Origin of the sequence: Bacillus sp. FSL K6-2971 (assembly GCF_038006405.1) — a bacterium.
Classification (GTDB): domain Bacteria; phylum Bacillota; class Bacilli; order Bacillales; family Bacillaceae; genus Bacillus; species Bacillus pumilus.
In genome coordinates this window covers 806,002-863,672 of record NZ_JBBOVD010000001.1, presented here as the reverse complement: position 1 = coordinate 863,672, position 57,671 = coordinate 806,002, and the positions used below count along the sequence as shown (strand labels likewise).

Annotated in this window: 52 protein-coding genes (1 of these 52 running past the window's edge); 19 read left to right on the top strand and 33 right to left on the bottom strand. The window is 42.1% G+C overall.

Annotation, left to right across the window (positions count from 1 at the left end; all coding sequences use genetic code 11):
• The 7 genes from MHI33_RS04270 to MHI33_RS04240 form a co-directional block, all read right to left on the bottom strand.
• Nucleotides 1-760, bottom strand: partial view of a beta strand repeat-containing protein gene (locus MHI33_RS04270; protein ID WP_340909395.1) — the start only. The gene continues 3,806 nt to the left of window position 1, outside the view; only the first 760 of its 4,566 coding nucleotides appear in the window; the start codon lies at nucleotides 758-760; its stop codon lies beyond the left edge, outside the window.
• 112 nt (nucleotides 761-872) lie between these two features.
• The gene (gene ribD, locus MHI33_RS04265; RefSeq protein WP_217012825.1) at nucleotides 873-1,958 is read right to left on the bottom strand and encodes a bifunctional diaminohydroxyphosphoribosylaminopyrimidine deaminase/5-amino-6-(5-phosphoribosylamino)uracil reductase RibD; all 1,086 of its coding nucleotides are present in this window, start codon (nucleotides 1,956-1,958) and stop codon (nucleotides 873-875) included.
• A 276-nt stretch (nucleotides 1,959-2,234) separates the two neighbouring features.
• Nucleotides 2,235-3,992 (bottom strand): WD40 repeat domain-containing protein, encoded by a 1,758-nt coding sequence (locus tag MHI33_RS04260; RefSeq protein ID WP_268508600.1) that lies wholly within the window; start codon nucleotides 3,990-3,992, stop codon nucleotides 2,235-2,237.
• A 4-nt stretch (nucleotides 3,993-3,996) separates the two neighbouring features.
• The gene (locus MHI33_RS04255) at nucleotides 3,997-4,800 is read right to left on the bottom strand and encodes a formylglycine-generating enzyme family protein (RefSeq protein WP_340909389.1); all 804 of its coding nucleotides are present in this window, start codon (nucleotides 4,798-4,800) and stop codon (nucleotides 3,997-3,999) included.
• Nucleotides 4,801-4,833: 33 nt separating this feature from the next.
• The gene (locus tag MHI33_RS04250; RefSeq protein ID WP_012009236.1) at nucleotides 4,834-5,559 is read right to left on the bottom strand and encodes a GTP cyclohydrolase II; all 726 of its coding nucleotides are present in this window, start codon (nucleotides 5,557-5,559) and stop codon (nucleotides 4,834-4,836) included.
• A gap of 278 nt (nucleotides 5,560-5,837) precedes the next feature.
• Complete coding sequence (locus tag MHI33_RS04245) at nucleotides 5,838-6,494, bottom strand: class I SAM-dependent methyltransferase (RefSeq protein WP_113768261.1); 657 nt, start codon at nucleotides 6,492-6,494, stop codon at nucleotides 5,838-5,840.
• Between the two features lie 949 nt (nucleotides 6,495-7,443).
• Nucleotides 7,444-7,791: a general stress protein gene (locus tag MHI33_RS04240; RefSeq protein ID WP_340909382.1), complete on the bottom strand. Its 348-nt coding sequence runs from the start codon at nucleotides 7,789-7,791 to the stop codon at nucleotides 7,444-7,446.
• A 220-nt stretch (nucleotides 7,792-8,011) separates the two neighbouring features.
• Here MHI33_RS04240 and MHI33_RS04235 point away from each other — a divergent pair, with 220 nt between their 5' ends.
• Entirely contained in the window at nucleotides 8,012-8,401 is a 390-nt protein-coding gene (locus MHI33_RS04235) for a YfmB family protein (protein WP_003214189.1), read from the top strand.
• Nucleotides 8,402-8,509: 108 nt separating this feature from the next.
• On the top strand, nucleotides 8,510-9,514 hold the full coding sequence (locus MHI33_RS04230) for an NADP-dependent oxidoreductase (RefSeq protein WP_044141253.1): 1,005 nt from the start codon (nucleotides 8,510-8,512) through the stop codon (nucleotides 9,512-9,514).
• Between the two features lie 35 nt (nucleotides 9,515-9,549).
• Here the strand turns inward: MHI33_RS04230 and MHI33_RS04225 are convergent, their stop codons facing one another.
• Entirely contained in the window at nucleotides 9,550-10,692 is a 1,143-nt protein-coding gene (locus tag MHI33_RS04225; protein WP_065098097.1) for a DEAD/DEAH box helicase, read from the bottom strand.
• Between the two features lie 152 nt (nucleotides 10,693-10,844).
• On the opposite strand from MHI33_RS04225, the gene MHI33_RS04220 reads away from it, so the two are divergent.
• Nucleotides 10,845-12,398, top strand: coding sequence for an ABC-F family ATP-binding cassette domain-containing protein (locus MHI33_RS04220; RefSeq protein ID WP_044141251.1), 1,554 nt, complete (start codon nucleotides 10,845-10,847; stop codon nucleotides 12,396-12,398).
• 216 nt (nucleotides 12,399-12,614) lie between these two features.
• Here the strand turns inward: MHI33_RS04220 and MHI33_RS04215 are convergent, their stop codons facing one another.
• From MHI33_RS04215 to MHI33_RS04205, 3 genes are all read right to left on the bottom strand, one after another.
• Nucleotides 12,615-13,805, bottom strand: coding sequence for an MFS transporter (locus tag MHI33_RS04215; protein WP_044141249.1), 1,191 nt, complete (start codon nucleotides 13,803-13,805; stop codon nucleotides 12,615-12,617).
• 246 nt (nucleotides 13,806-14,051) lie between these two features.
• Nucleotides 14,052-14,477 carry a MerR family transcriptional regulator gene (locus MHI33_RS04210; protein WP_044141247.1) on the bottom strand — a complete coding sequence of 142 codons (426 nt, stop codon included), beginning with the start codon at nucleotides 14,475-14,477 and terminating at the stop codon, nucleotides 14,052-14,054.
• A gap of 156 nt (nucleotides 14,478-14,633) precedes the next feature.
• On the bottom strand, nucleotides 14,634-16,517 hold the full coding sequence (locus tag MHI33_RS04205; protein ID WP_340909374.1) for an ABC-F family ATP-binding cassette domain-containing protein: 1,884 nt from the start codon (nucleotides 16,515-16,517) through the stop codon (nucleotides 14,634-14,636).
• Nucleotides 16,518-16,650: 133 nt separating this feature from the next.
• Between MHI33_RS04205 and MHI33_RS04200 the strand changes: the two genes are divergently transcribed.
• Both MHI33_RS04200 and MHI33_RS04195 read left to right on the top strand, forming a co-directional pair.
• Nucleotides 16,651-17,724: a tetratricopeptide repeat-containing glycosyltransferase family 2 protein gene (locus MHI33_RS04200; RefSeq protein ID WP_340909371.1), complete on the top strand. Its 1,074-nt coding sequence runs from the start codon at nucleotides 16,651-16,653 to the stop codon at nucleotides 17,722-17,724.
• A 180-nt stretch (nucleotides 17,725-17,904) separates the two neighbouring features.
• Nucleotides 17,905-19,296, top strand: coding sequence for an amino acid permease (locus MHI33_RS04195; protein ID WP_217012819.1), 1,392 nt, complete (start codon nucleotides 17,905-17,907; stop codon nucleotides 19,294-19,296).
• Nucleotides 19,297-19,335: 39 nt separating this feature from the next.
• Here the strand turns inward: MHI33_RS04195 and MHI33_RS04190 are convergent, their stop codons facing one another.
• Both MHI33_RS04190 and MHI33_RS04185 read right to left on the bottom strand, forming a co-directional pair.
• A complete protein-coding gene (locus MHI33_RS04190) occupies nucleotides 19,336-19,569 on the bottom strand; it encodes a hypothetical protein (protein WP_003214167.1) in 234 nt (77 codons plus the stop codon).
• A 6-nt stretch (nucleotides 19,570-19,575) separates the two neighbouring features.
• Entirely contained in the window at nucleotides 19,576-19,815 is a 240-nt protein-coding gene (locus MHI33_RS04185; RefSeq protein WP_044141590.1) for a hypothetical protein, read from the bottom strand.
• Between the two features lie 16 nt (nucleotides 19,816-19,831).
• Between MHI33_RS04185 and MHI33_RS04180 the strand changes: the two genes are divergently transcribed.
• Nucleotides 19,832-20,080 carry a hypothetical protein gene (locus tag MHI33_RS04180; RefSeq protein ID WP_340913888.1) on the top strand — a complete coding sequence of 83 codons (249 nt, stop codon included), beginning with the start codon at nucleotides 19,832-19,834 and terminating at the stop codon, nucleotides 20,078-20,080.
• 5 nt (nucleotides 20,081-20,085) lie between these two features.
• Here the strand turns inward: MHI33_RS04180 and MHI33_RS04175 are convergent, their stop codons facing one another.
• Complete coding sequence (locus MHI33_RS04175; RefSeq protein WP_044141586.1) at nucleotides 20,086-21,501, bottom strand: SLC13 family permease; 1,416 nt, start codon at nucleotides 21,499-21,501, stop codon at nucleotides 20,086-20,088.
• A gap of 261 nt (nucleotides 21,502-21,762) precedes the next feature.
• Here MHI33_RS04175 and pbp4 point away from each other — a divergent pair, with 261 nt between their 5' ends.
• Both pbp4 and MHI33_RS04165 read left to right on the top strand, forming a co-directional pair.
• The gene (pbp4, locus tag MHI33_RS04170; protein ID WP_044141585.1) at nucleotides 21,763-23,802 is read left to right on the top strand and encodes a penicillin-binding protein PBP4(5); all 2,040 of its coding nucleotides are present in this window, start codon (nucleotides 21,763-21,765) and stop codon (nucleotides 23,800-23,802) included.
• 134 nt (nucleotides 23,803-23,936) lie between these two features.
• Nucleotides 23,937-25,175 (top strand): MFS transporter, encoded by a 1,239-nt coding sequence (locus tag MHI33_RS04165; protein WP_340909359.1) that lies wholly within the window; start codon nucleotides 23,937-23,939, stop codon nucleotides 25,173-25,175.
• Between the two features lie 36 nt (nucleotides 25,176-25,211).
• Here the strand turns inward: MHI33_RS04165 and MHI33_RS04160 are convergent, their stop codons facing one another.
• The 5 genes from MHI33_RS04160 to rfbF are packed head-to-tail and all read right to left on the bottom strand — an operon-like array spanning nucleotide 25,212 to nucleotide 29,993.
• On the bottom strand, nucleotides 25,212-26,141 hold the full coding sequence (locus MHI33_RS04160; protein WP_044141583.1) for a putative nucleotide-diphospho-sugar transferase: 930 nt from the start codon (nucleotides 26,139-26,141) through the stop codon (nucleotides 25,212-25,214).
• Nucleotides 26,142-27,332 carry a glycosyltransferase family 2 protein gene (locus tag MHI33_RS04155; protein ID WP_044141582.1) on the bottom strand — a complete coding sequence of 397 codons (1,191 nt, stop codon included), beginning with the start codon at nucleotides 27,330-27,332 and terminating at the stop codon, nucleotides 26,142-26,144. It abuts the gene before it with no gap.
• Entirely contained in the window at nucleotides 27,329-28,240 is a 912-nt protein-coding gene (locus tag MHI33_RS04150) for a putative nucleotide-diphospho-sugar transferase (protein WP_253622860.1), read from the bottom strand. Before MHI33_RS04150 ends, MHI33_RS04155 begins: the two co-directional genes overlap by 4 nt.
• Before the next feature lie 12 nt (nucleotides 28,241-28,252).
• The gene (locus MHI33_RS04145; RefSeq protein ID WP_144468499.1) at nucleotides 28,253-29,224 is read right to left on the bottom strand and encodes a GDP-mannose 4,6-dehydratase; all 972 of its coding nucleotides are present in this window, start codon (nucleotides 29,222-29,224) and stop codon (nucleotides 28,253-28,255) included.
• A 4-nt stretch (nucleotides 29,225-29,228) separates the two neighbouring features.
• Nucleotides 29,229-29,993, bottom strand: a complete 765-nt coding sequence (rfbF, locus tag MHI33_RS04140) for a glucose-1-phosphate cytidylyltransferase (protein ID WP_185107520.1) — start codon at nucleotides 29,991-29,993, stop codon at nucleotides 29,229-29,231.
• A 356-nt stretch (nucleotides 29,994-30,349) separates the two neighbouring features.
• On the opposite strand from rfbF, the gene MHI33_RS04135 reads away from it, so the two are divergent.
• Together MHI33_RS04135 and MHI33_RS04130 are read left to right on the top strand one after the other, a co-directional pair.
• Nucleotides 30,350-30,499, top strand: a complete 150-nt coding sequence (locus MHI33_RS04135; RefSeq protein WP_080773021.1) for a DUF1540 domain-containing protein — start codon at nucleotides 30,350-30,352, stop codon at nucleotides 30,497-30,499.
• Nucleotides 30,500-30,697: 198 nt separating this feature from the next.
• Nucleotides 30,698-31,777: a DUF3900 domain-containing protein gene (locus tag MHI33_RS04130; protein WP_012009211.1), complete on the top strand. Its 1,080-nt coding sequence runs from the start codon at nucleotides 30,698-30,700 to the stop codon at nucleotides 31,775-31,777.
• A gap of 64 nt (nucleotides 31,778-31,841) precedes the next feature.
• Here MHI33_RS04130 and MHI33_RS04125 read toward each other — a convergent pair whose 3' ends face one another.
• The gene (locus tag MHI33_RS04125) at nucleotides 31,842-33,041 is read right to left on the bottom strand and encodes an MFS transporter (protein WP_044141578.1); all 1,200 of its coding nucleotides are present in this window, start codon (nucleotides 33,039-33,041) and stop codon (nucleotides 31,842-31,844) included.
• Between the two features lie 102 nt (nucleotides 33,042-33,143).
• Here MHI33_RS04125 and MHI33_RS04120 point away from each other — a divergent pair, with 102 nt between their 5' ends.
• Nucleotides 33,144-34,052, top strand: coding sequence for a LysR family transcriptional regulator (locus MHI33_RS04120; protein WP_044141577.1), 909 nt, complete (start codon nucleotides 33,144-33,146; stop codon nucleotides 34,050-34,052).
• Nucleotides 34,053-34,084: 32 nt separating this feature from the next.
• On the opposite strand, the gene MHI33_RS04115 is transcribed toward MHI33_RS04120, so the two are convergent.
• Nucleotides 34,085-34,564, bottom strand: coding sequence for an aminoacyl-tRNA deacylase (locus MHI33_RS04115; protein WP_044141576.1), 480 nt, complete (start codon nucleotides 34,562-34,564; stop codon nucleotides 34,085-34,087).
• A 145-nt stretch (nucleotides 34,565-34,709) separates the two neighbouring features.
• Here MHI33_RS04115 and MHI33_RS04110 point away from each other — a divergent pair, with 145 nt between their 5' ends.
• The gene (locus tag MHI33_RS04110; protein ID WP_044141575.1) at nucleotides 34,710-35,909 is read left to right on the top strand and encodes an MFS transporter; all 1,200 of its coding nucleotides are present in this window, start codon (nucleotides 34,710-34,712) and stop codon (nucleotides 35,907-35,909) included.
• 17 nt (nucleotides 35,910-35,926) lie between these two features.
• On the opposite strand, the gene MHI33_RS04105 is transcribed toward MHI33_RS04110, so the two are convergent.
• Nucleotides 35,927-36,658, bottom strand: coding sequence for a MurR/RpiR family transcriptional regulator (locus tag MHI33_RS04105; protein WP_126741160.1), 732 nt, complete (start codon nucleotides 36,656-36,658; stop codon nucleotides 35,927-35,929).
• A gap of 199 nt (nucleotides 36,659-36,857) precedes the next feature.
• Here MHI33_RS04105 and MHI33_RS04100 point away from each other — a divergent pair, with 199 nt between their 5' ends.
• A complete protein-coding gene (locus MHI33_RS04100) occupies nucleotides 36,858-38,186 on the top strand; it encodes a 6-phospho-beta-glucosidase (protein ID WP_065099172.1) in 1,329 nt (442 codons plus the stop codon).
• A gap of 33 nt (nucleotides 38,187-38,219) precedes the next feature.
• Here the strand turns inward: MHI33_RS04100 and MHI33_RS04095 are convergent, their stop codons facing one another.
• Entirely contained in the window at nucleotides 38,220-38,867 is a 648-nt protein-coding gene (locus tag MHI33_RS04095; protein WP_044141612.1) for a DUF3885 domain-containing protein, read from the bottom strand.
• Between the two features lie 113 nt (nucleotides 38,868-38,980).
• On the opposite strand from MHI33_RS04095, the gene MHI33_RS04090 reads away from it, so the two are divergent.
• A complete protein-coding gene (locus MHI33_RS04090) occupies nucleotides 38,981-39,181 on the top strand; it encodes a hypothetical protein (RefSeq protein ID WP_044141570.1) in 201 nt (66 codons plus the stop codon).
• Between the two features lie 10 nt (nucleotides 39,182-39,191).
• Here the strand turns inward: MHI33_RS04090 and MHI33_RS04085 are convergent, their stop codons facing one another.
• Both MHI33_RS04085 and MHI33_RS04080 read right to left on the bottom strand, forming a co-directional pair.
• Nucleotides 39,192-40,106 carry an NAD(P)/FAD-dependent oxidoreductase gene (locus MHI33_RS04085; protein WP_044141569.1) on the bottom strand — a complete coding sequence of 305 codons (915 nt, stop codon included), beginning with the start codon at nucleotides 40,104-40,106 and terminating at the stop codon, nucleotides 39,192-39,194.
• 64 nt (nucleotides 40,107-40,170) lie between these two features.
• Nucleotides 40,171-40,608 (bottom strand): Rrf2 family transcriptional regulator, encoded by a 438-nt coding sequence (locus MHI33_RS04080; protein ID WP_044141568.1) that lies wholly within the window; start codon nucleotides 40,606-40,608, stop codon nucleotides 40,171-40,173.
• Nucleotides 40,609-40,781: 173 nt separating this feature from the next.
• Here MHI33_RS04080 and MHI33_RS04075 point away from each other — a divergent pair, with 173 nt between their 5' ends.
• Nucleotides 40,782-41,153 (top strand): hypothetical protein, encoded by a 372-nt coding sequence (locus MHI33_RS04075; RefSeq protein WP_024718616.1) that lies wholly within the window; start codon nucleotides 40,782-40,784, stop codon nucleotides 41,151-41,153.
• 78 nt (nucleotides 41,154-41,231) lie between these two features.
• Here MHI33_RS04075 and MHI33_RS04070 read toward each other — a convergent pair whose 3' ends face one another.
• Together MHI33_RS04070 and MHI33_RS04065 are read right to left on the bottom strand one after the other, a co-directional pair.
• Nucleotides 41,232-42,080, bottom strand: a complete 849-nt coding sequence (locus MHI33_RS04070; RefSeq protein WP_340909337.1) for an SMI1/KNR4 family protein — start codon at nucleotides 42,078-42,080, stop codon at nucleotides 41,232-41,234.
• Nucleotides 42,081-42,187: 107 nt separating this feature from the next.
• Nucleotides 42,188-43,162 (bottom strand): tRNA dihydrouridine synthase, encoded by a 975-nt coding sequence (locus MHI33_RS04065; RefSeq protein ID WP_340909334.1) that lies wholly within the window; start codon nucleotides 43,160-43,162, stop codon nucleotides 42,188-42,190.
• A 754-nt stretch (nucleotides 43,163-43,916) separates the two neighbouring features.
• Between MHI33_RS04065 and MHI33_RS04060 the strand changes: the two genes are divergently transcribed.
• Nucleotides 43,917-44,489: a hypothetical protein gene (locus MHI33_RS04060; RefSeq protein WP_340909332.1), complete on the top strand. Its 573-nt coding sequence runs from the start codon at nucleotides 43,917-43,919 to the stop codon at nucleotides 44,487-44,489.
• A gap of 166 nt (nucleotides 44,490-44,655) precedes the next feature.
• Here MHI33_RS04060 and rlmD read toward each other — a convergent pair whose 3' ends face one another.
• Nucleotides 44,656-46,035 carry a 23S rRNA (uracil(1939)-C(5))-methyltransferase RlmD gene (gene rlmD / locus MHI33_RS04055; protein WP_265208840.1) on the bottom strand — a complete coding sequence of 460 codons (1,380 nt, stop codon included), beginning with the start codon at nucleotides 46,033-46,035 and terminating at the stop codon, nucleotides 44,656-44,658.
• 60 nt (nucleotides 46,036-46,095) lie between these two features.
• Nucleotides 46,096-47,004: a diacylglycerol kinase gene (locus MHI33_RS04050; RefSeq protein WP_044141563.1), complete on the bottom strand. Its 909-nt coding sequence runs from the start codon at nucleotides 47,002-47,004 to the stop codon at nucleotides 46,096-46,098.
• Nucleotides 47,005-47,185: 181 nt separating this feature from the next.
• Between MHI33_RS04050 and MHI33_RS04045 the strand changes: the two genes are divergently transcribed.
• Nucleotides 47,186-48,139: a nucleoside hydrolase gene (locus MHI33_RS04045; RefSeq protein ID WP_111912188.1), complete on the top strand. Its 954-nt coding sequence runs from the start codon at nucleotides 47,186-47,188 to the stop codon at nucleotides 48,137-48,139.
• Between the two features lie 31 nt (nucleotides 48,140-48,170).
• On the opposite strand, the gene MHI33_RS04040 is transcribed toward MHI33_RS04045, so the two are convergent.
• Nucleotides 48,171-51,392, bottom strand: a complete 3,222-nt coding sequence (locus MHI33_RS04040) for an efflux RND transporter permease subunit (RefSeq protein ID WP_340909327.1) — start codon at nucleotides 51,390-51,392, stop codon at nucleotides 48,171-48,173.
• 131 nt (nucleotides 51,393-51,523) lie between these two features.
• Between MHI33_RS04040 and MHI33_RS04035 the strand changes: the two genes are divergently transcribed.
• Entirely contained in the window at nucleotides 51,524-52,369 is an 846-nt protein-coding gene (locus MHI33_RS04035) for a TetR/AcrR family transcriptional regulator (RefSeq protein WP_340909324.1), read from the top strand.
• A 188-nt stretch (nucleotides 52,370-52,557) separates the two neighbouring features.
• Here the strand turns inward: MHI33_RS04035 and gatB are convergent, their stop codons facing one another.
• The 3 genes from gatB to gatC are packed head-to-tail and all read right to left on the bottom strand — an operon-like array spanning nucleotide 52,558 to nucleotide 55,764.
• Nucleotides 52,558-53,988 carry an Asp-tRNA(Asn)/Glu-tRNA(Gln) amidotransferase subunit GatB gene (gene gatB / locus MHI33_RS04030; protein ID WP_003214292.1) on the bottom strand — a complete coding sequence of 477 codons (1,431 nt, stop codon included), beginning with the start codon at nucleotides 53,986-53,988 and terminating at the stop codon, nucleotides 52,558-52,560.
• 13 nt (nucleotides 53,989-54,001) lie between these two features.
• Entirely contained in the window at nucleotides 54,002-55,459 is a 1,458-nt protein-coding gene (gene gatA, locus MHI33_RS04025) for an Asp-tRNA(Asn)/Glu-tRNA(Gln) amidotransferase subunit GatA (protein WP_113768238.1), read from the bottom strand.
• A 14-nt stretch (nucleotides 55,460-55,473) separates the two neighbouring features.
• Nucleotides 55,474-55,764 (bottom strand): Asp-tRNA(Asn)/Glu-tRNA(Gln) amidotransferase subunit GatC, encoded by a 291-nt coding sequence (gatC, locus tag MHI33_RS04020; protein ID WP_003213898.1) that lies wholly within the window; start codon nucleotides 55,762-55,764, stop codon nucleotides 55,474-55,476.
• Nucleotides 55,765-56,187: 423 nt separating this feature from the next.
• Between gatC and putP the strand changes: the two genes are divergently transcribed.
• Entirely contained in the window at nucleotides 56,188-57,669 is a 1,482-nt protein-coding gene (gene putP, locus MHI33_RS04015) for a sodium/proline symporter PutP (RefSeq protein ID WP_044141557.1), read from the top strand.
• Nucleotides 57,670-57,671: the final 2 nt, after the last annotated feature.

Here is a 57,671-nt window from a genome sequence, read left to right as displayed (position 1 = left end):
TCGCTCCGGTAAGGCCGGTGGAACCCATTTCTCCTGTTGCACCCGTCGTTCCTGCGGCTGCTAATAATGTGTAATCCGGTGACGTATCTGGTGTGCCCGTTGGCGGTGCCGTGTTGACAAGATACGTTGCTGTTGGCAGTCCCGTATTGACGAGAGAGGTTCCTCTTTCATACGTCACCATTTGACCTGTTGGATACGTCACCACTTGGCCTACTGGATACGTTGGAGCCACTGCTGGATCGAATGGAACAACACCGGTTAAACCTAGACCCGTAGCTCCCGTAATACCTGTTGCTCCAGTTTCACCAGCAGCTGCTAACAATGTATAATCTGGTGACGTACCTGGCGTACCTGTTGGCGGCGCTGAATTCACCACATACGTACTGCCATCATATGTCACCACTTGACCTACTGGATACGCCGGGGCTACCGCTCGATCAAATGCTACAATCCCCGTTAACCCTACGCCTGTTGGACCGATTGGACCTGCCGGGCCTGCTGGACCCTCTGGGCCTACTGCACCCGCCGGACCTGCTGGGCCTCTTCTTCCTCTCCCACCTGGCGGACCTTGAATCACACAAACACAAGGATCTTTTCCGCAGCAAGGATTTTTCACTGGTTTCCCTGGCTTCCCTGGTCTTTCCTTCTTACAACTATCACATTCCCAGTCATCCTGAAACGCATCATACCAGCTTCCTTTTTGGTAGTGGTCTGTCGAATGAGTTGGATATGTCTTTCCGCATTGTCTACATCTTCTCATAGAATCACCCCCATCCATCGTATTCATCGTTCCATGGAAAAGTGTATGTACACTTTTATTTTTATTAAAAAATATTAAAAAGACCTTGCGCTCGATGCACAAGGCCTTCTATTTATTGAAATTTCATTGTGATTTTGACATCTTTTCCTACCATACTATATTCAACATCTGCTGGACGGATCGCCTCTTTTAGTTTTTTCACCCCATCTCCTTCAAAAAAAGTAGGTGCCTGTTTTCCACCGATTAATAAAGGTGCCGTATAAATGACGGCTTCATTGACGAGTGATTCTTCTAAAAAGGAAGCACTCACATTCCCTCCTGCTTCAACAAGAACTGACATGACAGAACGTTCCTTCAGCATTCGTAACACGTCGTGAATATCTGTTCGCTGCTCTCCGCTTGTGACATAGACTTGATGTCCTTTTTCTACAAGCTGTTCATATTTTTTCTGATCATACATGTGCGAGGTGCAAATAATGGTTTCCGCCCTACGATCTGTTAAACATTTCGCCTGAAGCGGAATCCTTAATGTTGAATCTAAAATGACACGAATGGGCTGAGTGATGAATGAATCCTTCACAATTAAACCCGCATCATCTTGAATAATCGTTTCGACACCTGTTATCACAGCATCTGCTTCTTGACGCAATTGCTGCACTTCTTTTCTCGCTTCTGTTCCTGTGATCCATTTGCTTTCAAGATGAGTTGTGGCAATTTTCCCATCTAATGAAATGGCGGATTTTAAGATGACGTAGGGAAGGTCTGATTGAATGAAATGAAAAAAAGGCACATTTAAGCGGTCCGCCTCCTGTTTACATATTCCTTCATCTACTTCGATCCCAGCTTGTTTCAACATGGTCATTCCCTTGCCTGCTACAAGCGGATTCGGATCTTGCGTCGCAATGACTACTCGTTTCACACCACTTTTGATAATCGCTTCTGTGCAAGGACCCGTTTTCCCATGATGCGAACAAGGTTCAAGCGTTACATACAGATGAGCTCCTTCTGCCTTTTCTCCTGCCATGTGCAGTGCATGAATTTCAGCATGAGGTTCGCCCGCCTTCATATGAGCACCCATTCCAACAATTTCACCTTGCTGTACAATGACTGCACCGACAAGCGGGTTTGGGGAGGTTTGCCCTTTCATTGCCTTTGCGTTGGCAATCGCCAGTTTCATATAAAACACATCGTCTTTCATGTGAGTCTCCTTTCTTCTCTTTCAAGGGAAAGAACTCCTTCAGGAAATGAAGGAGTTCTATTCTCATATTTTTTCCATCCGTTTCTTTTCAGATCGATCATAGTAAGGCAAGGAATAAAAAAGTTTATATGATGCTCGTTGTTTACAAAAACAGCATTTGCGACATTCATATTTATTAATGAGGAGCACATGCGGACAATTGAGTACAGTCAGGCCTTTTTTCATATGTTCCTTGCAAACACTTATCATGAGAATCCCCCGCTTACATTCTTTTTCTTAATGAGAGATTACTTCTTTTGGAAATTGTTCAAATAAGCGCAGTACTTCGGTATACGTGCCATCTTCTCGAATATGATAAATCCCACCATCATACGAGCTTGCGTATACATCATTGCCTAATTGTCTGATGGCACTAATTCCATTCTTGGCAATTCTAATTGGGCCGGTATTGACCCCAAGCTCTGGATTCCACACAACGATATAGCCCCAATAATCTCCGCTCACAATATAGCCAGAGTCTGTGACAGAGACCGATTTAATCGAATACTGGTGTTCATTATGCTGGTCTAAAATTCTTCCTGTATGCAAATCAAACAATCTCACATTCTTGTCACGGCTGACAATGGCAATACGGTCTCTTTTGCTATCAATGAACACGTCATTTAACAGCTCTGTCGCCCCGATATATTTCGCTTTTAAAGACAAGCTCTTCTTATCTAAAAGACAGATGGTTCCTTCTACCGCAGCTGTGATAATATGATCTCCTTCTACTTTTAATGCTTTCACAGCACAATCGTGTGCTTTGGAACGGCCCATTTCCTTTAAATGCTCTGTCGAAATGACATGTACATAACCGCCGTAAGTTCCAATATAGAATTGCCGGCCCTCCTCGTGGAAATACACACTGTTGACCGGCCCTGTATTGAGATCAAACGAAACCATTTGCTTTAATGATTCATGAACAATATGCACCTGACTTGCATGATCTCCCCACGCATAATAGCTTCCATCTCGTGCGACAGCCACTCCATTTGTTAAGACGCCTGTCGATTTAGCAATTTCAATCCCATTCTTTCTGAATTTTCCGTCATCTGATGCTGTGATGATATCTCCCGCATCAGTTAGCGCAATATCATTAATTGATGGTGTCGCCATTTCGATCTCATCTGATACAACTTTCCCCTGTTCAATAGACCATTCACAATACGTTTTTCCAAAGCTGGCTCCTAGGATGGCTTTCTCATCCTCCGTCCAGACAAGCGAGCGCTCCCACTGATATTTATGAGGCAACAGCGTATCGACTAAATCCCCTGTTTCATAATTCCACAGCTTAATTAAATGGTCATAGCCTGCTGTTAGTAAGTAATTGCCGCTTGGAGAAAAGTTCACACGCTTGACGCCCTGTAAATGAGCTTTGATGATTTTTTTCTCCTGTAACGTCACCGCATCATAAATAATAACGGTGCCATCGTCTCTGCCAAGTGCGAACACTTCTTTTTGATTGCTGCCGCTGATTGTGTCCAGCTCATAATCAAACGGACCGATTTCCCCTACAATTTCTCCTGTATCATACAGCCATACAAGAACGTAGCCATCATCACCTGTTGTATAAGCTTTATCGCCGTGTATCCATACAGCCAATACATCCTTGCTATGTCCATGAAACTCTCTTAGGATGGCTCCTGTTTCGATATCCCAGACTAAGCATCTTCTATCTCTGGACACCGATACAAGCAACGTATCCTGCTTCGCAAAAGCAACGGCTTCTACATCATCCGCATGACCAAACAAGGTGCGAATTCGAGTATGTGTGCCTGTATCATACAATTGAATGGTGTAGTCTGACGAAGCACTGGCTAAGTACTTTCCGTTTTCAGAAAGAGATAAAGAGTTAATGATATGCTCGTGACTTCCAATAAACGTTCCTTCTCCTGTCGCCCGGTTCCACTGATAAATACAGCGGTCATAGCCGCCAGTGTAAACAATTTGGTCCTGCTGAGTTGATAAAACAGATGTAATTGGTCCTCTATGCATAGTTTTACACTCCCACCTTTATGTGTTGTTTTTGACGAGTCATTACACGAAAGCCAGTAAATCGAAAAACAGGGTCTGGATGCTTCCCGTGTCTTCTGGCAACTCTGCATAAATCTCCGCCTCTTGCAAAGGAGCCGCCTTTTAAAATGTAGTAATCACTGCCAAGCGTTTCCGTTAAATCATCTACGACCTCAATGCCGCCTTCGTACACATGATATTTGGTGTTGACCCATTCCTCGACGTTGCCTCCCATATCATAAAGACCGAATAAGGATCTGCCCTTTTCGTAATGGCGAACAGGCGTCGTTTTTTCGATATTTGATTCGTACGTATTACAGTAAGAAGGGTCGAACTCGTCTCCCCATGGGTATTGATTTCTCGTGTTACCCCGGGCAGCATATTCCCATTCTTCTTCAGTAGGAATCGACACGTCTATCCCGAGTTTCCCGCTCAGCCACTGACAGAATGAGAAGGCTTCCTCGATCTCCATGCCCCACGCCGGATGATCTTTCCCGCCGCCTAGTTCTTGATTTGTTAAGCTCTCCGGGTACGACTGGCCTGTTTCATCACAATAGCTTTGATACCATTCATTGGTGACGACCGTATCTGAAATGAAAAATTCATTGATATACGACTGATAGGATGGAAATTCTTTATACAGCCATTTTTGAAATTTTTTCTCACGGCCGTAAGTTGGATTGAGAAGCTTGTCCTTCCAGAATTCTGATGCCTTTTTCATATCTTCTTCATTACTTCCGATTGTTGCATAGCCGCTTGGGATTTGCATCCAATTGATTTCAGGTTTCACGCTTTTCTCCCGCCTTCTTTAAAGTAAACTCATCTACTGATTAATTAATTTTTTCTCATCGACCATATGTCCTGAGGCTGCTTTTGCTTTTAAATAGGCTTCATTATAGAGAGAGGCTTCGACCGTATGATCAAACCGTAAAACAGGAAGACCATAAGCAGCAATGGAATCGACTTTATCTGGATTGTTCGTTAGGAGATGCATTGGTTTCCCTTTGTTTAAATAGTGCAGAACAGCCGCTGCCTCCTCGTAATGCCGGTCATCATCTCCGCAGCCAATCAGACGGTTGGCTTCAAATGTATCCAGCTGCATTTCCTGTAATTTATACGTCAATGCTTTCGCCATCAGCCCAATTGACCGCCCTTCTTGATTGGCCATATAGACGAGCATGCCTTTTCCGTAATCAGTGATTTTTTTCAGCGATAACGCAAGCTGTGGACCGCAGTCACATTTCAGTGACCCAAACACATCCCCTGTTTGGCAGACACTATGAATTCGCACAAGCGGCGGCATTTCATTTTCAAAGTCGCCAAATAAGAGACAAGAGGAAAAGGTTTGCTGCGCGGTACTCATTTTGACAATAGATTCGATCGTTGGTTTTGTCTCCCCTTCAACAGGTGCGAAGGCATACCATTTAAATGGCACTTCTTCATGTTGAATGGAAATCGGAAGGTTCACTGGCCCCACGAGCAAATAGTTTTTTTCTTGAAAGGTAAAATGATGAATCATTGATTGTAATTCATCTACAAACTTGTTCATTTGTCTCCCCCCTATTCATCGCTGCACCCAAATCGACTCAGGTAGCGCAGTGATGGTGATGAATATGTGTCTGCACTCATGGCTTAAAAGAACATAGATGTGCGTTTCCTCTCATCGTTCAGACCTTAATTCCACCTATTCTAGCGATATGTCAATCTAGGTCTTTTCCAGTACAAAGGAGCAGAATTCTTGGTTCATAACGCCTTTCCCTTACATGATGCGCACATACTGTTTCTTAGAATGAACACCTCTGCTACGTTTGAGTGTTCACCTTTGTACTAGATTTTGACGGCAATGACATGATGCTGGCTAATGCCGGCTTTTGCTTTTAATGGTGTAATCGATACAAGCTCCAGACCTGATGAACAAATTCTTTCTCCAAGCTGAGAGTCTGAAAACGAAAAGTGGAAACGGCCATCCTCTCCGATTAATCCTGTTCTCCACTCTTCTCCCCATACAACAAGTGAGAAGACGCCGCCTTCATGAAGCAAAGAGGAAACCTGTTTTAAATAACGCTCATGATCATCAGGGTGCTGGTGATGAAAGCAGCCATGATCTAAAATTAAATCAAACTGCATCCCTCGACCCTGGCCCATCGACCAGGACATAAAATCTTGATGAACAAAATGGACAGGAACCGTTTCTCTTTTCTGTAATCCTTCCCACTCCTCATGCTCATACAGGTCGATGCCGACATATGCGGAAAGTCCGCTTAAATGTTCCAGCGCCCGGCCGTTCCCGCATCCGATATCGAGCACAGCAGCAAGTGCATTCTTTTCCCTTGAACGCCATGCCTTTAATGACATCACAGCTGCATCTGTTAAGGATGGATCAGTAGACCACATATCTGTTCTTTTCTCATAATGTTCTTGAAATGCCATACGCATTTTTTCTAGATACAATCCACTGTCTTCATGGTACAAAGCTTTTTTCATCACAGGACCTCCTTCTATTAAAATTGATTTTTCGGGCAAAGGTCATTTTCAAGCAAAACACCTTATGTTAAAATGAAAGATGGATTTTTTAGGAAATCTATTTTCTGAAAAAGGAGAGAAGCATCCCACATGTTCACTCTTCTTTTTCAGCATGCATCCTCATATGCAGGCATTTGACAGCTACATCGCATCAGCTTGTTATCTCTTTTTTTCATATGAGTTCACCTCCTTCACCGTTCGATCAACTCACTGCCTTTATTGAAAACGCTTTCTCTTCTGTACAGGAATACGACGTCTTTTGAATATCTCTTGCAAAGTGATCATAGTAGAAAGATCATCTACTGTTTAAATCGACTATCATTTCTTCTTCATGTAAAAAACCATTTTCTTATGTTTTAGTAGAAATTTCACGAGTGCTTTTACCTTGGTTTTATGCCACCACCTATCACTAGAGTGTGCCTAGAATAAACCCATCAGAAATTTAACAACTACTTCCATAACAACTGGAATAAGCCAAATATATTGTTTTTAGATTATTTTGTCAACAAATTATTTCCTAAAAATTAAAATGAATTTTCTAATTGAAAATACAGGTATTTTTCGTGGTTTTTTGACCTCAAAACACTTATTTCTACATGAAAACACAACATAAACCAATAGAACTAAGAAATTTATCTACTAAATTACACAAGATTCCCATTACATTTTGAAACAAAATTGAAAGATACAATAATTATTTCCCGAATAGATTTTTGTGATATTTTGACTATTCTTTTCTCATTTCCTATCATTTTCTTTGGTATATCTGCATTTTCAATTAGATGATTTACTGTTTATTCCAATCTGCTGTTTTTTCTTAATATAGTAAAAAAGATGCATCCTCTCCTTCAGAGATGAAGGCATGAAAAAAAGCCCCTTACGAAAGTAAGAGACTTTTTTTAGTTGGCGTTTATGCCCAAGTTTTCACTTTTTCATGGTCTGTCACAAAGAGAAGGACTTTCCCTTCGTCTAAATGTTCTTCAAATGTTTCAGCTTCTTCTTTAGAGAAACCAATTTCATGGATTTTATTTCGGAGCTCATCACCCTTTTTACTAAAGATGTTTCCAACAGCATGTTTCAGTCCAACTTCTCTTGGACCTATCGTATTGGCATCTGCATTTTCAGCAATACGCTCTGTACGATCATCGTCATGGGACAGAACATAAATGTCCTCTCTTGCAACACCGAGTGATTTTAATTGCTCTACATCTTTTTGAAGTGTTTCATCATTTGAATACTCTCTTACAACAGGTTTCATTTTATATTCCTCCTTTAGCGTCTTACGAATCTTTTACCCGTCACTTTTATCATTAAACCTTCCTTGAGCACATCCATTTTACATTGTGTACTAGCCATGCCTATTGACTTATTTTTGACAAAATCCTGTAAAAATGACTAAATTTTCTGAAATATTGTGTTCATCCCTGCTGTTTTATTGTACAATTCTTGTACTGGAGGCTAGAAATGAGGTAGAGCTGATGTATTACTTTTCAGCGGAACAGCAGTTTAATGCTTGGGTTGTCAGTGATTTGGTGAAACAGCTTTTTCAAAAGTGGAATCCTGAAGAAGCAAAAGCAAAGCCGCTTACATTGTTTGCTGAACAGCACTTTCGCATCTCCATTGATTATCTCTTTTCCATCATTATCAATATTGGAGATATCGAGTCGATTGAACAAGATCCACAAGACCTGTTGTCCTCATACTTGAATATCCTTTTTCCTTTTGTGACGCGCGATATGATGAAAGCCTCTATGCAAAATGCGAACGAATATTTATTAAAAGAACGTGATGCGGACGTGTATCAGCTGTTTGGCTGTCTGCCACCGCTCCTCTCTGTTGACTTCCAAAAAAGTAGTCCTCATCTATGAGATGGCGGCTGCTTTTTTGTATGTGTTTCAAATAGACCGTATGTTTTGAATGAAAAGAAGCAACATGTTAATGTAAATCTAGGCTGCAAGTGAAAGGGAGGATTTGACATGAGTCAACAAAAGCAAATTCAATTAGCCAAACGTCCACAAGGATTACCTACAAAAGATGTTTTTCATTTTGAAACAGTCGATATACCTGTGCCGCAAGATGGTGAAGTCTTGATTCAAACAAAATATGTTTCTGTAGATCCTTATATGAGAGGACGAATGCAGGATACAAAATCCTATACACCTCCATTCAAGCTAAATGAAGTGATTCAGGGCGGTGTTGTCGGAGAAGTTGTCGAGTCTAAATCGCCTCAATTTGAAAAAGGTGATTTTGTTCTTGGATTCCTTGGCTGGCAAGAATATTCCACGGCCAAAGCTGAATCTCTCACTAAAATTGATCCATCTATTGCGCCATTGTCCTATTATTTAGGCATTTTGGGCATGCCGGGACAAACCGCTTATTTCGGACTTCTTGCGATTGGTCAGCCAAAAGAAGGCGAGACCGTTGTCATTTCTGGGGCCGCAGGTGCTGTTGGTTCCGTTGTTGGGCAAATTGCTAAGATCAAAGGCGCTCACGTCGTTGGGATTGCGGGATCTGATGATAAGCTGGCTTATTTAAAAGAACTGGGCTTTGATGAAACGATTAATTATAAAACAACAAATGACTTAGATGATGCCATTGCAAAGGCGTGCCCTAACGGCGTCGATGTGTATTTTGACAATGTAGGCGGCGAAATTTCTGATGCTGTGATGAATCATTTAAACCGCTTTGCACGTATTCCAGTGTGCGGCGCGATTTCGTCTTATAACATTAGCGCAAGCGAGGACATCGGACCGCGTGTGCAAACAAAACTCATTAAAACAAGCGCATTGATGCAAGGCTTCATTGTTGCCAACTATTCAGATCGTTTTGAAGAAGCAGCAAGAGATCTCGCACAATGGGTAAAAGAAGACAAACTGACGTATAAAGAAACAATCGTTGAAGGCTTTGACAACATTCCTGATGCATTCATCGGATTATTCAAAGGTGAAAATGTCGGAAAACAGCTAGTCAAAATTTCATAAAAAGAAAGGACCCTCCATGTGGATGGGTCCTTTTTCTATGCTTGCTTTGGCGCAAGATGTAGCTGGCCTTGCTTATAAACAATTTCCTGAAGCGAAAGATTTAGCTTTTTCGCCATTTTTTTAAGCATAGAATGCTCTTGAGGTGTGACAAGACTGATGACAGCCCCTTCTTTTCCTGCGCGACCGGTTCTGCCTGAACGGTGGATATAGCCTTCTTCGTTTGGCAGGTCGGCATGGATCACGTACGGCAGATCGTCAATATCGATGCCTCTTGCTGCGATATCCGTTGCAAGAAGAAGTGGGAATTCACGCTGTTCAAATTCCTTTAAGATGATAGCACGCTCTGCTTTTTTCGCTTCACTATGAAGGACACCAAGGTCGACATGGTGATACGCTAATTTCTCTGCATAAATACTTAGATTCGTAATATCACGCACAAAGACGAGCGCATGCATGTCCTCAAGCCGTGATAGTTTTTGCAGAAGTTTTACTTTGTCTCGCTGGTCACATAATAGATAATAGTGTCCTACTTTCTGCGCTTCTTCCTCACTTCTGGCAATTTTCAATACTTCTGGTTCAGTTGTCATTTCTTTAATCAGTTGAACCGTTTCGTCTTTCAGTGTCGCAGAAAAACAAAGGATTTGTCTTTCTTTTAATGTGGATTTAATGATCGCTTGGATCGTTTTCATATGCTCTGGCACAAGAAGCTGATCTGCTTCATCTAGCACGATCGTTTTGACTTCGTGCATTTTCAGTTTCTTGATTTTGATTAATTCTTGTACACGGCCAGGTGTTGCGACAACGATGTTCGGGTGTTTCTTTAGTTTTTCCTGCTGCTTTTTGATGTTCGCTCCACCAATCAAGGAGACCGCTTTGATGTCTGATCCTTGTTTGAACGCTTGCACGACATCAAAAATTTGCATCACAAGCTCTCTTGAAGGTGCCAAGATTAAGACTTGCGGGTGCTTGATATCCACATCGATTTTATTTAAAAGCGGCAGCACATACGCCAGTGTCTTCCCCGTTCCTGTAGGCGATTCTGCAATCACATCACGCTTCTCCGTAATCCATTCTGCTGTTTTTTCTTGTATAGCTGTTGGTTTTTCGAAGCCAGCCGCTTGGAAGTTCTCTTGAATAAATGGCTTTGCTTCTTTTAAAAATGCCCAATTTTCTATCATGTCGATCTCCTTTATCCTCATTCAATCTATCCTTTAGTATCTCAAAATCAGCTTTGAAACGCAATTTTTCTTTTGATGCTTTTATCAAGCCGGACAGTTCGATATAATCATGAGAGGCACTAGCCGTTTTGAATCTATTTGAGGTGTAAAAAATGATATTATCTGTTAAAGATTTAAGCCATGGCTTTGGCGACAGAGCCATTTTTCACGAAGTCTCCTTCCGTTTATTAAAAGGCGAGCATGTCGGCTTAATTGGCGCCAACGGTGAAGGAAAGTCAACGTTTATGAATATTATTACTGGCAAGCTGGAGCCAGATGCAGGAAAAGTGGAATGGGCGAAAAATGTCCGTGTCGGCTACCTTGATCAGCACACTGTGCTAGAAAAGGGCAGAACGATCCGCGAAGTGCTTCAGGATGCATTCCACTATTTATTTTCCATGGAAGCAGCGATGAATGACATTTACGGCAAAATGGGTGAAGCCGATCCTGATGAGCTGGAAAAGCTGTTAGAGGAAGTGGGCGTCATTCAAGATGCGCTCACAAACAATGATTTCTATATCATTGATTCCAAGGTTGAAGAAATAGCGAGAGGTCTTGGGTTAACCGATCTTGGACTGGACCGTGATGTGACGGAGCTGAGCGGCGGGCAGCGTACAAAAGTATTGCTTGCGAAATTGCTGTTAGAGAAGCCAGAAATTCTCCTTCTCGATGAGCCGACCAACTATTTAGATGAGCAGCATATTGAGTGGCTGAAGCGCTATTTACAGGAATATGAAAATGCGTTTATCCTCATTTCACATGATATTCCGTTTTTAAATAGCGTCATTAACTTGATCTATCATGTTGAAAATCAAGAGCTCACGCGCTATGTTGGTGATTATGATCAATTTAAACAAGTGTACGAAGTCAAAAAGCAGCAGCTTGAAGCAGCTTATAAAAGGCAGCAGCAGGAAGTGGCTGAATTAAAGGATTTTGTGGCAAGAAACAAAGCGCGTGTCAGCACAAGAAATATGGCCATGTCCCGTCAGAAGAAACTGGATAAGATGGATATGATTGAACTCGCAGCAGAAAAGCCAAAGCCTGAATTCCACTTTAAGACGGCACGGACTTCCGGGAAATTGATTTTTGAAACAAAAGATTTGGTCATTGGTTATGATGAACCGCTCTCTCGTCCATTGAATCTGAAAATGGAACGCGGGCAAAAAATTGCGCTATACGGCGCTAACGGGATCGGAAAAACGACATTGCTGCGAAGTCTCCTTGGAGAAATCTCGCCAATTTCGGGTGAGGTGGAACGCGGAGAATTCCTTCATATTGGCTACTTTGAGCAAGAAGTAAAAGAGCAAAACAGCAACACCTGTATTGAAGAAGTATGGGGCACCTTCCCTTCTTACACGCAATATGAAGTGAGAGCTGCTCTTGCAAAATGCGGATTAACGACAAAACATATTGAAAGCCGCGTGTCTGTTTTAAGCGGTGGAGAAAAAGCAAAGGTCCGTCTTTGTAAGCTGATCAATGAAGAAACCAACCTACTTGTTCTCGATGAGCCGACCAATCACTTGGATGTCGATGCCAAAGAAGAACTAAAACGTGCATTAAAAGAATACAAAGGGAGCGTCTTATTGATCTCTCACGAACCTGAATTTTATCAAGATGTAGCAACTGAAACTTGGAATTGCGAGTCTTGGACGACAAAAGTATTATAGGCTTCAAATTGTTGACAAAGGGCTAAAATGATCTTTATTTTAGCCCTTTGTCTTCTTTTCAGCGTGATAGAAAACCTTTGAAGTCTAGGAAGGACGAGTACCGGAGTGGAGCGAATTGAACATTCGTGAGCACCGGAACGCAGTCCTGACAAAGAATGCGAGGGTTTGTCTACACGCTGAGCCTTATATCTGATGCAGATATAAGGCTTTTTCTATTTAATGACCTACTTGAATATTGATGAGATGCTTACGACCAATTAGCAAGATGATCATGCCTAACAGAACGACAGCCGCCCCAACATAGTAAGGAGTGCTTGCTGTATAAGATTCAGCAAGTACGCCGGCAATCCAAGGAGCAATCGCGCCCCCAATAAACCGTACAGCACTGTAAGAGGATGAAGCAATGGAACGCTCAACCGGTGCTGATCCCATCACAGCGGTCGTGAGCACAGTATTGATCATGCCAAGAATACCCCCAGCAATGACAATTCCGCAGATGACAACTACTACATGTGAAGTCCAGATCCCAATACCGAATAAAATCACAGCAAACGAAGCAAACAGAACCACAAGAGAAGTCAATGTCCCAAGCTTTCGATGAATGACCGGCGCTGAAAAGACGGATGTCACGGCCAAAAATAGCCCCCATCCAAAGAAGACATAACCAAGACCATGCTCATCCAGATGAAGCACAAATGGCGAATACGCTAAAAGCACAAAGAAACCAAAATTGTATAAGAAAGCGGCAGATGCCATCGTTAAAAGTCCTTTATATTTTAATGCCCCGACAGCCTCGAATAATTTCACCTTTTTCTGAGGCTTCTGCATCGGTGGAAGCATAAACGTAATAGCTAAAAGAGCAACAAGCATTAACACTGCAACGCCAAAGAATGGTCCGCGCCAAGAGATCGTCCCAAGCTCTCCGCCAAGCAGCGGCCCAACCGAAATCCCAAGACCTAGTGCAGCCTCGTATAAAATAATGGCCTTCGCACTTCCTCCAACAGACACGCCGACAATGACAGAGAGAGCCGTTGAAATGAATAAGGCATTCCCAATGCCCCATCCGCCTCTAAAGCCGATTAATTCGTTAATCGTTGAAGAGGTACCGCCTAAAGCAGAAAAGACAATAATAAAAATAAGTCCGATTAATAACGTCCATTTCGCACCAATCCGACTAGAGATATAGCCGGTAAAAAACATCACAAAGCCGGTTACAAGTAAGTAGCTCGTAAATAAAAGTGAGACCTGACTTGGAGATGCATCTAATTGTGATGCAATGGCCGGCAAAATCGGGTCCACAAGTCCTATCCCCATAAATGAAATCACACATGCAAAGGCAACAGCCCAGACGGCCTTCGGCTGCCTAAGCAGACTTGTACGCTGTTTTAACACTTCTTCTTCCTTCATTCCATCAGAACCTTTCCTTCAAATGTTGACAAAATAAAATAAACACACTGAGGTGTTTATTTTAGATTGTTGACAAAGTGCTAAAATGATGTTTATTTTAGCACTTTGTCTTCTTTTCAGCGTGATAGAAAACCTTTGCAGTCTAGGAAGGGCGAGCACTGGCACGGCATTCGTGAGCACCAGCGCGCAGACCTGCGGGCGAATGCGAGGGTTTGGCTACACGCTGAAATAAACACACTGAGGTGTTTATTTTTGTAATTGCTCAATCGCATGAGCCGCTCTTTCTTTCATCGTTTCAAGATCCTTTTTAAAGGATTGAATCGTTTCAAGCTTTTTTGTAATCAATTGATGCTGCACAGTCAGCTGCGCCTCAATATCTAACAGCTTCTCTAATCTTTCCTTCGGATCAAGCGACAGCAAGTAGCCTTCTTTATTCAGCTCTAATTGCTTTCCTATTTCCATAAACGATTGAAGCTCTTGTAAAGAAAAGCCGAGTACCTCTTTTGCCTGCATTACTTTTTCTAGTTCTTCCATGTCGTCCTCTGAGTAAAGTCTGACACCGCCCTCTGTCCGCTTTGGTGCTGATAATAAACCAATCTCTTCATAGAAACGAATCGTCCGTTTCGTCAGTCCACTTCTTTTCGCCACTTGATCAATTTTCATCCATTCCATTGCCAGTGCCTCCTGCTCATCAATTCATGATTTATTATACACCTTTATAACCTTAACGTAAACGTAAATGTTTGAGTTCTTGATTTTCTCGTGTTTTGATGTAAAGTAAAAAAACCTGTAGAAAATTCTACAGGTTTTTTCATCATTTTATTAGGATTAACCCTCTAATTCCTCAATCATCAGTGACAGTTCTGTCCAGCGGTCCATTGCTTGTTCTAGTTCTTCAGCAACGGCTTTTTGTTCATCCATCAGTTCTTGAATTTTCCCAAAATCACTGCCTGCTTCTGCAATGCTTGCTTCAAGCTGCTGATGTTTTTCCTCTAATGCCTGAATCCGGTCTTCAATTCCGTCCCATTCAAGCTGGTCTTTGTAAGAAAGTTTTTTTCTCTTTTTAGGCGCCGCTTCTACTTGTTTCTCAGCAGGCTTTGTCTCTGTCCGCTTCGCCTCTTTTTCTTGCTCCATGTAATCGCTGTAAGCACCTTGGTAGTGTGAAATGAGGCCATTTCCTTCAAAGACAAACAGACGATGAACCACTCGGTCTAAGAAATAACGATCATGCGATACGGTCATGACAACGCCAGGAAACTGTTCTAAATAATCCTCTAAAATGCTGAGGGTCTCCGTATCAAGATCGTTCGTCGGCTCATCTAAAAAGAGAACATTCGGTTCTTCCATTAAGACTTTCAGTAAATACAATCTGCGGCGTTCTCCTCCTGACAGCTTGCGAATAAACGTCCGCTGCATGGATCTTGGAAATAGGAACCGTTCCAGCATTTGCTCTGCTGTCACTATGGCGCCATCAGATGTCTTAACGATTTCAGCTGTTTCCTTGATGTACTCAATGATCGTCAGCTCTTCGTCCATTTCTTTGTGATCCTGCGTGTAATAGCCAATACGAACGGTTTGTCCAATCGTCAATTGTCCTGAAGTCGGTTCTATTTTCCCCGCTAGACAGTTGAGTAGCGTCGTTTTTCCGACTCCATTCGGTCCGATAAATCCAATCCGGTCGCCCGGCACGACTAAGTCTGTAAACCGCTCCACAAGGGTCTGGCCAGCAAATGAAATCGACAAGTCTTCTGCCTCTATGACTTGTTTTCCTAGGCGATGGGAACCGATGGCGAAATCCAGCTCTCCCTTTGCATCAGGCCCTTTTTGATCCATCAGCTCTTCGGCTCTGCCGATGCGTGCTTTCTGCTTCGTCGTTCTTGCTTTTGCCCCTCTTCTCAGCCATGCAAGCTCTCGTCTGAGTAAGTTTTGACGCTTCGTTTCTTTCACCTGAGCTTCTGCTTCTCGTTCCGCTCTTTTTTCTAAAAAGACTTCATAATTTCCTTTATACGTATAGAGCTGTCCTTGATTCAATTCATAAATCCGATTGGCCACTCGGTTGAGGAAATAACGATCATGCGTCACCAGAATGACAGCACCGCTGTATTGACTCAAATATCCTTCGAGCCATTCAATCGTTGCATTATCGAGATGGTTGGTTGGCTCATCTAAAATCAGCAATCCCGCAGGCTGAATTAAATTTTTAGCAATCGCGACACGCTTTTTCTGTCCGCCTGATAAGGCATGAACAGAACGGCTCACATCTTTGACGCCAAGCTTTGTCAAAATCGTTTTGGCTGACAGGTTCGCATCCCATGCGTCTTCCTGATCCATTCGATTTTGCATGCGCATGAGCGCCTCTTGTTTTGCTTCATTTTGCGGATCATGCTCTAAATCGGCGAGCGCCTGTTCATAAGCCTTCATCGTTTGAATCATGGGTGCCGTTCCAGAAAAAATGTAATCAAGAATCGTTTCATCCCCGATCATTTCAGGGTCTTGCTCAAGAAATTCGATATCAAGTGTCCCTGCCTTCGTAATATCACCCTCTTCAAACGATTCAAGTCCTGCAATGACCTTTAGGAGCGTTGACTTTCCTGTTCCGTTTGGTCCAATCAATCCGATGCGTTCCTTTGGTTCTATATGAAAAGAAATATGATCAAACAGCGTTTTCTCGCCATAGGTTTTATATAATCCTTCAACATTCAATAAACTCATTTTTATCAGCCCTTACATAGATTCTTCCTTTATTTTAAATCAGCCAGTAGCAGAAAACTAGTTTTAAAAAACCTGCTGCTGAAAAGAATGTTTCCTTTTGCTGCTCGATACACTATGAAGAGGTGATCTAAAGATGGTAACCATTAGCTTATGTATGATCGTGAAAAATGAAGAGGAGGTGTTAGCGGACTGCCTTTCCTCTGTCCAAGACATTGCAGATGAGATAATCATCGTTGATACAGGATCAACAGATCGTACGAAGGAGATTGCTCACTCCTTTTCAGCCAAGGTACTTGATTTCGAATGGGTTCAGCATTTTGCAAAAGCCCGCAATTTCGCTTTCTCACGTGCAACGAAAGAGTATATTTTATGGCTTGATGCTGACGATGTTCTGCTTGAAGAAGACCGTCAAAAACTTCTTCAGCTCAAGCAGACACTTGATAATTCGGTGAACGCCGTCTCGATGTTTTATCATGTGGGATTCGATGAAGACGGCCAGGTGAATTTCAAATATAGAAGAAATCGGCTTGTGAAGCGTGCCTTGAACTTTCAGTGGTACGGGGCCGTACATGAGTTTCTCCAGGTGTATGGCAACATCTTTCCAGCCGATATAGCCGTCACACATCAAAAACGCAAGAAAACAACCGCTGGTGAGCCTGGGCGCAACCTGCGAATCTATGAAGACATGCTGGCAAAAGGCGAAGAAATGACGCCTCGTGATCTCTTTTACTTTGCCAATGAACTAAGAGATAACCAGCAGCATGTCAGAGCGATTCGTTTTTATCATGAATTTTTAGCCACAAAACATTGCTGGATTGAGGATGAAATTCGCGCATGCCAATATTTAGCCGACTGCTATTATGCAGTAGGCTTCGAGGAAGCAGCTTTATCCTCATTATTACGTTCCTTCTTATACGATCAGCCCCGGCCAGAATTTTGCTGCCGGATCGGGGATCATTTAAAAACGCAAAATAAACATCAGGCTGCAATCTTTTGGTATGAGCAGGCGCTGAAGGCTCCTGAAAACGAAACAGCCTTCACATTCACACAGTATAAAACGTGGTATCCACATCTCCAGCTTTGCTATTGTTATTATCAGCTCGGCGATTTGGAGAAAGCCAAAACACATCACCATGCATCCGCCGCCCATTCCCCCACTCATCCAAGTGTGCTGTATAATGAAAAGATATTTACTAAACAGACGTAGACTATATGTCACCACATCCGCCTTCCATCTCTTGGCGGATGTCTCTTTTTGTGCACAAATTCGATTGTGTCGTTTAACACTTTAGTGATTTAAAGCGTTCTCCAACCAATTGACTAAATTGTCATTTAAGCATATACTAACACTCGTCTTACGAAAAGATTTATCCATTAGGAGGTCAACATGAGTTCTTTATTTCGAAAAAAGTCTCTCGGCCAGCTCATGCTTGAAAGTCAGACGAAGCGGCTCAGCCGATCGTTAAATACGTTTGATTTAATCTTGCTTGGCATTGGCTGCGTGGTCGGGACTGGTATCTTTGTGATTACGGGGGTTGCTGCGGCAAAAGATGCGGGACCTGCGATTATTATATCTTTTATTTTAGCTGCGATCGCATGCGCCCTTGCTGCTTTTTGCTACGCTGAATTCTCCTCGTCCATTCCTGTGTCAGGCAGCGTCTATACGTATTCCTACGCCACACTCGGGGAATTTCTCGCCTTCTTAATGGGCTGGGATCTCATGCTTGAATATGTCATTGCGCTCTCTGCTGTAGCAAGCGGATGGTCGTCCTATTTTCAATCACTGCTCAGTGGATTCGGTCTGCACATACCGAAGGCATTATCAGCTGCACCTGGAGCCGCTGATGGGGCTGTCTTTAACCTTCCAGGCGCACTCATTATTTTGCTTATCACCTTTATCGTCTCAAGAGGCGTCAAAGAAAGCACGAAACTGAATAACATCATTGTGCTGATTAAAATTGCCATCGTCCTTCTCTTTATCATCTCAGGCTTTGCGTACGTCAAACCTGAAAACTGGACACCTTTTATGCCGATGGGCTTTGAAGGCGTGATCGCAGGCGCGGCAACAGTCTTTTTTGCTTACCTTGGATTTGATGCGATCGCCAATGCATCTGAAGAGGTCAAAAATCCGCAAAAGGCGATGCCGATTGGTATTATTGGAGCGCTCGGTGTTTGTACCGTTTTATACATCGGTGTGTCCTTTGTCTTAACCGGCATGGTTCACTATACGAAACTGAATGTCAGTGACCCTGTCGCATTTGCTCTTCAAGTCGTGGGCCTTCATAGTGTGGCAGGTATCATATCAGCCGGTGCCATTATTGGGATCACAACGGTTTTAATTGCCTTGGTCTATGCGCAGGTACGCCTAACCTTTGCGATGAGCCGCGATGGACTCATGCCAAAGATTTTCTCAAAGGTTCATCCAAAATCGCAAACACCCGTTGCCAACACATGGCTGACAGGTGCTGTCGCAGCATGTATCGTAGGTTTTGTGAACTTATCGACGCTCGCGAATTTAGTCAGCATCGGTACACTTGCAGCCTTTACAGTGATTTCAATTGCCGTCATCGTTTTACGGAAAAAACACCCGAATGTCAAAGCAGCGTTTAAAGTGCCTTTCGTGCCTGTTCTTCCGATTATCAGTGCGGTCATTTGTATCACACTCGCAACGACCCTTTCATGGGTGACATGGAGAGCCTTCCTGATCTGGGTGGCCATTGGTGTCGTTGTTTATTTCACCTATGCAAGACGAAAAAGTCATCTGAATGCAACACATTAGAAAAGAGACACGGGGTTTCCCGGTCTCTTTTTTTTTTGCTTAAATCACGCTGTTTTTGGCTGAATTTGAGTCCACCATATCTGGATCTAACACGCTTGAAATCGGAATGACAAGCGGTGAACAATCTCCATTGTCCTCTCCAAATCCTTGGTTCAATTTCATTGAGAGAAAATAATCGATCTGCTGATAAGGACCTAGCGTCAGTGATGCACCCCGATCCATTGCATTGATTTTAAAAGCACCGACATTGACAACTGAGGGTGAGAATAACATCACACGTCACTTCCTTTGAATGGGTTTAGCTGCTGGTGAAAAAGAGGCAGGTGAGTCCACTTGATCTCGATCATCTACATGGCTTTTTGTCCCGACAAAACCGCTGGCATCTCCAAAATTTTGTCCGTACCCCTGATTTTTTTTATCTGAGTTTTGCCACTCTGCTAACAAATTTTGTCCGACATTCACCGCCGATGCATTTTCCAGTCTATCCCCCTCTGTCACCGAGCTGGAAAAAAGACTCATCGCTCTCGAGCAAAAAATGTCCGCACCAGCTTCTCCTGTCTCAGAGGATACACACATTCATATTGAATCCCTGCATGTGGACAAAATTGATTACTATTTAGAGTTTGGGGAGCTTTCCATTGACCAGCTTCAAGGCAGGCTCAATATTGGGGCAACCTATTACACGCCAAAGGACACTCACATCAAAAAATCAACACCACCACCGAAGCCAAAAGAAACAAAAACACCGACAGTCTCGATTCGATCAAAGCCTTCCTCCTCTTAATGCGCTCAGCTTTTAAGCACAATCGGGAGCCAGAAATACACCGCAAGGACAATCACCACAATACTCATGATATTTAACCAAAAGCCTGCCCTGACCATATCAGATATTTTCAGCACGTCCGCACTAAAAACAGCGGCATTTGGCGGCGTGGAAATCGGCAGCATAAACGCACATGAGGAAGCCAAAGCAGCCGCAGCCATTAACCCATAGGGCTCGATGCCAATCGCAAGCCCAAGCCCTACCGTAATCGGAATAATCATATTGGCAACAGCTGTATTTGACATAATTTCAGTCATAAACAAAATCGCTCCCGTTAAAATGATCAATAGCATGATATACGAAAGCCCATTTAAATGCTGTAGATTTTCCCCGATCCATCCTGTTAGATTGGTTTCTGCAAAGCCCGTAGCGAGCGACAGCCCACCTCCAAACAAAAGCAACAGCCCCCACGGTAGCTGTTTCATATCCTGCCATTCTAATATTCTCTCTCCATTTGTTGCTGGAATGAGAAATAACAGCATGGCACCGAAAATGGCGATAGATGTATCAGATACGGTGATCCCTCCAAACAAAAAGAGCTTAAAAATCCACAAAAACGCCGTCATAAGAAAAACAACAAACACCCATTTTTCCTCTTGTTTCATTTTCCCTAAATCCTCTAAACCTTTTCGAATAAACGCTACACTCATGTCCCCTGTATGCTCTACTTTGAACTGTATCTTTGTTAAATACAGAAATAAGAGAATGAGCAGAACGATCGCAACGGGAAACCCAAACAAAAACCATTCGAAAAACATAATCTCCCGATCTAGCAGTTTTTTTGACATGGCAGCAAACACCGCATTTGGCACAGAGCCGACAAGTGTTGCTAGACCACCAATTGATGCTGAATACGCAACCGACAATAAAATGCTTTTACTGAATCGCTCAAGAGATGGACCAGCTAAGATGTCATTAGCCTTGACCTCTTTAATGACTGCAAGTGCCACTGGCAGCATCATCAGTGCTGTCGCTGCATTTGAAATCCACATAGATAAAAAAGCAGTCGCAATCATGACACCTAAGACAATGCGGTCACTTCGTGTGCCAATCACCCTTAAAATGTGTAAGGCCATTCTTCTATGCAGATTCCATTTTTCAATGGCAATTGCGATCATAAATCCTCCCATGTACATAAAAACGATCGGATCTCCATAAGCCCTTGATGTCTGTTCCATAGAAAGTCCGCCAAGTGTCGGCAGTAGGATGATCGGCAATAAAGATGTTGCAGGGATGGGCAGTGCTTCTGTCACCCACCATGTAGCCGTCCAAGCGGTAATGCCCAAGACTACCCTCGCAGCATAGGTCAATTCATTTTCAGGTATGAGAAAAAGAACGAGCAAGAAGAGTGCCGGTCCAAGAACAAGTCCAATCACATTCACCTTTTTATAAACGATAACAATTCCCCCCTATTGAAAGCGCTTGTATATTTTTCTTTTTTTCCACATTCGATGATCTCTTAAGAAATCCTTTAAATCATAAGAAAAAATGAAGATATCTTTCATAGAAACCATCTATCATTTTCGTCCCATTCCCAAAACCATGACATGATACATTGGTCTATTTTCATAGGAGAAACTATACAAATCATGTGCAATCACTGTAAAATATAGAAGATCTAATCAAAAATTGAGGTGTTTTCATTGTATACAGATCAACGAAAATCATTTTGGAAACAGAAAAAAGTCATGATCCCCATTCTTAGTATCATCGTAGTTGCTGCTGCTTTCTTTTTCTTAAAAGATTCTCTTTTGTCAAAAGAAAAAGAAGCTTTAAAAGCGGCTCAATCCTTTACAAAACAAATGGAGAAGAAAGACTTTACAAAGCTGGCTGATGAGGTAACAAGTGCGTCTTTGAAAGCCAATGACTTCTCAAAAAAACAACTAGCCGAAAAATATGACAATATCTTCAACGGAATTGGTGCTTATGATCTGAACATATCAAAGCTCAACGTCGAAAAACAGGACAAAGGAAATGGGTATCAATTTTCCTATGATGTAACAATGAAAACGTCATTTGGCAAGCTGCACAAGCTTTCTTACAAGGGCGTTCTCTCAGAAGAAGATGACAAATGGAAAGTCGACTGGAAGCCAAATCTCATCTTCCCGCAAATGGAGAAGGGAGATACCATCAAAGTCAAATCAGACCCTGCTGTCCGCGGAAACATCGTCGACCGAAAAGGACGTACCCTAGCAGAAACAACTGGTGGAAGCGCACTTGGCATCATCCCAGGAAAGCTTGGCACAGGGGAAGAAAAAGAACGCAATATCAAAAAAATCAGCAAGGCATTTGATATAGATGAAGAACTAATCGACAATCAGCTGAAACAAGCATGGGTCACAGACGACACGTTTGTCCCGCTCAAATCGATGTTAGAGCAAAAGCCGATTCCAAAGGATGTAAAAGGCGTCACCTATCAATCGAAGGAAATGCGCTACTATCCTTATAACGAAGCCGCCGCCCATCTCACCGGCTATGTCGGAAAAGCAAATGCAGATGATATCAAAAGAAATCCGGCATTAAAGGCAGATCAAATCATTGGCAAAACCGGACTTGAATTCACATTTGACCAAAACTTGCGCGGACAAGATGGCGGAAGCATTTTGATCGTCCATGATGAAACAGGCATTGAAGAAACATTGCAAAAATCAGATCGACAAGATGGAAAAACAGTGAAGCTGACCATTGATGCCTCTTTACAGAAAAAAGCCTATGAACAGCTGAAAGGTGAAAAAGGGGCTGTCACCATCATAAATCCATCATCGGGGGATCTATTAGCGCTTGTCAGCGCCCCTTCCTATGATGTCAATCTTATGACAAACGGGATCACACCTAAGCAATATCAGGCATACAGTGAAAACCCAGATCTCCCATTCCAAGCCCGGTATGCGAGCCGGTATGCACCAGGGTCTACATTCAAAACCATTACAGCAGCCATCGGGCTGGAAACAGGTGTCACAAAGCCTAATAAAGTACGCACCATCCATGGACTAAAATGGCAAAAAGATCAATCTTGGGGTAATTATCGAATTACACGGGTTCACGATAAAGAAAACGTAAATATGGTTGATGCCCTCGTGTACTCAGATAATATTTACTTTGGACAGGAAGCTCTGGAAATTGGCAAAGACACCTATGAGAAAAAAGTAAAAGCATTTGGATTTGGCGAAGATTTGCACATGCCATTTACAATGAAACCAGCGCAAGTATCGAACGACGGCATTCAATCGGACATCTTACTTGCTGACTCGGCATATGGCCAAGGCGAATTACTCATGTCACCGATTGAACAAGTACATGCCTATTCTCCATTTGCAACAGGAGGCAAACTTGTCTATCCTCGAGTCGTTCAAGACGAGAAAACAGCATCACCAAAACAAATCATCAAAGAAGACTCGGCAAATACAGTGAAAGACGCGCTCACTCAGGTCGTGACGAGTCCAAACGGTACAGCTCACTCCTTACAAATGGAAGGAGCTGATATTGCCGCTAAAACAGGAACGGCAGAGCTAAAGAGCAAACAAGGGGCAACAGACGGTTCTGAAAATGGATTTTTACTTGCATTTAATCCTAAAAAAGAAGATTACGTCCTCGTCGGCATGATTGAAGATGTAAAAAACCGCGGCGGTAGTGGACTCGTCATTCAAAAAATGAAGCCTGTCATCGCAACTTTTTATAAGTAACCATTTAGAGACACAAACGCTTGTGTCTCTTTTTTCTAAATCATGACAATTTGCTATTGTTTTATAGTTCACCTTATGAATAAAATGAGAAGAATGCAAAATTGAAAACAGTTGAATGAAAGGAGGAAGTCTCATTGGCTATTGCTGCTCGTACAAAGGATAAACCTCAAAATTCTGTCACTGGATCAACGATTTATCCCATTTTATTGATTATTGGCATTTGTCATATGCTCAATGACACTTTGCAAGCCGTTATTCCTGCGATGTTCCCTATTTTAGAACGCTCAATGGGGCTGACCTTTACACAATTAGGGCTAATTGCCTTTACATTAAATATGGTCTCCTCCGTGATGCAACCCGCTATTGGGTGGTACACAGATAAACGACCGATGCCTTATGCACTCCCAATTGCTTTATTTTCTAGTGCTGTCGGTATATTCGGGCTTGCGTTTGCGCCTTCCTTTGCCACCATTTTGCTTTACGTTGTCTTTATCGGACTCGGCTCTGCCATTTTTCATCCAGAGGGCTCCCGCGTTGCCAACATGGCAGCTGGTCCAAGACGAGGACTTGCACAGTCCATCTATCAAGTAGGCGGAAATACAGGTCAAGCCTTTGCTCCGCTGATCGCTGCATTCATGCTCGTCCCTCTCGGTCAGCCAGGCGTGGCTTGGTTTACGATTGTTGGAATGATTGCTGTCGGTTTCCTTCTTTATATTTCAAGATGGTACGCAGGAAGACTTCAAACCATTCGAGCTCAAGCGAAAAAAGCTCCCGCAAAAGCTGCAAGATCTGAACTTCACCGTAAGTCAGCACTCACAGCACTTGGCATTATCGTCTTTCTCATCTTTGCCCGCTCTTGGTATGGAAATGCGATATCAAATTTCTATGCGTTTTATGCGATTGAACAATATGGATTGACGATTAAAGAATCACAGACTTATATTTTCTTATTTCTCATTCTAGGTGCAATTGGGACATTTTTAGGCGGGCCGCTTGCAGACCGCTTTGGCAAGAAAACCGTGATTTTAATTTCCTTATTGGCATCCTTTCCACTTGCCTTGCTGCTGCCATTTGCCGGACCTGTTTTTGCCTATGTTTTACTTGGACTGATTGGGGTCATTCTGACGTCAAGCTTCTCTGTCACAGTCGTTTATGCTCAAGAACTATTTCCCGGGAAAATTGGCACAATGTCTGGTTTAACGGTTGGGCTTGCGTTTGGTATGGGTGCCATCGGATCGGTCGCTCTAGGCTCATTCATTGATGCCTTCGGTTTAACGCCTACTATGATCGGAGTCGCCTTTTTACCGATATTAGGTATCCTGGCCTTCTTACTACCTAGCGATCAAACCATCTCCAAATGGAATGAATCATAAAAAGGAGAAAACCGCTCAGTGATTGAGCGGTTTTTTTCATATCTCATAAAAATGCGTATCAGGTACATGCTTCTTTGCAATAAACCCTTGCTGGAATTCTGGAAAGACCTTTTGCACCTGTTTAATTTTTTGATGAACCAAATCGGCATATGGAATATATAAATGATTCACAAGCCTTTGTTCTGTCATATAGTAATACCAATTCAGATTAAACGTATTCTCATCAATGATCGTAAAGGCAGAAAAATGATAGAACAAGAGTGGACATTCGTCGAGATACATTTCCCCTTTCACAACTGAAAGCTTGTAGTTTTCAATATTCCAAATCGCGGCATTGGCTCCTTTAGATGTCACCACATGAACCCCTTCAAAATCATCGACCCATCTTTCAACATACCGCTGATCTCCATACGTCTTATTTTTTGTATCCATTTCGACTGTACAGTGTGCAAGACAGTTTTCCTTCCATTGTGTGACCGCCCGTTTGGCAACGTCTGTGTTGCGGCAGCCGACAAATCCAGTATTAAAGCGGCCAGACAACTCATAAAAGTGATAGAACCGCTCGGAATTCATATGATCCGTCAAAAATAAATGAGCGAGTGGATTCTCTGCAAATATCGCCTCTGGATCATGATAAAAATACAAATCCGTATCCAAATGGGCGAGATAATCCGCTTTTGAAGACTCAAGGATTTTGAGCAAAAAAACGGGCTTTAACGTCCAGCAATACTCATGGAACGTCCGATCATCCTTTGCCTTTCGCAGCGTCTCATCTTCAATATTTTCAAGCTGTTCATATTGAACATGCGGATGAGGAAATTCACTTAACACCTTGTAAGCCAAAGGGTCTGCACATAGAACAGACAGCTTGAATGAATGAGCGGTTTGTTCAAGCGAATGAATCAGCGCCAAAAGCTTAAAAACATGGGTATTCGACACAATGGTTGTAAAATGATAAGACGCCATCTACAACACATCCACTTGGAACAAATCAACGCGTAATAGCTCTTTCGTCAGCCCTTGAATGGCTTCTACAACCACTGTGCAGCCATATTCCTGCCGTGCAAGCTGCGCTGCCTCTGCCAGCTTTTTCAAAGGGACATGTCTAGCTGTTAGCTGATCTTTATTATCGCGTTTGACGCCCACATTCCGCTCTGTGATCAAATGAAGCAGCTCTAAAAAATAAGAGAGCAGACCATCGAATACCGGATTATCACGCAGCTGCCGGACTTCTTTTACAATGTCATTTGTGACGGTGTGAGAAAATGGACCAGAGAAAGCCAAATGGACATCAATGGCATCAATATTGTTGTACTTCTCGCACATATACAAAATGTTATATTTGATGTCATCAAATGACGTTAAATTACTTGGATGCTCCTGATGCACGCTCATGATATCCTCTCGCAATTCAAAGGAGAGACCCAGCTGATGCAGACGAATTCCTAAATCATAATCCTCAAACCCGTACCGAACGATATGTTCATCAAACATCCCGAGCGTGATGACATGCTTGCGTTTGACAGAGGAGTTATTCGTAATAAAAAATCGCCACGGCAGCTCATAAGAGCCTAAATCATAGTTGTACGTGCGCAAAATGTCTTTGAGGATAGCAATAAACTCAGACTGCAAATCGAAGCTTTTCTCTAGAAATGCACCATTTTCAACTTCCTTCATTGATAAAAGAGGCGTTTTATCTTTCATTTTCCGCTTATACAAGCCTTGCTTTTTCAACCGCTTGATATGCTCCTGCTCAAATGCTTCGTAAAAATAACGATAAATCCGCTTCCAGCATACACCGCAAATGACAAGGTCCTCATGATCAGCATGTGCCTCCGCATGCTTTTGAATAAATTGCGGCTCTGCCAGCATATCGCTGTCATGGAATATCAACAGGTCCCCCTCCGCCTCGCGAATGGCATGATTGCGACCCTTGGCAATCCCTTGATTGACAGGAATACGTACCTTTTTAAACGGAAAATTCACCTCAATGTTCTCAAGCATTTCCATCGTGCCGTCCGTTGACCCATTATCGGCGACAATGACCTCAAACGGAATATTCGTATCCTGAAGCGTTAAGGAAAAAAGACTCCCTTCTAAACGCTCTTTGGCATTATAGCTCGGAATAATGACGCTTACCTTTGGTTTCTCATTCATGCGTCATCCTCCTCCAATTTGGCATAGCCGTTAAACAGCGGATCGACCTGCTCAACAGATTCAATCACATGGCGCAGCACGTTTCGATAGGCTTCTTGAAAAAACGGCAGATCATCTCTCCCCTTTTCATGAATTTGCTGCATCTCATCCTTGCTCACGATGCGAAAGCCGCTGAAATGATAGCAAATGAGCGGATGCCCATCCTCCAGCAAAATCCGTCCATTTTCTTCCCGATAGGAATGCTGCCCATAGTTCCAATGACCAATATTCACGCCTTTTGTTTGAATATCCTCCACTTTTTCAAACAGCTTCGGCATATGATCGAGATATCCTTGATCGCCAAACTTGCCTTCGCCCGGTGCATTTTTGCATTCCTTTAAGCATTCTTCTTTCCACCAGCTGAGGCATTTTCGTCCGGCTTTATCTCCTTTAAAATGCAGGAAGCCAGAGTTATAGCGACCTAAAAGCTTCTGAAGCATCTTCACTTCCTCAGGATCAAAGCTCGGAATCACAATATCCCCTCTCGAAAGTAAAACAGAGGCATCCGGCTGATGTTGAAAAATCACTTGCGGGCTCTCATAAAAAAATAAATCCGCATCAAGATAGGTTACTCCTTCTGCCTGCTCCTGTTCAAATAACCACTCAATCCACATCGGTTTTAATGTCCAGCAATATTCCGAGGCATCCCGTTCCTCTTTTTTCTCCAGCAGCTCCGGCGTTTCGAGCTCCCGTACATGAACAAGATCAACATGAGGAAAATTCATTTTTTGAAGCAGATCAAATGCAGCATCATCCATACATAACGTCTTGATGACAGCATCATCTTCTACTTGCTTCAATGACAAGAAAAACGCAATGGCTTGATAAAGTCTTCCACTTGATAGAACCGTACAATATATGCTGTTCATCTACTTACACCTCTATTTTTGAAAGAATTCGCGGTACCATTCAATCGTCTTCTCTAAACCTTCATCAATCGAGTAGTCTGGCTTCCAATCAAGCAGCTTTCTCGCCTTTTCTGCCGACAAATATTGATGCTTTATCTCATGCGTTCCTTGGTTTAAAATACGAGGCTTCAGTTCACTGCCCATCGCCTTTAAAATCTTATCCACGAGCTCAAGAACCGTCAGCTGAATTTCATTACTAAAGTTAAATGCTTCTCCGGCGAGCCCTTTTTCCTCCATTTTCTCAGCTAGCAGCAAATAAGCCTTAACCGCATCTTCAATGTAGAAATAATCACGAATAAAAGTACCATCACTTCTAATTTCAGGCGCTTCTCCTTCTAGCACAAGCTGGATGGTTTGCGGAATGATTCTGTTAAAGTTTAAATCCCCACCCCCGTATAAATTGCCGCAGCGCGTAATACAAACTGGAAGACCATATGTGTTGTAATACGTGTGAGAAATTAAATCTGCACAGCTCTTTGATACATCATACGGATGTTTCCCATTTAGCGGCATGTCTTCATCGTATGGGAGCTGCTCCTGATCGCCGTATGCTTTGTCACTTGATGCCACGATGACTCGTTTGATTAGAGGCTGTCTTCTGCAAGCCTCGAGTACATTCCATGTCCCTAAAATATTGGCTTCAAATGTAGAAACAGGGTGTCTATTTGCAACCCCAACAATGGCCTGCGCCGCCAAATGGAAGACAGTATCAATTTCGTATTCTCCTAACGCACGTTCAATCGTTTGCATATCCTCCAATGCACCTTGTACCACATTCATCTTTTCAAATTGACTGCCTTGATATAAATTCGACCTTGGCACCTGATCACGCACAAATCCAGTTACGTTTGCACCTTGATCAATCAATTCCTTGACGAGATAGCTTCCCAATAGTCCTGTACATCCAGTCACAAACACGTTTTTCCCATTCCAAAATCCGCTCATGCCGTCACCAAACCTTCCATGGTTGTTTTCCATTTATCCACATGCCATTGATTTCCTTCAGGTTCTTATACGTATCGATCGCTGTCCAAAATCCGTGGTGCTCATAAACCGCAAGCTCTCCATCATTCGCCAAATTTTGAAGAGGCTCCGCTTCAAATACGCATTGGTCATCGTCTGTCAAATAGTCAAATACCTTTGGAGACAACACAAAAAATCCTCCATTGATCATCCCGATACTGTCTGTCTTCTCAGAGAAGGATTGTGCCATCCCGTTATATACCTTCAACGTCCCGTACTGTGACTTCTTTTCAATTCCTGTGACAGTCGCAGCTGCCCCAAGCTCCTGATGACGCTTCAGCAGATGAAACATATTGACATTGGCAAGTCCATCACCATACGTCATCATGAATGTCTCATCCCCAATGTAGTCCTGTGCCTGCTTTAACCGTCCGCCTGTCATCGTATTCTCGCCCGTATCTAAAAAGGTGATTTTCCAGTTCTCTGACTTTCCTAAAAGCTTTATTTCCCCTGTTGCCATATCCAGCTTCATGCTGTGATGCCGCCAGTCGTAGTTCAGGAAATACTCTTTGATCTTCTCTCCTTTATATCCAAGCAATAAGATAAACTCATCTACTCCGTAATACTGATAGATTTTCATAATATGCCATAGAATAGGCCGATCTCCGATCATAGCAAGTGGTTTAGGAAGCGCTTGTGTGACCTCACTCATTCTCGTTCCCTTTCCTCCGCAGAGAATGACTGCTTTCATCTTCTCCCCTCATCTCTCTATGAAAAATTTTTGATTGAAAACCTTATCTTTATGCGGAAAATCAGTACATGTACCCTCATACTTTGTCCGACATCAGGTTTTGAATCTACTCTATTCATATGTCGAAATGAGAGAGGGTGCCACCTAGCATTTAACTATTTTTACAAATAAAAAAAGAGCGAGATTTGTATTCTCGCTCTTTCAAAGTTTAAATTGTATATTATCAGGGTAGATGGTATGATAAACATGTGCATCAACAGCACAAACAGCCTCTTTTTATCAAGAGACTACTAGATGGAATGAATTCAAGTGGCAGCTTGCTTCATTCTCAATATGAATCACGGAGGTGAATTCCCATGGCACAAAACGTACTTTGTGAAGTGAACTCTTGCCGTTTTTGGGCTGATAACAGCTGTACGGCTTCTACCATTAAAATTGGTAAAAACACAATGGCTGATGTGACTCGCAATGCTGAAACTGATTGCGAAACATTTGAAACAAAATAAGTGATTTTTCTGAGGTGAAGGAACTGGCAGGTTCCTTCTTTTCTTTTATCATTCTATCAAGAATGATAATTATTATCAAGTGTTTTTCCATAAACATTTCTCGGGAAATAATGACACGATATTTCTCCATTCGTTGACGATTTTCACTCCTTTTTCTATACTCAACATATCCGAAGAAGAAAAAGTGGTGACCAATCAATGGATTTTACGATACGTTTTCTATCATTCTTTGTCGTGGAAATCGAAGGCAAAGATGAACAAGCAAATAAACGGTTCAAGCATTATCAAACATTAGATCAAGAGGAATTTGAACAAAGTGAGCTGAAGGACTTTTTAGATGGTGAACTAAAAAAAATCGTCAAACGAAAAGTGGACAGACACCCTAAATCTGAACAAGTACCGACCAAAATTGGCCGATTCATTGTCGAACCCGGTCATGAACTCGATTCAAATCCAAACTACAATTTATTTCATCAGACGAGATTTGCCGATACAAAAGAAGTATTTAATGAATGCAGTGAACAGTTTGTGCGCACGTATTTAGATACAAGTGCTGTCAGAGGCGGCGTTTTTTTAGTTGCGTCTGCCGTTCCTAAAAAGTACTTCGATGACTCCTTTGTCTTTATTATGAAATGCGATTTTGAACAGAAAGTCGCTTCTATCGCTGATACATCTACCTTGATCAAAAAAGTAGAAATGGCGATTACAACTAAAAACATGAAATCAATTCAATACCCTTTTATGCCAGAAGAGGGCATGACAGAGGAAGCTGAAGTGAAAATTCACCAATCCTCACATGCTCGTTATTTTGAGGACTTTCTGAAATTCGTCGAATACGGAGAATCAATGCCTGAAATAATGAAATCACAGGTCATGAACATGGTGCAGGAACAAGTATTTGAAACATTACAGGATGAAAGTGAAGAATTAAAGCAATTTGAAGAGGACCTTGAAATATGGGAAGCGAGTGAAAAACGAGAAATTAGAGAAACACTCGATACAGAACAGGTCACACTAGCAGCTTCTCACATTGTGGAACAAACCCCTGACATCACAATGAAAATGCGTCTAGGTGAAACAGAAATCAAAGGGCTTCTAGCGGACTTTGGCCACTCGATCCATATTGCGAAGGTCAACAATCGATATGTCGTGCTCGTTGAAGCAGACCAAATCGTCTTCGAAAAAGGAAGCACACCTGTAGAATTCCATAAACCAAATGGGTTAAAAGAGGTTGTCAGCCAGCTGACGCAAAAAGCCTACGATTCAGACTTAGAATAAGAGAATATGACTGCCTCCTGCGCTCAGCTGCATGAGGCAGTTTTTTTATATAGCGCTTTATTTTTTACACTGCACTAGAAGAAACATGCTGCCCGCCTCTTACCCACATGCTGACAAGCATTAAGCTTATGATGAGCATCAGCCAAAAGACGCTGTTTGTTCCGAAAAACTGAATCAATGTATACCCGCACAAAGGTCCTAAAGCAGCCCCCATATCTTGAACAAAAGAATAGCTGGCGAGAAAGCGGTTCTTATCTGTTTGAGCAGAGGCTTTTTGAAAGGCAAGTGTATCGGTGAACGTTGTTACAATCGTTGCCAGCAGCTGAATCAAAAGCAGCATCACAAGGAACCAGCCGCTTACCTTCAGCATGACCCCAAGAAAACTGAGCCCTCCAAATGAAAGAAACATCCAGCATAGCATTCGTTCCTTCATCACAAGCCGATCAAACCATTTGCCTGTTCTCGGTGCGAGAAATGGTTCCCATCCCCACCTGAGTGCTTGAATAACACCGCTTAAAGCCGAAGCTCCGATGACAAAGCCAAACAGAGTCAATTCATCCTGATCGATTTTTGCTTCAATGACATGACTCAGCGTGGATGCGAATAAACCTTGAATGATCAGTGCGATCAGCATGCCTGTTATCAGTACTTTTACCACATCTCGTGTAAACCACTTTTGTTTGATGCCATGATACACCTCGCTGCCTTCTCTCTTTTCAATTTCATCCAACGATACATAAAAAATGCCCCCCATCAATGTGAGTAAACCAAAGACAAGCGTCATGGACTGGAAGCCGATCAAGCTAGCAAAGATTCCTCCAAATAACATGCCAAATAAACTCCCAAGCCGGTAAAGTCCATTATAAAGACCCGTCAAATGTCCTTGTGAGCCTTCGCCCATTTCAGCCAAAACCCTCATCCCGCTCATACGGAGTAACGTCCAAGCGAGGCCCCATGCGCAGCGGCAGATCAATAGCAGCCAAAAACCGCTCATCCCATATAATATCGTGGTCACTGACGCGATCAAAATCGCCATCAATACACCTGTCTTCATTGGGATATATCGATAGAGCCACCATACGACAGGTGCTAGCGGGATACGTATGAATCGGTTGATAGACAGCAGTAACCCGACCTCCCAAATGGATGATAAACCAATCTCTTTCCAATAGATCGGGAGAACAATATAGAGCATTGAATCCCCAATAAGTGCAAATGCTGTGATAAGCGATATTGACACAACTTGCTTTTGACGACGATCCATTTTTCTTCCCCCTTCGCTACCTTTACGATAAGGGATGCCTTATAATAAATCTAATGAATGTTTTTGATTAATTTATCAAAATAATTGATAGGTGGTGCAAAGTTGAATTTACATGCCCTTCGAATTTTTGCAAAGGTCGCAGAGACAAAAAGCGTCACACAAACTGCAGATGCACTATCTTTAACACAGCCAGCTGTGACGGCCCAGCTTAGAAGCATTGAACGAGAGATCGGGATTCGCCTTTTTAAACGAAACGGTCGAGGCATTGCGCTCACAGAAATGGGAAAGATGCTGTATCCTTATGCCCGGCAAGTGTTTGAGGCTGAAAAGGAAGTAGAATATCAGATCACGCTATTACAAAACGGGAAGAAGGGGCGCCTCCGCATCGCTTCTACCTACGTACCACTCAACTTTTTACTGCCAGATTGGCTGGCTGCTTTTAAAACGTCATCACCACAGACAGAAATCGAATTAAAAAGCGGAAACTCCGCTCAAGTGATAGAGAGCCTGCTGCAATATGAATCAGATGTCGCCATCGCTGTGATTGAAGATTTGCATCATGAGGAGATCGTTACCTCTCATTTGACGAATTTAAGCTATGATTTTATTGTGCCAGCAGACCATCCGTTGAACGGAAAAACCGTCCCGCTAGAGCGCCTGAGTCTGGAGCCTTTTTTGATGCGTGAAGAAGGCAGCTCCACAAGAGATAAGCTCTTTTCCCTTTTCACCTCGAAAGGAATTAAAAAACCGACTGTTGATTTACAATTCAGCGGTGTTCATGAAGCGATTCAAATGATCAAAGCTGGCTATGGGATCACGCTTGTTCCCCGTGATGCGGTTCAAGGTAGTTTCCAGCGGAAAGAGATTGGTCGTATATATATCGAAGGCATAGAAATCGTCAGACCTGTTGTGATCTGCAAACGGGCGAATGATCTTGAAGAAAATAGAACCGTGGATGCCTTCCTGCAAATGAAAGGGATCGGTCCATTTAAGGAGCCTGCTGCAAATTAAAAAAGTGCCTGCATGAGAAACAGGCACTTTTTCTATTCTGCTGGTTGAACGATGTCATACGGTACAGCCTTTGAGGCTTTCACTAATTGTTCTGGTGTGATAAGGATTTCATTTCCCCATTCACCTGCGCCAACGCCTAATATTTCTTCCTCTAATAGTGAAGCTTCGATAATGGTGCGGAAGCCTTCTGGCTGCCAGCAAAACGGCGGTATTGAGCCAATTCGGTAGCCTGTCACTTCTAGAACCTTCTCTGGTGATGCCATTTTAATATTACGAGAGTCAGCCGCTTTCTTTAGTTTTCCTGACTTAATATGCTGGTCAGCGCCAACCATCACAAGCAACTGCTCCCCTTCCCCTGTTTCAAAAATCAATGTCTTAATCATTTGTCTCTCACGAAAACCAAGGGCTGCTGCTACATTTGCGGCTCCCTTCTCTGTTTCGGAAGAGAATGTTTTGATCTCATATGGGATGCTGTGCTGATTCAAGAATTCATGTGCTGGCAGTACTTTCATTGATTTGAACCCCTTTCCTTACGATGTCTTTCATTTAGCTTATCACAATCCTCTCATCCTTAAGATGTATTTTTCACTGAAAAGCCTCTGGGTCCTTCTTCACCATGCTATACTGAACTTGTTTTTGAAAAGGAGCCGGTTGGATATGGGAAATAAGTTTTGGTTTTATACAGGCAGTAAAAGCCTTCTCATGCTAAGTGATATTCTATTTGTGATGACGATCACATTTGTGATCTATCAAGATACACAATCTGTTGCGTATGCGGCTTTATTTCCGCTAATAAGAACACTATGCCAGCTATTAGCCGGGCTCATCTCTCCTGTTTTGGCAGATTACTTTCAAGCGGACCGGCTGTTGAAATGGGCCCCGCTTTTACGTCTCGGGTTGCTCATCGTGTTTACAGCCCAATTTCATTTCTTTCAGCAGCATATAGTTTGGCTGTTTGGTGCGCTTATTCTCATTTCCATCACAGGCGGGTTCATTAGTCCTTTATTGCAGGCCATCATGCCGATGCTTGTGCCAGAGAATCAGCTTGTGAAAGCGAACAGTACAGCCTCCATTTTTCAACAAACGGTTCAAATTGCCGGCTATTCGTTTACTGGAATGCTCGTCCTGTTCATTGGCCCCTTTTATTTAATGTGGATCACTTGTTTGATGATTGTGTTGTCTTATTTGTTTTTCATCCCTGTATTTCCTCTTCTTAAGCAAGGAGACACCGTTCGAAAAGCAAATAAGATGAACAGTTTCAAGGATGGCTGGACGATCATTTGGACAAACAAAACAATTCGCACTCTGACCTTTATGGATGTGTGTGAAAATATAGCAGGCGCTGTGTGGATCGGGGCGATTACGCTTGCCTTTGTCACACAAGATTTAAACGAAAGTGAGGATTGGTGGGGGTTTATCAATGCCGCTTATTATACCGGCGCCATTCTAGGCGGGCTCTTGGCTGCGTGGATAAGCCGGTTCATTCAAAAGCAGCTTCTTCTCTTTATGGCAGCTGGTTCATTCATTTATGCAGTGCTGACCATTGTCTACTCACTGAACAGCCTGCCGTGGCTTGCTTTGCTGCTTTGTATTTTGATGGGGCCTGCTTATCAAATTCGTGATGTTTCACAGCAAACCATTCTTCAAACGGAAACGCCAGTCCGAGATTTATCAAAGGTGTACTCGGCTCATTACGTTCTTTCCTCTGTATCTGTCGGTTTATCTATTTTCTTTGTTGGATTGATTGCAGATGCATTCGGAGCGAGGACTGTGTATATGCTGGGCGGTTTGTTTGTGCTCATCTGTTCCGGGATTGCCATCCTCTCATTTATGAGGCAGGAAAAAAAGAGCGGCTGATTCATGCAGCGGCTCTTTTACGTTTCCTTTAACATTGCGAACATATCACGCGCCATCGCTTCTAAAATATACACAACTGGCGTCTGTGTCGTAATATTGGCTCTGTGAACCCGTTCGTCTGTCACGTAATAAGCAATATTTAAATCTGAAATGCGCGAAATCGTGCAGTGCTGATTGTTTGTAATACTAATGATTTTGCTTCCTTCTCTTTTTAACTTCGAAATATGGTCGATTGTAATACTGTTCTCCCCTGATACAGACAGCACAATGGTGACACTATTGTCTAAATACTGCATATTCATCGGGAAAAACGGATCATTGATGTAAAATGAAAATTTCTCAAGACTCGAAAAATACCTTGCCCCATACTGCGCCAAAATACCAGAGCTGCCAGTGCCAATAAACAGCACATTTTTTGCATCGGCAATGATCCTTGCTGCCTCTTTAATTTTCCCCTCAAAGTCCCCTTTTAGTGTTCGTTCAATAAATTCATATAGAAAGTGCTGGGTGCTTTTTAAAGTAGGTGTCTGCTCTGCTTCTAAATACATTTTAAGCTTCACTTTAAACTCTGAAAAGCCTTCACAATTCACTTTTCGGCAAAAGCGAAGGACAGACGAGGTGGATATATGGGCAGCATCTGCTAAGTCCCGAATTCTCATATACACGACCTTTTCACTGTTTTCCATGATGTATCGGTATAAAGCGCTTTCTAGTTCATTAAAGCTGGAAATAACCTCACTTGAAAACATCTGACTTCCCCTTTCTCCAACAGCATGTCACAATGTGTTTCTTTTATGTAACAAATCTCTAAATAGGGCACCCTTGCCTAAAGACGCTGAAGTCATTTACGCACGAGATGCTCTCACGATAAGCTATAGATGTACAAACAAAAGAATTGGCTTTTCTCTATTATAACATTGCGCGTTACATTATTCGGAGGTGCAGAACATGGCAAAAGGATTAAAGGTTGTCACAATTGGCGGAGGATCAAGCTATACACCAGAGCTTGTAGAAGGATTTATTAAACGGTACGATGAATTTCCGATTAGCGAGCTTTGGCTTGTCGATATTGAAGCGGGAAAAGAAAAGCTTGAAATCGTCGGAGATCTTGCAAAACGAATGGTGAAAAAGGCAGGACTTCCAATCGAGGTTCATTTAACATTAGATCGCCGGAAAGCGCTTGCGGGCGCTGATTTCGTCACAACACAATTCCGTGTCGGACTTCTTGAAGCACGTATGAAGGATGAACGCATTCCTTTAAAATATGATGTCATTGGTCAAGAAACGAATGGTCCAGGAGGTCTATTCAAAGGGCTTCGCACCATTCCAGTGATTCTGGATATTGTGAAAGATATTGAAGAACTATGCCCAGATGCATGGCTTGTGAACTTCACAAATCCAGCTGGTATGGTTACAGAAGCCGTACTTCGCTATTCAAACCATCGCAAAGTCGTTGGCTTATGCAACGTGCCAATCGGCATTCGCATGGGAATTGCCAAAGGGCTTGATGTCGACGCAAGCAGAGTCGAGGTCAGCTTTGCTGGATTAAACCATATGGTCTTTGGACTAAATGTATTCTTAGATGGCAAAAGTATCATGGATCAAGTCATCGAAGACATGGCAGATCCAAACTCCACGATGTCGATGAACAACATTCATGCCATTCCGTGGGATGCTGATTTCTTAAAAGGGCTTGGCGTTATTCCATGTCCATATCACCGCTACTACTACAAAACAAGTGATATGCTGGCTGAAGAAAAGAAAGCAGCAGAGAATGAAGGAACTCGTGCAGAAGTCGTTCGTGCACTAGAAAATGACCTGTTTGAGCTTTACAAAGACCCTGATCTTGATATCAAGCCGCCACAGCTTGAAAAACGAGGCGGTGCCTACTACAGTGATGCCGCTTGTAACTTGATTGCATCGATTTATAACGACAAGCATGATATTCAGCCTGTCAATACCATCAACAATGGTGCCATCAGTGACATTCCAAATGATTCTGCTGTAGAACTGAACTGCGTCATCACAAAAGACGGTCCTAAACCAATCGCTGTTGGCGAAATGCCAGTCGCAGTCAAAGGACTGATTTCTCAAATTAAATCCTTTGAACGTGTTGCCGCTGAAGCAGCCGTGACAGGAGATTACAACACAGCACTTGTCGCAATGACGATCAACCCGCTCGTCCCATCAGATGCCATTGCAAAAAGCATCCTAGATGAAATGCTAGAAGCACACAAAGAATATTTACCACAGTTCTTCAATAAAGTAGAAGCATAAAAAGAAGCCGCACTTGTCAAAAGTGCGGTTTTCTTATTTCTTTGCAAACAGCCTGTCCATCTGAGCACGATCATAGTCTAATAGCCAGTGCTGTAAGCCCTCGTAGACTGGCCGAAGGCGCTCAGCATCTGCCGCAATAAGATCACAGCCTCGATCATCATATAAGTGGAAAATCATCTGTTTAGAGAGATTGATCAAATAGATTTCATAATCAAGCTTCCCCTTCATGATTTGATTCGGTGCATAGAAATCCTCCTGGCACATGGCTTGTAGAAGTGGGTGTAATCGTATATCTTGCAGCTGGCAAGACAAGGTAAATCTCTCCAATGTCAGGGGCTCATCTAGTTCTGGTCTTACATAGGTCAAAAGCTCGTGACGCAAGCGATTGCGTACTTGCCGGCGAACATATTTCTGATAAACTAGGAGCTTTTGCTTCATTAATTCATGTTCATGCTGCGTATAGACATCCGTGACAAACAGAATATCGTCTTCTGGATCAAAAGCATATCTCACAATTTCTAAAGCACGATCCCCCGCTTTTTCTAATACAACCGATTTCTTTCCTAATGACCAATCTGCCACTTCAAAGCGTAGCCCAAAAGGCCACCCATAAAAAAGTGGCGGCGTGAGGACAAGATCAGGAAAATGACTTTTTAAAAAGCTATTGGTTTGATCGCTCATGTCATGTCCTTCCATTGGTTTTATTTCTTATTTTACCGTTGAAATTGATGGAAATACAATTGGAAATAAACTGTCATTTCTTATATGATAGAAAGAGATGGAGGTGTGACCAATTGAAAAAATGGTTTTTACAGGTGTTCCTCACCGCATTGATCACTATGTGGATACAGGTTGGACTTGATCAGGCGAACATCATTCATATCACCAACGTATGGATCGATGCTAGCAGCTGGATCCTGATCTTCTTTGTCATCTACGCACTTTTTGAATGGGCAGCTCACGTTTTAGCAAAACGGAAAACCGTTCATCGCTGAACATCTCTTTTCATAGAGATGTTTTTTGTTGAAATTCTTCCTGCACAAGTTCATGGATAACGCCCATTCCTGCCTGGCTTCCAGCTGCTGCTGCAAGGACAAGCTGAGCAGGGCCGCCTAAATTGTCACCGCATGCAAAGACACCGCTGACTGTTGTACGTCCAAGAATATCTGTTTCAATGCCGGCATTTTTCGTCATTTGACAGCCCAGACTTTCAGCAAATGGAGCTGACTGCTTGAATTCACTTGCGACAAATCCGCCTTCTCTTTTCACCGTTTCCCCATTCGCAAGGTGAAGAGAGTGCATTTGTCCATTCTCATGATGAATTGACATAATCGGTACATCAATGACTTGAATAAAATGTGCTGATAGCAATGCCTTCTCCTCTTCAGCAAACACTTGCTGCCCATTCGTAAACACGATCAAATCCTTTGTCCAATTGGAAAGAAGTTTAGCCATATGCAAGGCGCGTGGATTCTCAGCAATGAGAGCAAGCGGCTTGTCCTTTAGCTCCCAGCCATCGCAGAAAGGACAGCTAAACAACGTCTTTCCATACACTTCATGAATCCCCTTGATCTCTGGCAGTATATCCTTTAGCCCTGTTGCCAATATGATTTTCTTCGCTTCGAACCTTTCTCCCTCTTGTGTCAGTAACGCAAAGTTGTCCTCATTGTTTTGTATCTCGACCATTCTACTTCGTTTGATTTGGATATTGGGGTAGTTTTGAAGATCTGCTTCTCCCGCTTGTCTGATCTCAAACGGTGTCATTCCATCGTTTGTAATAAATCCATGTGATTCCTGAGTCACTCGATTTCTTGGCATCTCGTCATCGAATACAATGACCTGTTTTCTGCCCCGCCCCACAACAAGTGCTGCGCTTAATCCGGCTGGCCCTCCTCCGATAATGGCACAATCTAATAACATGTCAATGTCTCCTTTTTATTCAAGACTTTAAAGACTCTTAATATCTATAATTTGTTCAAAAAAATCACATGTTGAAAAATGGATCTTTTTTTGTCTGCTCAATTTGGCTTGCGATATCAACTAACCGCTTTTGACTTAACGTCTCCTGCATTTTCGTTTCAACATCCTGCATGACCTGCTCAATCAAACAGTCATCATGAGGCATGAAAGAATCATGTTCTAAGGAACAACGAAATAAATTAGTTTGACCTTCTACCGCCTGAATGACGTCTAAAAATGAAATGTCCTCCTTCTTTTTCATAATGGTGTAACCACCTTTTGCGCCAGGTGTTGATTCAATCAATCCTGCCTTCACAAGCTTTGTTAAAATTTTGGATAAATAGGTGGGTGAAAGGTCTTGCATCTTGGCGAGAGGCTCAACGCCTATTGCTTTCCCCTTTGGTGCAAGAGTTAAAAATACCATCGTATGAAGTGCATAGTTGGTTGCTTTAGAATATTTCATCAGATGATTTCCTTTCTATCTATTATAGACCTTTTATATCTGTGATTTATCTTAAAAGATTCTTTGGAAAAAAGCAAGTGTCGTGCATTTCCTTCCTGAATTCATTCCACATTTCGCATTTTCTTCCGATAATAGAAGTGTAGCAATGATGAATAGTAGAAGGAGTGAAGAAAATGTCAGATCAACAGCACAATGCAGCACACGAAGAAGAAGAGGAATTTAACGTATACGACATGCTTCCGCCCGCAGGAACAATCATTGGAGAAGCAACAGAAGAAGAAATGGAAGCTGCGGCAGCATTAGAAGTGAGACATTATGCCTTTATGCGTCTGCAAGACTCGTACATTCAATTTGACGGATCTTCCTATAAAGAATTGCTCAAAGACTTTCAAGAACTAGAATTTGATTCTGCAAAGTTTTGGAGAGCCATCGCAAGACGCCTGCAAGTCCCATACGAATGGCCAATCCGAATCGACCACGCAAACGGCCCTATTTATATTGGTGAAACAGAGGATAGCCGTGAGGTTGAGGAGAGCGCTGAGTAAGTGGATGGTGACCCCCTTTTGATGAGGGGGTCTTTTGCTGAAATGATAGATTTCTCAATAAAAAAAGATGTATTACTCCTATAAATCAAATTCCAACGCAATCGATATATTAATGGCTATGTCGTGCATTTCATCTATTTCTGATTGATTCAAATGCTCCGCAAAACGACGTGCACTCTCGACAACATCAGAATGCTGCTTAATCATCTCATCATTCAGTATAAAGATCGTATTAATTGCCCAGCCAGCAGTCGTTAACATTTCTTCGTCTTGAATGGTGTCCATATATGTTTCGACTTCAGAAAAAAACCACTTAACATCATCAATTTGTTCCACTTGAAAATTCGCGATTTTTGAAAGCTGTTCAGGGTCTTTGGTGATGAAAATGTCTTTCACTTCTTCTTTTGATAATGGTTTATTTTGCTTTTCGTATTCAGCCAGCCACTCTTCATCTGACATCCCATCTTCTTCACTATCCTCTGCGGTATAATGCCCCGCAATCAATTCATCAAACGAATCCGCTAATTTGAAATCCGTCTCATATTCTAGATCAAAGTAATGAATCGGCGGATGCTCCTTTGTTTCTCTATAGTCCAATGCAATCCACGTATGACCATCCCCACAAATGAGCACAAGTCCCTCAGGCAATTCCCATTCTTCTATTAAATAATCACTATCCATGATGCCTTCGCCTTTGGCAATTCCTCTTAAATGATCAAATGACACATGATCCTCTGCCCATCCATTCGGCTGGTCCGTTGGAAAGGCGTTATGCAGGGTATACCCGCCATTTTGTTCAAGAATAAGTTTTTTATATGTATCAGGCAAGGTGACGCCTAGCTTCTTTTCCGCTTTTGCGATGCCTTTCTCATTGATTTTCTTAAATGTCTCTTCACTTTCTATGTCTGTATCCCAAAATGGTTTCAAATAAAATACCTCCAATTGTTATTTCTATCTCATTTTACCATTTAGAGCCGCTAGTTTAATAGACCTATTCATAGAAAAAAGAGAAGGGCTTCCCCTCCTCTTTCTCATCATGATTGTTCTTGATTTCTCGCTTCAAATTCATCTAGCATTGCACGCACTTCATCTGTTGATGATGTGTTCATTAATTGGTTTCTTAGGAAGCTCGCTCCTCTGAATCCTTTTACATAAATCTTAAAGAAACGGTGCAACGCCTTGAATGGACGCAAGCCTAATGAGGAATATTGATCATGAAGATCAAGATGCAATCTTAAAAGACCTAGCAGCTCATCACTCGTATGCTCCTTCGGCTCTTTTTCAAAAGCAAATGGGTTATGGAAAATCCCGCGCCCAATCATCACACCGTCCACTCCATACTGCTCAGCGAGCTTTAAGCCCGTTTGACGATCAGGAATATCACCATTGATGGTCAAAAGCGTATCAGGTGCTACTTCATCACGAAGTTTTACAATCTCAGGAATGAGCTCCCAATGCGCATCCACCTGGCTCATTTCCTTTCTTGTACGAAGGTGGATCGATAAGTTCACAATGTCTTGCTCCAAAATGTGTCTGAGCCAATCGCGCCATTCATCGACCTCTGTAAAACCAAGTCTTGTTTTTACGCTGACTGGTAATCCTCCAGCTTTTGCCGCTTGAATTAGCTCTGCCGCAACATCTGGGCGAAGAATCAAGCCACTGCCCTTCCCGTTTTGCGTGACATTTGGGACAGGACAGCCCATATTAATATCAAGCCCCTGAAATCCTAATTCCGCCATTCCAATACTCATTTGCCTAAAGTTCTCAGGATTGTCTCCCCAAATATGAGCAACAATCGGCTGCTCATCCTCTGTAAAGGTTAAACGCCCTTTCACACTTTGAATCCCATCAGGATGGCAATAGCTCTCACTATTCGTAAACTCTGTGAAAAACACATCTGGTCTCGCCGCCTCACTCACAACATGACGAAACACAACATCTGTCACTTCTTCCATTGGTGCTAATATAAAAAATGGCCGTGGTAAATCACGCCAGAAATTTTCACTCATCTTTCATCCAATTCCTCTCATGACATAGCACCTTTTAGGGCATGTCCTTCTATAAAGTCTTTCAGCAATTTTTATCATTATATACTTTTGTAAGGATTCAACGCAAAAGGAGCATAAAATGAACATTAACAAAATGCTATCAGCACTTTATAAAATATCAAAAATTTGAGAAGACGTAAACGTTGTTCAAAAAGGTACTACTGGAAAACGTGTCAGACGGGCAGCAGGTAATGCATCTGGCAAACTAATAAAAAAGATATTCAAATAAAAAAAGCCCTCTGCAGGGGCTTTTTAAATTGTAATTGCCTTTTCTGTTACATGATAAGTATTAGAAGTAATGATTTTATCAAGCGACCAACCGGCAGCGAATAACACAGAAAAAATTGTTAAACTGATAAATAACTTATTCATCTTTAGTTATTCTTTATTCAAAATATATCACGTTATATAAAATACAGTACTAAGATACAATTCATTCTTAATATGGTTTTTGTTACAATCTTTGTGTATCGCATAGATAAGAGTGATTTTCTTAAAAGCTGCTGTTTGGATCAGAAAACTTTCTGCCAAAATCGCAAAAGTAATGGATAAAGGGGAGAAAAGTAGACAGAAAAACAGTTCACAAATGCTTTTATTTAAAATGGGTGCGCCTAGAGATGCTGCTAAAACTTTGGCAAAGTTCATCGTTAATCTTATCTAAATATAAAAATAAGTGCTATTAGTTTCTAATAGCGCTTTTTAATGGAGGATCTTCATGTCTTTTTCTTACGTGATTTCATTGACTTTTTTAATACTCCTTTTAGTGTCTATCATACTCTATACTTTTTTAAGAAAGAAAAACGTTGTAGATGAAGCCCCTGGCGCTATTGCTGCCGTTCTTCTTATTTTACTTATATTTTTTTCCCTAAGTTTAGTTATTGTCCTTCCAACTGGTATGCTTTACCTAGTATCATTGGGAGTAAATTTTCTTTTCGGTGAATACATCACTTATGATTCATTTTTTTCTTTGATTACCTTCTCGTTGTTAGTTAGCATCATTGTGATTTTTTGGTCATTTATCGTTTTATTTATAGGGAAAGGAATCACTTTTTTGTTGAAGGTCCCAAAATGGATAACTTATATTTTAGAATTTTTTGCTTCGTGGGCTCTTATTTACTTCACGATTAAATATGTACTAAATTTGAAGATAATTGAAGTTTCTATATGGGGAAATGGGGTATTGATTTTATCTTTCTTTGTTAGCTTTTTATACATCGGACTTGATATCATATCCTCTGCACTTGATCAAAAAAATCAGAACATAGAAGAAGAACCCCCCATCCATTAATGGAGAAGGGATTTTATTCCATTTCATGACTTTTTCTATCTATATTCATATGTCTATAGAGTTTTACTTTAATAGAATTTCAAGCGAATTTTTCATTCTAACGGAGGGGAAGCAATAATAAAAATATCCCGATATCGATATTTTTCACGAAATCAGGACATCTCCATTATTGATTAATCACAAGACTTGCCACACACTCCACATGACTCGTATGCGGAAACATATCCACAGGTTGCACTTCTTCCGTCACATACCCACCATCTTCAAGAATACGCAAATCACGAGCTAGCGTCCCTGGATTACAGGAAACATAAACAACGCGTTTTGGTTTCATCTTTAAAATCGTATCAAGCAGTGCTTCGTCGCAGCCTTTTCTCGGCGGATCGACGACAAGGGTGTCTGCTTTGATGCCTTCTTTATACCAGTTTGGGATAACAGTTTCTGCTTCACCGACTGCGAATTCGACGTTGTTGATCTCGTTTAAGGCAGCGTTGCGTTTTGCGTCTTCAATCGCTTCTGGCACAATTTCTACGCCGTATACTTTGCCTGCTTTTTGTGCGAGAAATAAGGAAATCGTACCGATTCCGCAATACGCATCAATCACGGTTTCTTCTCCTTGCAGCTCGGCATATTCAAGGGCTTTGTCATAAAGCACTTTTGTTTGGGTTGGGTTCACTTGATAAAATGAACGAGCTGAAATGGCAAATTTGATGTCGCCAATCGTGTCATAAATGTATTCTTCTCCCCATAAAACGGTCGTTTCGTCTCCGAAAATGACATTTGTTTTCTTTGAATTCACGTTTTGCACAATTGACCGAACGTGTGGGAAGCGTGCTATAATCTGCTCAATCACCTGCTGCTTTTGCGGAAAGTCAGCCGTTCTAGTAACAAACACAACCATCATTTCACCTGTTGCAATGCCGTAGCGAACCATCACATGACGCAGCCAGCCTTTGTGCCGCTCTTCGTTATATGCTTTGATGCCAAACGCATTACATATGTCTTTTACTGCCTGTACCACTTCGTCATTTTCTGACTGCTGGATCAAACATTTTTCCATATCGATGATTTCATGGGTACGCTGCTGATAAAATCCTGCAACTAGTCCGCCTTCGCGTTCGCCAATTGGAACTTGTGCTTTGTTTCTGTAATTCCAAGGGTCTTCCATGCCGAGTACAGGATGAACTTTTACACGGCTCATATCAAGTTTGCCGATCCGCTCTAAAACGTCCTTTACTTGTTTCTGTTTAAATAGCAGCTGGCCTTCATAGCTCATGTGCTGAATTTGACAGCCTCCGCACTGCTTATAGATAGGACATGGCGCATCTTGCCTATGCTGACTTTCCTTTGTCAGCTCCATGAGTCGCCCAAAAGCAAATCCTTTTTTCACACGTGTGACCTTGATTTTCCCTTGTTCGTCTGGAAGGGCATTCGGTACAAAGACAGGGAACCCTTCAATTTTCGCTACACCTGCACCTTCGTGCGTTAAGTCTTCAAAGGTTACATTGTAGTATTCATTCTTTTCAACAGGCGGTTTCATTTTCACCAATTTTATCACCTCATTTGCAAAGAAAAACTTGGCGCCATAAGGAACCAAGTTCAATCTCTACCCTATTTTTTCAGCTGTTGCTTTTGGCACTATAAACTCAATATGACGATACAGGTTTTCAAATTCACCTGGCAGCATGCCGCCGAATTCGCCATCTAAATTCAATTGCATTTTATCTTTTACATCTACCTTTACGCGATTCGCTTTTGTGTAGATGACATTGTTATCATGAATATGCTCGCCTCGCAGTGCAAGGCTGACTACTCGAATGGCTTCTGCTAAATTGACCTTCTTTAAAATAATCAGGTCAAACATTCCATCATCTAAAACAGAATCTGGCGCTAGCTTTTCAAAGCCGCCTACTGAGTTTGTGAGTGAAACAAGAAACAGCATGATTTCTCCATGAAACAATTTGCCGTCATATTCAATTTCGACTTCTGTCGGGCGGATAGAAGGAAGCATCTCCATGCCTTTTAAATAATAAGCAAGCTGTCCAAGCATTGTCTTCAGCTTACTAGGCACTTCATAAGTGAGCTCTGTTAACCGGCCGCCGCCTGCAATATTAATAAAATAATGGCCATTGACTTTACCGATATCAAGCGGCTTCGCTATACCATCTATAATGGCATCTGTTGCTTTTAAAACACCTTCTCGTGGAATGCCAAGTGCTCTTGCGAAGTCATTTGTTGTTCCAACCGGAATAATTCCTAGTTTTGGTCTTTTTTCAAGCGGCGCTAGTCCATTGACGACTTCATTGATCGTGCCGTCTCCACCTGCTGCTACAATTAAATCAAAGTCTCTCTGTGCAGCTTTTTCAGCTGCTTGTGTCGCATCTCCTGCACATGTCGTTGCATGACAAGATGTTTCATAGCCAGCTTGTTCAAATTTTTGCAAAACCTGCGGCAAATTCTTCTTGAAGAGTTCACGCCCAGATGTCGGATTGTATATAATTCGAGCACGTTTCATTCATCATCATCCTATATTCATTATGCAATCTATTTTCACCACTAACAACCTTTAATTATACTATGAGATTTGAAAATGGCAACAGAACAACACCCTAATATGAGAAATCTCCTGCCACATTTCCCTCAGCAAGAAAGCATTTTGATAAGATAAAAGAAAACGCTGTAAAGGATGGTTTGCGATGAAAAAGCATGTCTATTTTAATCATGATGGCGGTGTTGATGACCTCGTCTCGTTATTTCTTCTCCTTCAAATGGAACATCTGAAAGTGATTGGGACGTCTGTGATTCCTGCTGATTGTTATTTAGAGCCAGCTCTCAGTGCGTCTCAAAAAATCATCGATCGATTTAGCCCTTATGAAATTGAAGTCGCTGCTTCAAATTCTAGAGGCGTCAATCCTTTTCCGAAAGAGTGGCGCATGCATGCTTTTTATGTAGACGCCTTACCTATTTTAAACGAGAAAGGCACTGTTGATACAAAAGTGTCCAAGCTTCCAGCACACCTTCATTTAATCGAAACCGTTAAAAAGTCAGCAGAACCTGTCACGCTGCTCTTTACAGGTCCGCTCACAGACCTTGCACGCGCCTTAGAAGAAGATCCTTCAATCTCTAATAAAATTGAAAAATTGGTATGGATGGGGGGTACATTTCTTGAAAAAGGCAATGTTGAGGAACCCGAGCATGATGGGACAGCAGAATGGAATGCATTTTGGGACCCTTATGCTGTCAGCACTGTCTTCAAGGAACGCTTTCCTATTGATATGGTCGCACTTGAAAGCACGAATCAAGTTCCGCTTACACCTGATATTCGTCAGCGCTGGGCTTCCCTTCGTTCTCATATTGGAATAGATTTTATTGGGCAGTGCTACGCCTTTTGCCCGCCTCTCATTCATCACGAAACCAACTCGACTTACTACTTATGGGATGTGCTGACAACGATCACTCTTGATTCCTCATCATTTACTCGTTCAAAGGAAATGAATGCAATCGTTTACACCGAAACGCCAAAGCAAGGACGTACCGAAGAACATACAGATGGAAAATCAATTCAAGTGATCGACCATGTCGATCGTGACGCATTTTTCCAAGCATTTGAAGAGCTTATGAGAAGAGCTGTTTGTCAGATTTCAACATAAAAAAGCCCCGCCATCAAAGCGGGGCCCCATCTCAATCTTCTTCTACGTATTTCTTTTTGCGTTTAAATTTGCTTAACACTTCGTATACGATTGGTACGATAACCAGTGTTAGCAATGTTGAACTTGCGAGACCACCAATGACTGTGACGCCAAGTCCTTTTGAAACAATTTGGCTTCCGCCTTCAAATCCTAATGCTAACGGAAGAAGTGCCCCAATTGTCGCAAGTGCCGTCATTAAGATTGGACGTACTCTTATTGTACCAGCTTCCAGTAATGCCTCTCTTGTTGAGAGTCCTTCTTTCTCTTTATGAATGACTCGGTCAATCAAGACGATCGCATTTGTCACAACAATTCCGATCAGCATGAGCAATCCAATCATGGCGTTTAAGCTGATGGTTTCTTTTGCTAAAAACAACCCAACGAGCGCGCCAATAATTGTAAATGGAAGCGAGAAGAGAATTGCAAATGGTGCAAGACCTCCGCCAAATGTGATGACGAGAACGAGATACACAATGGCAATCGCTGCAAGCATTGCTAGCCCAAGCTGTGTAAAGGATTCCTCAATATCTGCACTTACGCCTCCTGTGTCAATCGTTACGCCAGATTTCAGGTCAAGCTTGTCGACTTTCTTCTGAACATCTTGTGTCACACTTGATACGTCGTCTGTTGTCATGTCACCAGACACTTCTGCGTAGATTTTTCCATCACGCTTTGTCACAGTATTTGCTGTTGAGCCATCCTTCACTTTAACAACATCACCAATTCGGACTTCTTGGCCTGTCGGTGTTGTGATCTTTTTATTTTCTAAATCTTTTTTGCTCTTATATTCATCTTTTTCCGTTTGAAGATTCACATCAAGTTCTTTGCCGTCCTCAGTTACTTTCGTCAGTGTTGTTTCACTATTTTGAGGAGCAATCGCTTGTGCAATTTGTGAAGCTGTCAGCCCTAGTTTCGCCAGTTTTTCTTGATCTGCATTAAACGTATATTCGTCATATTTCTCAGATAAGCTTGTACTGACGTTTTTCAGGTTTTTCTCATCTTTTAAAATATTTTCGACTTCTTTTACTGTGCCTTCAATATCACTTGCTTTATCACCGTACACATAGTACGTCACTGTATTGCTTGCGCCAGCAGATGAGAAGTCTTGTGATTTCCATTCCCCTTTAGACACTTTGTCTTGCAGGGCTTTGACCACGCGATCTTTTTCTTTATCAAAATTCGGTGTGTCCTCATCATATTGTACGAAGAATAACGCACCGTTAGAGTTACCGCCTACACTTGCTGTAAGCGCATTTGAAGAGCCAAGTGAATATTGAACAGTATTGACATGGTCACGTTTGATCAAATATTCTTCTGCTTTTTTCGTTTCATCGATAGCTTGTTCTCTCGTTTGTCCAGGTTCAGGTGTATAAGTCACCATCGCCGTCTTCTCTGCTTCCTGTGGTAAGAAGCTGACACCGACAAGTGGAGCTAAGAATAAGCTTCCGACAAGCATAAGAATGGCAATTCCTGATGTGATCCATTTGTGGTTCAATGCCCAATTGAGTACGCGTCTATAACCGCTAGCAAGCTTGCTTGGTTTATGCTCTTTTACCTTTTTCGCTGTGCCGTACAGGTTCTTTTTAAATAAACTGTGTGCCATCATTGGAACAATCGTAATGGCTACAAGGAGTGAAGCCATTAAAGCAAACACAATCGTTAATGCAAATGGGATGAATAGTTCTCCAATCATTCCACCCACAAGTGCTAGCGGTAAAAAGACCGCAATTGTGACAATCGTCGAAGACATGATTGGAATAAACATTTCTTTTGTGGCTTCTTTAACGAGTTCTTTTCCTTTTAATGGCTCATCCTTTAATGCCATTCGTCGATATATGTTTTCTATGACAACAATGGAGTCATCAACAACACGCCCAATGGCGACGGTCATGGCACCAAGTGTCATGATATTTAGTGTGATATCCAGCTGATTCAATATTAAAACAGCAATCAACAGAGATAACGGAATGGAAATAACCGAAATTAAGGTTGATTTGATATCTCGAAGGAACAACATAATGATAATGATCGCAAAGATTGCTCCGATGATTGCCTTGTTCAGCATTGTGCTGACAGACTCTTTTATCGGCTCTGCTTGATCATATGTGGTACTTACTTTGATTCCTTTGTTATCTTTCTTGAACTTCTCGAGTTCTTTTGTGACTGCTTCTGCTACACTTACTGTGTTGGCATCAGAGCCTTTAACAATTTGCAGACCGATACTGTCTTTTCCATTTGTTCTAGAGATCGATTCTGCATCCTTGACGACTTTAATATCCGTAATCTCAGAAAGCTTGATTGTCGGCAGCTCCACAGATTGGCTGCTTGCTGAACCGCCACCAGTTTGCTGCTGAGCTACTGCCTGCTGCTGACTTGCACCAGCCTGCTGCTCTGCGCCTTGCGCTCCTGCATTTCCTGAGCCGTTAGAAGGCGCTCCGGCTCCAGCGCTTCCTGCACCGCCACTAGCACCTGGTGTGACAGGAATTCGCATGTTTTTCAAATCTTTGACGCTTAAAATATTGCCATCAACGACAACTGATTTTTGTTTGTTGCCGAATGTGTATAGACCTAATGGTACGTTGACATCAGAGCCTTTGATCATATTTTGGACGGTTTCTTCATCTAAACCGTATTCTTTCAATTTCTTTTGTTTAAAAGAAAATTCTACTTCTTTGATTTGCTGTCCCGAAGCTTCGACGGAAGATACACCGTCTAATCCTTCAAGTGAAGGGACAAGGTCATCTTCCACTTTTTTCGTCAGGTTTTCTAATGATTCTTTATCACCAGATACACTAAGTGCTAATATTGGAACCGCATTGATACTAAAGCGTGCGATTTTTGGTTTTTCTGCATTTTCCGGAAAATTGATATTGTTAACAGCATCTTCAATTTCCTTTTTTGCTTCATCCATGTCTTTGTTGTAGTCGTACTCGACTTGAATCGATGAGGCATTTTCAAATGAATTGGATGTGACCACATTGACTCCGTTTAGGTTTTGGATCGATTTTTCAATTGGATCGGTCACCTTATCTGATACTTCGTCCGGCGTTGCGCCAGGATACGTTGTAGAAACCGTAATGACTGGAGTGTTGATATTCGGGATTGATTCTTGTTTCATATTCAATCCAGCATATAGACCAGCAACTGTTACGATAATTGTCATGAGCCATACAGCGAACTTATTCTTTAATACAAAATTGATGATCGAATTCATTATGTCCTCCATTTTCCTTTATGTATTGACTGACTGGTCATTCTATATCATAATAAACGGTGATATACAATGCCGTCAACCATTTCTCTTGCGTTTGACGTAACATTCTAAAGCTGAAGGGGCCTTATTTCATGAACGAAAAAAAAGAAAAAATCATTAAAGCAAGCATCCAGTTGTTTGCGAAAAAGGGTTTTTCTTCTACGACCATTCAGGAAATAGCAGATGAGTGCGGAATATCGAAAGGCGCGTTTTATTTGCATTTCAAATCAAAAGAACAGCTTTTCAACCGAGCGTTCGAATATTATATCGACACGTCTATGCAAAGTATTGAAACGATTCGAAAAGAGAATCAGCATCTCGCGCCGAGAGAGATCTTCCAGAAGCAAATCGCTGAACAGTTTCAGCATTTTGCTGAGAACAAGGATTTTATCATTTTGATCCTCAGCGAGAACATTATTCCAGAAAACCAGCAAATTAAAAAGTATTCAAAAACTGTGAAAAAGCAAATGAATGATGAAATTCAAATTTCCATCTTGACCACTTATGGACAGGAGATCGAACCATATATAACTGACCTGTCAGTCATGATTCAAGGAATCATCCAATCGTATGTGCAGGTGCTGCTTTTACAAGATCAGATGCAATTATCATTTGATGAGCTCTCTTCCTTTATACTCGAACGGTTTGATGATTTGGTTCAAGGTATGCTTCGTTCTCAGACGAAACCGATCTTAAAGCCAACCATTTGGGACGATGAAGCGCAGAGTGCTGCTTCCCTTCAAGAGGAGCTTCGTTTGTTAAAGCTTGAGCATTTGCTTTCTGATGATACCCTTGTATCCATTGAAGTCATTGAAGAAGAACTGGCGAAAGCTGAGCCTCGTAAGCCAGTCATTCAAGGGATGCTGACGAATTTAGAAAAGTGTGAGGACCCTGCTGTCTTAAAAGTAGTTGAACAATTGAAGCTTTTTCTTCAATAACATTACGTGCTGTTTTTCCGATTCGTTCACCTTTATCCCCCTTCGAATGTGCACTTTCGCTTATACTTCATTATAAGAAAAGAATCTCCGAATTGATATACGGCGGTGGTCTGAATCTATGATAAGACCCTGTCATTTCAAGCAAAAAAAACCGCCTCTTCTCATGAGGCGGTTTTTGCTATTGTTCATTAGCGTTTTTTGATTTCTTCTAGGAGAATCTTGTTGACCATCGGCGGGTTCGCTTGTCCCTTCGATGCTTTCATGATTTGTCCGACTAAGAAACCAATCGCGCGGTCTTTTCCATTTTTAAAGTCTTCGATGGATTGCGGGTTGTTATCAAGTGCTTCTGTGACAAGTTTGAGCAGGGCACCTTCGTCAGAAATTTGGACAAGCCCTTTTTCTTTGACGATTGTTTCTGCGTCTCCCCCATTTTCAATCAGCTCTTTGAATACCTTTTTGGCAATCTTAGAAGAAATCGTTCCTTTTTCGATGAGATTGATCATGCCAGCCAGGCCTTGCGGCGTTAGCTTTGTATCTTCCAGCTCTTTTTGAGCTGAATTTAAGTAGGCAGATACTTCACCCATTAGCCAGTTTGAAGCTTGCTTCGCTTCTGCACCTTCTGAAATGGTTGCTTCAAAGAAATCAGACATTTCTTTTGTCAGCGTCAGCACCATCGCATCATATGCAGGAAGCCCAAGCTCATCGATGTAGCGTTTGCGGCGCTCGTCTGGAAGCTCTGGGATCGATGCTCTTACGCGTTCTTTCCACTCGTCATCAATGTACAGCTCCACCAAATCTGGTTCTGGGAAGTAGCGGTAATCATCTGACCCCTCTTTGACACGCATGAGGATCGTCTTTTTAGACGCTTCGTCATAGCGGCGAGTTTCTTGTTCGATCAAGCCGCCAGAAAGCAATACTTGCTCTTGACGTTTCTCTTCGAATTCAAGACCTTTTTGTACGAAAGCAAATGAGTTCAAGTTCTTGAGCTCTGTTTTCGTTCCAAACTCTTCACGGCCGATCGGACGAAGTGAAATGTTGGCATCACAGCGAAGTGAGCCTTCTTCCATCTTACAATCAGATACGCCTGTATATTGAATAATAGATTTTAGTTTTTCTAAGTAAGCATACGCTTCTTCTGGTGTGCGAATGTCTGGCTCAGATACGATTTCAACAAGCGGTGTGCCTTGACGGTTGAAGTCGACAAGTGAATATCCGTCGCCTGTGTGCGTCAGTTTACCTGCATCCTCTTCCAAATGGAGACGCGTAATACCGATTCGTTTCGTTTTGCCTTCTACTTCAATTTCAATCCAGCCGTTTTCACCGATCGGTTTATCAAATTGAGAAATTTGATACGCCTTTGGGTTATCAGGATAGAAGTAGTTTTTACGGTCAAATTTTGTATCTGTTGCGATCTCGCAGTTTAGCGCCATTGCTGCTTTCATTGCAAAGTTCACCGCTTCTTTGTTCAATACAGGCAGTACGCCAGGATATCCAAGGTCTATGACACTTGTTTGCGTGTTGGCAGCTGCACCAAAAGGTGTCGGCGAGCTGGAGAAAATTTTTGATTGTGTTTTTAGCTCAACGTGGACTTCAAGTCCAATTACCGTTTCAAAGTTCATTCTGATTCACCCCTTACAGTTCAGGTTTTGCTTTATGATGATCTGTTGCTTGCTCGAAAGCGTGAGCCACGCGGTAAACCGTTCCTTCATCAAAGTGCTTGCCAATGATTTGCAGTCCTAACGGAAGACCGTTTGCAAATCCACAAGGCACACTGATTCCTGGAACGCCTGCAAGGTTCACAGGGATCGTTAAAATATCGTTCGCGTACATTGTCAGTGGATCGCTTGTCTTTTCACCAATCTTAAATGCAGGAGTTGGTGTTGTTGGTCCTACAATGACATCATACTTTTCAAAAACATCTTCGAAGTCTTTTTTGATCAATGTACGGACTTTTTGCGCCTTTTTATAGTATGCATCATAATATCCTGAGCTAAGAGCGAATGTGCCAAGCATGATGCGGCGTTTCACTTCGTTTCCAAAGCCTTCAGAACGAGTATTTTTATATAAATCAATCAGGTTTTCTGCATTATCTGTACGGTAGCCATAACGGATGCCGTCAAAACGCGAAAGGTTTGCAGATGCTTCTGAAGAAGACAGTAAGTAGTAAGTCGAAAGCGCATATTTAGAATGCGGAAGAGACACTTCTTCCCATGTGGCACCAAGTCCTTCTAATACTTTTAACGCTTGAAGAACAGACTCTTTTGCTTCCTCGCCAACACCTTCTCCAAGGTATTCTTTTGGCACTGCTATTTTCATGCCTTTGATGTCTCCAGTTAATGAAGAAAGAAAATCTGGGACGTCGACATTTGCACTCGTTGCGTCCATTTGATCGACTCCAGCAATCGCTTGAAGAACGTATGCGTTGTCCTCTACGTTACGCGTAATCGGCCCGATTTGATCTAATGAAGAAGCAAATGCGATTAAGCCGTATCTAGATACACGGCCATACGTCGGCTTCAGACCCACAACGCCGCAGAATGATGCCGGCTGGCGAATCGAACCGCCCGTATCTGATCCAAGTGAGAATGGTACTTCACCTGCTGCAACAGAAGCTGCTGAGCCACCACTTGATCCACCTGGAACAGTGTTTAAATTCCAAGGGTTTTTCGTTGCTTTGTAGCCTGAGTTCTCTGTAGAAGATCCCATTGCAAATTCGTCCATATTTAATTTACCGATTGTGACTGCTTCCGCATCTCTTAGACGATTGACAACCGTTGCATCATAAATAGGATCAAAGTTTTGCAGGATTTTACTAGACGCTGTTGTGCGTAAATCCTTTGTGACGATGTTATCTTTCACACCGATTGGCATACCGAACAATAGACCAAGCTCGTCCTTTTCACCAACTGCCTCGTCCAATTCCTTTGCATACGCACGAGCTTTCTCTTCGTCCAGTGCAAGGAATGCTTGTACTTTCCCGTCTACTTCATTGATTCGTTTATAAGACTCGTCCACTAAATCAGAAACAGACAGTTCCTTTTTATGTAAAAGCTCTTTTAATTCAGAAATTTTGTGATCAAACAGTGACATGCCTCAGGCCTCCTTTAGTCCAAAATTGATGGCACACGAATATAGCCGTCTTTATGATCAGGCGCGTTTTTGATGACTGCCTCAATGGAAAGACCTTTATTCGGAACATCTTCTCTCATGACGTTTTTCATTTTTAATACGTGTGTTGTTGGTTCAACGTTTTCCGTATCTACCTCGTTTAACTGCTCTGCAAATGAAATGATGCTATCAAGCTGTTCTGTAAACATCTCAGCTTCTTCTTCTGTAATTGCAAGCCGTGCCAAATGCGCCACGTGCTTTACTTCTTCTATTGAAATTCTAGACATGCAGGTTCACCTCCAAAAATGATACGTGTTCGTGGTCATGATCATAAGTCATATACACTTTATCATATCAAATTTTACTGTTCTAAAGCAACTTTACGCAGGGGCTGTAAGAGGCATTTTCTCTCGAAGCATCATTGTGATTCAACTGATGAAGAAAATAAGCATGCAGACACCCTTTTGTTTTCAGAAAATTTTTACTTTTATCCATTTTTGTAAGCGCATACAAACTGATTCGTATCACCGATCTGTCCATTTTTTCTTCAAAATAGGGAGGTTTAAGAAGGTTGATCACTTGGGAATACTCTGTTAGGTTAAGTAACCATAGCAGTGAGAAGGGCATTCAATCAAAAAACTAGCCCTGACACTTCTGGATATTTTGATTGAGGTGATGTCAAATTTATACGAAAAAGGTGAGAACACAAAATGAGTATTGAAGTTACAATTTCCTTATCTATTTATTTTATCGGGATGCTTGCCATCGGTTGGTATGCATTCAGGAAAACACATGATTTAAATGATTATATGCTTGGTGGACGCGGACTTGGTCCATTCGTTACAGCTCTTTCAGCAGGTGCTGCGGATATGAGCGGCTGGATGCTGATGGGTGTACCAGGTGAAATGTATAAAACAGGTTTATCGACTACCTGGCTTGCGATTGGTCTCATCGTCGGTGCTTATTTAAACTATCTCATTCTTGCACCCCGTTTACGTTCTTATACAGAAATTGCTGATGATGCCATTACGATTCCTGATTTCTTTGATAAACGATTCAAAGGGTCATCTTCTTTATTAAAAGCTGTATCAGCTGTCATCATTTTAATTTTCTTTACGCTGTATACATCGTCTGGGATGGTATCAGGCGGACGTTTATTTGAGTCAGCATTTGGTGCACACTACATGTTTGGACTGATTTTGACGTCAAGTATTGTTATTTTGTATACATTGTTTGGTGGATTCCTGGCAGTGAGCTTAACGGACTTTGTCCAAGGAGCTATCATGTTTTTAGCATTAGTGCTCGTGCCGATCGTTGCCTTTACACAATTAGGCGGACCTGTTGCCACATTCCAAGATATTCAACAGATTGACCCTAAATTGCTTGATATTTTTAGAGGAACGAGCGTCATTGGCATTATATCCTTCCTCGCTTGGGGACTAGGTTACTTTGGACAACCGCATATTATCGTGCGCTTTATGGCGATTACGTCCGTCAAAGACTTAAAACCAGCACGCCGCATCGGAATGAGCTGGATGATTATTTCAGTAATTGGTTCACTATCTGTCGGTTTAGTTGGTGTTGCCTATGTTCATGAAACGGGTATGAACCTTGCTGACCCTGAAACCATCTTTATCGTCTTTTCTAAGGTGCTGTTCCATCCATATATCACTGGATTTTTACTTTCTGCCATTTTAGCGGCGATTATGAGTTCAATTTCGTCTCAGCTGCTTGTCACGGCAAGTGCGATGACAGAGGATTTATACAGAACGTTCTTTAGAAAAAAAGCATCTGATAAAGAGCTTGTGATGATTGGCCGTATGTCTGTACTCGTTGTCGCTGTGATTGCCCTTTGTCTTTCACTTAACCCAAGTGATACCATTCTTGATCTTGTTGGTTATGCGTGGGCTGGATTTGGTTCTTCATTCGGTCCAGTCATCTTACTTTGCCTATACTGGAAACGAATGAATCACCATGGTGCCCTAGTTGGGATGATTGTTGGTGCGGTTGTGGTTCTCACATGGATCACGACAGGCCTTAACCATGCAACAGGTATTTATGAAATGATTCCTGGCTTTACGTTAAGTGGATTAGCTGCCATTATTGTGAGCTTATTGACAAGTAAGCCGTCAAAAGCATCAAAACAGCTATTTAACAAAATGGAAAATCATCTTGAAGAAGAAACAAAATAAAG

Excerpts from the sequence above, each read along its gene's own strand:
- MHI33_RS04095 (WP_044141612.1), bottom strand. The coding sequence starts at position 38,867 with ATGAGCGATCAAACCAATAGCTTTTTAAAAAGTCATTTTCCTGATCTT.
- MHI33_RS04060 (WP_340909332.1), top strand. The coding sequence starts at position 43,917 with ATGTCTTTTTCTTACGTGATTTCATTGACTTTTTTAATACTCCTTTTA.
- MHI33_RS04210 (WP_044141247.1), bottom strand. The coding sequence starts at position 14,477 with ATGGAATGGATGAAAATTGATCAAGTGGCGAAAAGAAGTGGACTGACG.
- gatC (WP_003213898.1), bottom strand. The coding sequence starts at position 55,764 with ATGTCTAGAATTTCAATAGAAGAAGTAAAGCACGTGGCGCATTTGGCA.
- rfbF (WP_185107520.1), bottom strand. The coding sequence starts at position 29,993 with ATGAAAGCAGTCATTCTCTGCGGAGGAAAGGGAACGAGAATGAGTGAG.
- putP (WP_044141557.1), top strand. The coding sequence starts at position 56,188 with ATGAGTATTGAAGTTACAATTTCCTTATCTATTTATTTTATCGGGATG.
- MHI33_RS04035 (WP_340909324.1), top strand. The coding sequence starts at position 51,524 with ATGAACGAAAAAAAAGAAAAAATCATTAAAGCAAGCATCCAGTTGTTT.
- MHI33_RS04045 (WP_111912188.1), top strand. The coding sequence starts at position 47,186 with ATGAAAAAGCATGTCTATTTTAATCATGATGGCGGTGTTGATGACCTC.
- MHI33_RS04150 (WP_253622860.1), bottom strand. The coding sequence starts at position 28,240 with ATGAACAGCATATATTGTACGGTTCTATCAAGTGGAAGACTTTATCAA.
- MHI33_RS04195 (WP_217012819.1), top strand. The coding sequence starts at position 17,905 with ATGAGTTCTTTATTTCGAAAAAAGTCTCTCGGCCAGCTCATGCTTGAA.
- MHI33_RS04135 (WP_080773021.1), top strand. The coding sequence starts at position 30,350 with ATGGCACAAAACGTACTTTGTGAAGTGAACTCTTGCCGTTTTTGGGCT.
- MHI33_RS04250 (WP_012009236.1), bottom strand. The coding sequence starts at position 5,559 with ATGAACAAGTTTGTAGATGAATTACAATCAATGATTCATCATTTTACC.
- MHI33_RS04085 (WP_044141569.1), bottom strand. The coding sequence starts at position 40,106 with ATGTTATTAGATTGTGCCATTATCGGAGGAGGGCCAGCCGGATTAAGC.
- MHI33_RS04050 (WP_044141563.1), bottom strand. The coding sequence starts at position 47,004 with ATGAAACGTGCTCGAATTATATACAATCCGACATCTGGGCGTGAACTC.
- MHI33_RS04100 (WP_065099172.1), top strand. The coding sequence starts at position 36,858 with ATGGCAAAAGGATTAAAGGTTGTCACAATTGGCGGAGGATCAAGCTAT.
- MHI33_RS04155 (WP_044141582.1), bottom strand. The coding sequence starts at position 27,332 with ATGAATGAGAAACCAAAGGTAAGCGTCATTATTCCGAGCTATAATGCC.
- MHI33_RS04240 (WP_340909382.1), bottom strand. The coding sequence starts at position 7,791 with ATGAAACCTGTTGTAAGAGAGTATTCAAATGATGAAACACTTCAAAAA.
- MHI33_RS04160 (WP_044141583.1), bottom strand. The coding sequence starts at position 26,141 with ATGGCGTCTTATCATTTTACAACCATTGTGTCGAATACCCATGTTTTT.
- MHI33_RS04115 (WP_044141576.1), bottom strand. The coding sequence starts at position 34,564 with ATGAAAGTACTGCCAGCACATGAATTCTTGAATCAGCACAGCATCCCA.
- MHI33_RS04215 (WP_044141249.1), bottom strand. The coding sequence starts at position 13,805 with ATGAAGGAAGAAGAAGTGTTAAAACAGCGTACAAGTCTGCTTAGGCAG.
- MHI33_RS04200 (WP_340909371.1), top strand. The coding sequence starts at position 16,651 with ATGGTAACCATTAGCTTATGTATGATCGTGAAAAATGAAGAGGAGGTG.
- MHI33_RS04205 (WP_340909374.1), bottom strand. The coding sequence starts at position 16,517 with ATGAGTTTATTGAATGTTGAAGGATTATATAAAACCTATGGCGAGAAA.
- MHI33_RS04105 (WP_126741160.1), bottom strand. The coding sequence starts at position 36,658 with ATGTTTTCAAGTGAGGTTATTTCCAGCTTTAATGAACTAGAAAGCGCT.
- MHI33_RS04220 (WP_044141251.1), top strand. The coding sequence starts at position 10,845 with ATGATATTATCTGTTAAAGATTTAAGCCATGGCTTTGGCGACAGAGCC.
- MHI33_RS04075 (WP_024718616.1), top strand. The coding sequence starts at position 40,782 with ATGTCAGATCAACAGCACAATGCAGCACACGAAGAAGAAGAGGAATTT.
- MHI33_RS04130 (WP_012009211.1), top strand. The coding sequence starts at position 30,698 with ATGGATTTTACGATACGTTTTCTATCATTCTTTGTCGTGGAAATCGAA.
- gatB (WP_003214292.1), bottom strand. The coding sequence starts at position 53,988 with ATGAACTTTGAAACGGTAATTGGACTTGAAGTCCACGTTGAGCTAAAA.
- MHI33_RS04260 (WP_268508600.1), bottom strand. The coding sequence starts at position 3,992 with ATGCATAGAGGACCAATTACATCTGTTTTATCAACTCAGCAGGACCAA.
- MHI33_RS04225 (WP_065098097.1), bottom strand. The coding sequence starts at position 10,692 with ATGATAGAAAATTGGGCATTTTTAAAAGAAGCAAAGCCATTTATTCAA.
- MHI33_RS04080 (WP_044141568.1), bottom strand. The coding sequence starts at position 40,608 with ATGAAATATTCTAAAGCAACCAACTATGCACTTCATACGATGGTATTT.
- ribD (WP_217012825.1), bottom strand. The coding sequence starts at position 1,958 with ATGAAAGACGATGTGTTTTATATGAAACTGGCGATTGCCAACGCAAAG.
- MHI33_RS04040 (WP_340909327.1), bottom strand. The coding sequence starts at position 51,392 with ATGAATTCGATCATCAATTTTGTATTAAAGAATAAGTTCGCTGTATGG.
- MHI33_RS04245 (WP_113768261.1), bottom strand. The coding sequence starts at position 6,494 with ATGAAAAAAGCTTTGTACCATGAAGACAGTGGATTGTATCTAGAAAAA.
- MHI33_RS04185 (WP_044141590.1), bottom strand. The coding sequence starts at position 19,815 with ATGAGTCTTTTTTCCAGCTCGGTGACAGAGGGGGATAGACTGGAAAAT.
- MHI33_RS04190 (WP_003214167.1), bottom strand. The coding sequence starts at position 19,569 with ATGTTATTCTCACCCTCAGTTGTCAATGTCGGTGCTTTTAAAATCAAT.
- MHI33_RS04235 (WP_003214189.1), top strand. The coding sequence starts at position 8,012 with ATGTATTACTTTTCAGCGGAACAGCAGTTTAATGCTTGGGTTGTCAGT.
- MHI33_RS04230 (WP_044141253.1), top strand. The coding sequence starts at position 8,510 with ATGAGTCAACAAAAGCAAATTCAATTAGCCAAACGTCCACAAGGATTA.
- MHI33_RS04065 (WP_340909334.1), bottom strand. The coding sequence starts at position 43,162 with ATGAGTGAAAATTTCTGGCGTGATTTACCACGGCCATTTTTTATATTA.
- MHI33_RS04110 (WP_044141575.1), top strand. The coding sequence starts at position 34,710 with ATGGGAAATAAGTTTTGGTTTTATACAGGCAGTAAAAGCCTTCTCATG.
- MHI33_RS04125 (WP_044141578.1), bottom strand. The coding sequence starts at position 33,041 with ATGGATCGTCGTCAAAAGCAAGTTGTGTCAATATCGCTTATCACAGCA.
- MHI33_RS04145 (WP_144468499.1), bottom strand. The coding sequence starts at position 29,224 with ATGAGCGGATTTTGGAATGGGAAAAACGTGTTTGTGACTGGATGTACA.
- gatA (WP_113768238.1), bottom strand. The coding sequence starts at position 55,459 with ATGTCACTGTTTGATCACAAAATTTCTGAATTAAAAGAGCTTTTACAT.
- MHI33_RS04180 (WP_340913888.1), top strand. The coding sequence starts at position 19,832 with ATGTCCGCACCAGCTTCTCCTGTCTCAGAGGATACACACATTCATATT.